The 56350-nt window shown below is 73.4% G+C and carries 49 protein-coding genes and 1 riboswitch (2 of these 50 only partly in view); of the genes, 29 read left to right on the top strand and 20 right to left on the bottom strand.

Going from position 1 to position 56350, the window contains the following annotated elements; genetic code table 11:
- Both ACQP17_RS22020 and ACQP17_RS22025 read right to left on the bottom strand, forming a co-directional pair.
- Positions 1-413 carry the 5' portion of a DUF4239 domain-containing protein gene (locus tag ACQP17_RS22020; RefSeq protein ID WP_433857809.1) on the bottom strand. It extends 346 nt beyond the left edge of the window, so the window shows 413 of its 759 coding nt (coding positions 1-413); the start codon lies at positions 411-413; the stop codon falls past the left edge of the window.
- 8 nt (positions 414-421) lie between these two features.
- The gene (locus tag ACQP17_RS22025) at positions 422-1135 is read right to left on the bottom strand and encodes a hypothetical protein (RefSeq protein ID WP_433857811.1); all 714 of its coding nucleotides are present in this window, start codon (positions 1133-1135) and stop codon (positions 422-424) included.
- 323 nt (positions 1136-1458) lie between these two features.
- Here ACQP17_RS22025 and ACQP17_RS22030 point away from each other — a divergent pair, with 323 nt between their 5' ends.
- Both ACQP17_RS22030 and ACQP17_RS22035 read left to right on the top strand, forming a co-directional pair.
- The gene (locus ACQP17_RS22030) at positions 1459-2736 is read left to right on the top strand and encodes a hypothetical protein (RefSeq protein ID WP_433859974.1); all 1278 of its coding nucleotides are present in this window, start codon (positions 1459-1461) and stop codon (positions 2734-2736) included.
- Positions 2737-2966: 230 nt separating this feature from the next.
- Entirely contained in the window at positions 2967-3512 is a 546-nt protein-coding gene (locus ACQP17_RS22035; RefSeq protein WP_433857812.1) for a TQO small subunit DoxD, read from the top strand.
- Between the two features lie 198 nt (positions 3513-3710).
- Here ACQP17_RS22035 and ACQP17_RS22040 read toward each other — a convergent pair whose 3' ends face one another.
- Both ACQP17_RS22040 and ACQP17_RS22045 read right to left on the bottom strand, forming a co-directional pair.
- Entirely contained in the window at positions 3711-3938 is a 228-nt protein-coding gene (locus ACQP17_RS22040) for a hypothetical protein (RefSeq protein ID WP_364874629.1), read from the bottom strand.
- Entirely contained in the window at positions 3935-5401 is a 1467-nt protein-coding gene (locus ACQP17_RS22045) for a PspC domain-containing protein (RefSeq protein WP_433857814.1), read from the bottom strand. Before ACQP17_RS22045 ends, ACQP17_RS22040 begins: the two co-directional genes overlap by 4 nt.
- A gap of 354 nt (positions 5402-5755) precedes the next feature.
- Here ACQP17_RS22045 and ACQP17_RS22050 point away from each other — a divergent pair, with 354 nt between their 5' ends.
- The 4 genes from ACQP17_RS22050 (at position 5756) to ACQP17_RS22065 (ending at position 11184) form a co-directional block, all read left to right on the top strand.
- The gene (locus ACQP17_RS22050; protein WP_433859975.1) at positions 5756-7555 is read left to right on the top strand and encodes a serine/threonine-protein kinase; all 1800 of its coding nucleotides are present in this window, start codon (positions 5756-5758) and stop codon (positions 7553-7555) included.
- Positions 7556-7756: 201 nt separating this feature from the next.
- The gene (locus tag ACQP17_RS22055; protein ID WP_433857816.1) at positions 7757-9055 is read left to right on the top strand and encodes a PspC domain-containing protein; all 1299 of its coding nucleotides are present in this window, start codon (positions 7757-7759) and stop codon (positions 9053-9055) included.
- A gap of 89 nt (positions 9056-9144) precedes the next feature.
- A complete protein-coding gene (locus tag ACQP17_RS22060) occupies positions 9145-9858 on the top strand; it encodes a response regulator transcription factor (protein WP_364875217.1) in 714 nt (237 codons plus the stop codon).
- 201 nt (positions 9859-10059) lie between these two features.
- Positions 10060-11184, top strand: coding sequence for an alpha/beta hydrolase (locus ACQP17_RS22065; protein ID WP_433857817.1), 1125 nt, complete (start codon positions 10060-10062; stop codon positions 11182-11184).
- 40 nt (positions 11185-11224) lie between these two features.
- On the opposite strand, the gene ACQP17_RS22070 is transcribed toward ACQP17_RS22065, so the two are convergent.
- Positions 11225-12385: an NlpC/P60 family protein gene (locus tag ACQP17_RS22070; protein ID WP_433857818.1), complete on the bottom strand. Its 1161-nt coding sequence runs from the start codon at positions 12383-12385 to the stop codon at positions 11225-11227.
- A 322-nt stretch (positions 12386-12707) separates the two neighbouring features.
- On the opposite strand from ACQP17_RS22070, the gene ACQP17_RS22075 reads away from it, so the two are divergent.
- Entirely contained in the window at positions 12708-13061 is a 354-nt protein-coding gene (locus tag ACQP17_RS22075) for a hypothetical protein (protein WP_433857819.1), read from the top strand.
- Positions 13062-13220: 159 nt separating this feature from the next.
- On the opposite strand, the gene ACQP17_RS22080 is transcribed toward ACQP17_RS22075, so the two are convergent.
- Positions 13221-14354 carry an NlpC/P60 family protein gene (locus tag ACQP17_RS22080; RefSeq protein ID WP_433857821.1) on the bottom strand — a complete coding sequence of 378 codons (1134 nt, stop codon included), beginning with the start codon at positions 14352-14354 and terminating at the stop codon, positions 13221-13223.
- 7 nt (positions 14355-14361) lie between these two features.
- A riboswitch (cyclic di-AMP (ydaO/yuaA leader) is annotated at positions 14362-14545 on the bottom strand.
- A gap of 275 nt (positions 14546-14820) precedes the next feature.
- Here ACQP17_RS22080 and pcrA point away from each other — a divergent pair.
- Complete coding sequence (gene pcrA, locus ACQP17_RS22085; RefSeq protein ID WP_433857822.1) at positions 14821-17295, top strand: DNA helicase PcrA; 2475 nt, start codon at positions 14821-14823, stop codon at positions 17293-17295.
- A 39-nt stretch (positions 17296-17334) separates the two neighbouring features.
- Here pcrA and ACQP17_RS22090 read toward each other — a convergent pair whose 3' ends face one another.
- Positions 17335-19173 (bottom strand): peptidoglycan DD-metalloendopeptidase family protein, encoded by a 1839-nt coding sequence (locus tag ACQP17_RS22090; protein ID WP_433857823.1) that lies wholly within the window; start codon positions 19171-19173, stop codon positions 17335-17337.
- Positions 19174-19433: 260 nt separating this feature from the next.
- Positions 19434-20351, bottom strand: a complete 918-nt coding sequence (locus ACQP17_RS22095) for an esterase/lipase family protein (protein ID WP_433857824.1) — start codon at positions 20349-20351, stop codon at positions 19434-19436.
- 376 nt (positions 20352-20727) lie between these two features.
- Between ACQP17_RS22095 and ACQP17_RS22100 the strand changes: the two genes are divergently transcribed.
- Positions 20728-21186 carry a cobalamin B12-binding domain-containing protein gene (locus tag ACQP17_RS22100; RefSeq protein WP_433857825.1) on the top strand — a complete coding sequence of 153 codons (459 nt, stop codon included), beginning with the start codon at positions 20728-20730 and terminating at the stop codon, positions 21184-21186.
- A gap of 59 nt (positions 21187-21245) precedes the next feature.
- Here the strand turns inward: ACQP17_RS22100 and ACQP17_RS22105 are convergent, their stop codons facing one another.
- Both ACQP17_RS22105 and ACQP17_RS22110 read right to left on the bottom strand, forming a co-directional pair.
- On the bottom strand, positions 21246-23006 hold the full coding sequence (locus ACQP17_RS22105) for a DUF5691 domain-containing protein (RefSeq protein ID WP_433857826.1): 1761 nt from the start codon (positions 23004-23006) through the stop codon (positions 21246-21248).
- Between the two features lie 104 nt (positions 23007-23110).
- Positions 23111-24526, bottom strand: coding sequence for an SWIM zinc finger family protein (locus ACQP17_RS22110; RefSeq protein WP_433857827.1), 1416 nt, complete (start codon positions 24524-24526; stop codon positions 23111-23113).
- A gap of 168 nt (positions 24527-24694) precedes the next feature.
- On the opposite strand from ACQP17_RS22110, the gene ACQP17_RS22115 reads away from it, so the two are divergent.
- The 7 genes from ACQP17_RS22115 to sucD all read left to right on the top strand — a co-directional run bounded on the left by ACQP17_RS22115 (position 24695) and on the right by sucD (position 35157).
- Positions 24695-25861 carry an ATP-binding protein gene (locus ACQP17_RS22115; RefSeq protein WP_433857828.1) on the top strand — a complete coding sequence of 389 codons (1167 nt, stop codon included), beginning with the start codon at positions 24695-24697 and terminating at the stop codon, positions 25859-25861.
- On the top strand, positions 25858-28491 hold the full coding sequence (locus ACQP17_RS22120; protein WP_433857829.1) for a DUF5682 family protein: 2634 nt from the start codon (positions 25858-25860) through the stop codon (positions 28489-28491). The genes ACQP17_RS22115 and ACQP17_RS22120 overlap by 4 nt, the downstream gene beginning before the upstream one ends.
- Entirely contained in the window at positions 28488-29861 is a 1374-nt protein-coding gene (locus ACQP17_RS22125) for a VWA domain-containing protein (RefSeq protein WP_433857830.1), read from the top strand. The genes ACQP17_RS22120 and ACQP17_RS22125 overlap by 4 nt, the downstream gene beginning before the upstream one ends.
- A gap of 134 nt (positions 29862-29995) precedes the next feature.
- Complete coding sequence (locus tag ACQP17_RS22130) at positions 29996-30943, top strand: hypothetical protein (protein WP_433857831.1); 948 nt, start codon at positions 29996-29998, stop codon at positions 30941-30943.
- A 94-nt stretch (positions 30944-31037) separates the two neighbouring features.
- Positions 31038-32435, top strand: a complete 1398-nt coding sequence (locus ACQP17_RS22135) for a hypothetical protein (RefSeq protein WP_433857832.1) — start codon at positions 31038-31040, stop codon at positions 32433-32435.
- Positions 32436-33076: 641 nt separating this feature from the next.
- Positions 33077-34252 (top strand): ADP-forming succinate--CoA ligase subunit beta, encoded by a 1176-nt coding sequence (gene sucC, locus ACQP17_RS22140; RefSeq protein ID WP_364874665.1) that lies wholly within the window; start codon positions 33077-33079, stop codon positions 34250-34252.
- 20 nt (positions 34253-34272) lie between these two features.
- Positions 34273-35157, top strand: coding sequence for a succinate--CoA ligase subunit alpha (gene sucD, locus ACQP17_RS22145; RefSeq protein WP_433857833.1), 885 nt, complete (start codon positions 34273-34275; stop codon positions 35155-35157).
- 163 nt (positions 35158-35320) lie between these two features.
- Here sucD and ACQP17_RS22150 read toward each other — a convergent pair whose 3' ends face one another.
- On the bottom strand, positions 35321-36253 hold the full coding sequence (locus ACQP17_RS22150; protein ID WP_433857834.1) for a hypothetical protein: 933 nt from the start codon (positions 36251-36253) through the stop codon (positions 35321-35323).
- Positions 36254-36353: 100 nt separating this feature from the next.
- Here ACQP17_RS22150 and ACQP17_RS22155 point away from each other — a divergent pair, with 100 nt between their 5' ends.
- Positions 36354-38102, top strand: coding sequence for a cell division protein PerM (locus tag ACQP17_RS22155; RefSeq protein WP_433857835.1), 1749 nt, complete (start codon positions 36354-36356; stop codon positions 38100-38102).
- 26 nt (positions 38103-38128) lie between these two features.
- Here the strand turns inward: ACQP17_RS22155 and ACQP17_RS22160 are convergent, their stop codons facing one another.
- A complete protein-coding gene (locus ACQP17_RS22160) occupies positions 38129-39046 on the bottom strand; it encodes a hypothetical protein (RefSeq protein WP_433857836.1) in 918 nt (305 codons plus the stop codon).
- A gap of 245 nt (positions 39047-39291) precedes the next feature.
- On the opposite strand from ACQP17_RS22160, the gene purN reads away from it, so the two are divergent.
- Together purN and purH are read left to right on the top strand one after the other, a co-directional pair.
- Positions 39292-39948, top strand: coding sequence for a phosphoribosylglycinamide formyltransferase (gene purN / locus ACQP17_RS22165; RefSeq protein ID WP_433857837.1), 657 nt, complete (start codon positions 39292-39294; stop codon positions 39946-39948).
- Positions 39945-41516 carry a bifunctional phosphoribosylaminoimidazolecarboxamide formyltransferase/IMP cyclohydrolase gene (gene purH / locus ACQP17_RS22170; protein ID WP_433857838.1) on the top strand — a complete coding sequence of 524 codons (1572 nt, stop codon included), beginning with the start codon at positions 39945-39947 and terminating at the stop codon, positions 41514-41516. The genes purN and purH overlap by 4 nt, the downstream gene beginning before the upstream one ends.
- Positions 41517-41588: 72 nt before the next feature.
- Here purH and ACQP17_RS22175 read toward each other — a convergent pair whose 3' ends face one another.
- Positions 41589-42140 (bottom strand): hypothetical protein, encoded by a 552-nt coding sequence (locus tag ACQP17_RS22175; RefSeq protein ID WP_433857839.1) that lies wholly within the window; start codon positions 42138-42140, stop codon positions 41589-41591.
- A 110-nt stretch (positions 42141-42250) separates the two neighbouring features.
- Entirely contained in the window at positions 42251-43003 is a 753-nt protein-coding gene (locus ACQP17_RS22180) for an RDD family protein (protein WP_433857840.1), read from the bottom strand.
- Positions 43004-43244: 241 nt separating this feature from the next.
- Here ACQP17_RS22180 and ACQP17_RS22185 point away from each other — a divergent pair, with 241 nt between their 5' ends.
- The 4 genes from ACQP17_RS22185 (at position 43245) to ACQP17_RS22200 (ending at position 47532) form a co-directional block, all read left to right on the top strand.
- On the top strand, positions 43245-44099 hold the full coding sequence (locus ACQP17_RS22185; RefSeq protein WP_364874681.1) for a bifunctional methylenetetrahydrofolate dehydrogenase/methenyltetrahydrofolate cyclohydrolase: 855 nt from the start codon (positions 43245-43247) through the stop codon (positions 44097-44099).
- A 72-nt stretch (positions 44100-44171) separates the two neighbouring features.
- Positions 44172-44600: a DUF3017 domain-containing protein gene (locus ACQP17_RS22190; protein ID WP_433857841.1), complete on the top strand. Its 429-nt coding sequence runs from the start codon at positions 44172-44174 to the stop codon at positions 44598-44600.
- A 381-nt stretch (positions 44601-44981) separates the two neighbouring features.
- A complete protein-coding gene (locus ACQP17_RS22195) occupies positions 44982-46115 on the top strand; it encodes a DUF2690 domain-containing protein (RefSeq protein WP_433857842.1) in 1134 nt (377 codons plus the stop codon).
- Between the two features lie 424 nt (positions 46116-46539).
- Entirely contained in the window at positions 46540-47532 is a 993-nt protein-coding gene (locus tag ACQP17_RS22200; RefSeq protein ID WP_433857843.1) for a malate dehydrogenase, read from the top strand.
- 123 nt (positions 47533-47655) lie between these two features.
- Here the strand turns inward: ACQP17_RS22200 and ACQP17_RS22205 are convergent, their stop codons facing one another.
- A complete protein-coding gene (locus tag ACQP17_RS22205) occupies positions 47656-47976 on the bottom strand; it encodes a hypothetical protein (RefSeq protein ID WP_433857844.1) in 321 nt (106 codons plus the stop codon).
- 324 nt (positions 47977-48300) lie between these two features.
- On the opposite strand from ACQP17_RS22205, the gene ACQP17_RS22210 reads away from it, so the two are divergent.
- From ACQP17_RS22210 to ACQP17_RS22230, 5 genes are all read left to right on the top strand, one after another.
- Positions 48301-49194: a helix-turn-helix domain-containing protein gene (locus ACQP17_RS22210; RefSeq protein WP_433859976.1), complete on the top strand. Its 894-nt coding sequence runs from the start codon at positions 48301-48303 to the stop codon at positions 49192-49194.
- Entirely contained in the window at positions 49157-49294 is a 138-nt protein-coding gene (locus tag ACQP17_RS22215; RefSeq protein WP_433857845.1) for a DUF397 domain-containing protein, read from the top strand. Before ACQP17_RS22210 ends, ACQP17_RS22215 begins: the two co-directional genes overlap by 38 nt.
- A 143-nt stretch (positions 49295-49437) precedes the next feature.
- On the top strand, positions 49438-51246 hold the full coding sequence (locus ACQP17_RS22220; RefSeq protein ID WP_433857846.1) for a hypothetical protein: 1809 nt from the start codon (positions 49438-49440) through the stop codon (positions 51244-51246).
- The gene (locus ACQP17_RS22225; protein WP_364874694.1) at positions 51233-51607 is read left to right on the top strand and encodes a hypothetical protein; all 375 of its coding nucleotides are present in this window, start codon (positions 51233-51235) and stop codon (positions 51605-51607) included. Before ACQP17_RS22220 ends, ACQP17_RS22225 begins: the two co-directional genes overlap by 14 nt.
- 2 nt (positions 51608-51609) lie before the next feature.
- Positions 51610-52485, top strand: coding sequence for a hypothetical protein (locus ACQP17_RS22230; RefSeq protein WP_433857847.1), 876 nt, complete (start codon positions 51610-51612; stop codon positions 52483-52485).
- Positions 52486-52606: 121 nt separating this feature from the next.
- Here the strand turns inward: ACQP17_RS22230 and ACQP17_RS22235 are convergent, their stop codons facing one another.
- The 5 genes from ACQP17_RS22235 to ACQP17_RS22255 form a co-directional block, all read right to left on the bottom strand.
- Entirely contained in the window at positions 52607-53278 is a 672-nt protein-coding gene (locus ACQP17_RS22235; RefSeq protein WP_433857848.1) for a nucleotidyl transferase AbiEii/AbiGii toxin family protein, read from the bottom strand.
- Positions 53275-53643, bottom strand: coding sequence for a hypothetical protein (locus tag ACQP17_RS22240; RefSeq protein ID WP_433857849.1), 369 nt, complete (start codon positions 53641-53643; stop codon positions 53275-53277). Before ACQP17_RS22240 ends, ACQP17_RS22235 begins: the two co-directional genes overlap by 4 nt.
- Positions 53644-53740: 97 nt before the next feature.
- Positions 53741-53950, bottom strand: coding sequence for a DUF5988 family protein (locus tag ACQP17_RS22245; protein ID WP_433857850.1), 210 nt, complete (start codon positions 53948-53950; stop codon positions 53741-53743).
- Between the two features lie 94 nt (positions 53951-54044).
- Positions 54045-54626 carry a Uma2 family endonuclease gene (locus ACQP17_RS22250; RefSeq protein ID WP_433857851.1) on the bottom strand — a complete coding sequence of 194 codons (582 nt, stop codon included), beginning with the start codon at positions 54624-54626 and terminating at the stop codon, positions 54045-54047.
- A gap of 91 nt (positions 54627-54717) precedes the next feature.
- A complete protein-coding gene (locus ACQP17_RS22255; RefSeq protein WP_433857852.1) occupies positions 54718-55533 on the bottom strand; it encodes a hypothetical protein in 816 nt (271 codons plus the stop codon).
- 224 nt (positions 55534-55757) lie between these two features.
- Between ACQP17_RS22255 and ACQP17_RS22260 the strand changes: the two genes are divergently transcribed.
- Positions 55758-56350, top strand: partial view of an aldehyde dehydrogenase family protein gene (locus tag ACQP17_RS22260; protein ID WP_433857853.1) — the start only. 910 nt of this gene lie beyond the right edge of the window; 593 of the gene's 1503 nt are visible here — the first part of the coding sequence; it begins with the start codon at positions 55758-55760; its stop codon lies off the right edge, out of view.

Consider the following 56350-nt stretch of genomic DNA (forward strand, 5'->3'; position numbering starts at 1 on the left):
GCCCGGACCTTCGTCAGCAGCTCGCCGCCGTGCCGGGTCAACTCCCCCTGCCCGGCCATGACCGGCCACTCCTTGTGCACCACATACGTCGCATAGGCCCCGACATCCGCACGGATCTTGTCGCGCACCGGGGCGGGGTACGCCCGGGCCCGCGCCGAGACCTCGTGCAGCGCCTGGGCCTCGGTCCGCACGGTGTCCTCGGCCGCGCTTCTCGCCTCCCAGACACCGGCGATGGCCAGCCCCAGCACGATCGCGTACACCACCCCCACCATCATCGTCAGATACTCGATCACGTCCGGCGTCTCGGTGGGGTCGTCGTCCTCGGTGATCCGCCGCTCCTTGAGCACGGTGATGGTCAGGACGACGCCGCAGACCGCGGCCATGGCGATGGTCAGCACCAGCCATTGGGACATGGGATCTCCTACGAGGAACGGCGTCCGGCGGAACCGGACGAGGAGCTCGAACGGGGACGGAGGGCGGCCCCGGCCAGCACGGCCGGAGCGGTGAGCAGCAGGGTCGTGGTCACCATCGAGCGCCCGGCGTGCGGCTTGTGGGACACCGGCGCGTAACTGCGGGGCAGGACCGGCGGCGGGGACGGCCGGCGGGGCGGGGTGTGGACCGGCCGGGGAGCGGGCGGCGGCGGCACCGGGCGGGCACGGGGAGTGGGCCGCGGCGGCGGGGGCGGCGGAGGCGGCGGGGGAGGCGTCGGCCGGGCCCGGGGCGGCGGTGGGGGCGGCGGCGCCGGCCTGGGGGTGTGCGGACGAGGGGCCGGCGCGTGGGTGGGCGGGGCCGGCGGGGCGGTCCGGGTGCAGGGGAAGTGCCAGCCGCGCGGCATGGGAAAACCGGTCGGCACGTCCACCGGCGGGGCGGTTCCGGCGTAGGCGCAGTTGTCGCCGGTGACCGCGCGCCCGTACGCGGCGGGCGCGGCCGCCGCCGGCGCGGGGACGAGCAGCGCGGCGGTGCCGGCCAGCAGCAGACCGACGGCGGCGGCCGCCACCAGCCGGGGCGCCAGGCGCCCGACGGCGCGCAGGAGTTGCGGGGGACGGGGCGACCGCCGGCCGCCGGGGCGGCGCGGCGGTGTCCCCTGCTGGCGGGGTGGTCCGGGTGACCTGTGCGGTTCGGGTACGTGGCACACGGCGAGAGCTTGCGCAGCGCGCGGACGGCTCAGCCGTCGCACCACCCCGGTTCGCCCGAATGGGGGATCCGCCCGTAGTTCCCGCCGCGCGGACGGTCGGATGTGCGGACGGAACCGTACGCCGGTACGGAAATGCCGGGGCGCATTCGGCTTTCCGGCCCGCCCGAGACCGTACGTCAACGCGCCGATGCGCCCACCACCCGCCGTCAGCTGGAGGTTTGACACCGGCCTTGCCTTTCTACGGCACAATTCGCCCTTGTACGGGACAAGTTGATGACGGTGGCGGGGCGGTAGCTGACGTGGCGGTGAATGCGGCGGGCGGGATGGCCGGTACGGGCGAGCCGGGAGAGGGCGCCGAGGGCGCGGAAGGCGGCGAGTGCCGGTGCGGGGACTGTCCGCACGGCGCCAGGGTGGGGCACCGGGAGGCGGTCGCCGCTTTCGTCGCGCTGCGGGAGGACTTCGCCGCCGGACGCGGCGTGCCGGCCGGGCTCGCCCGCTCCGCCGGCGCGGCCCGGCAGTGGGTGTCGGACGAACTCGCCCTGTCGGCCCGCGAACTGACCAAGCGGCGCGCGGCCGAGCGGGTCACCTGGCTGACGACGGTACGGCGGCGCACCCTGCTCGCCGTCTGGGCGGCGGTGGTGGCCGTGCTGCTCGGACAGGCGCTGACCGCCCTGGCCCACGGCTGGACGGCGACCCGTACGGCGGGCCTGCTCGCGGCCGTCGTCCTCGCGCTGGCCGTGACGGCGGCGGCCTGGTGGCACCGGGCGCACGGCGGCGCGCTGGCACCGCTGATCGGCGAGGACGGGCGGCTGTCCACCTCGCGGACGGTGGCGGCCGGCTGGGCGGCCGCGGTGCTGTACGCCGTACTGACGCTCGCGGGGCAGTTGGCGATCGCCGGCACGCCACAGGCGCGGGGCGCGCTGCTCCAGGGCCTGGCGCTCGCCCGGTCCGGCTCCCTGCTGACGATGCTCGCCGTGGCCTGCGGTGTGGCCGTGCTGGCCTATGGGCTGGTCGGTGCGCGGGTGCGGTCCGGATGGCTGCAGAAGGTGCCCGCGGAGCGACCGCGCGCCGCGGATCTGCTGACGGACGACGCGGGGCGCGGCAGCTTCCTGGACGTGCAGTACGTCCTGGTGAACGTCGCCGTGCTGGTCTGCGCCCTGGTCCGGCTGGCCCGGCAGGCGAACGAACTGCCGCAGCTGCCCTGGGGGCTGGTGCTGCTGGCGGGGCTCTCGGGGGCGACGTCCCTCATGGGGAAGCTGGTGACCGGCGGCCGTCCGGTGATCCTCTCCGTCGTGCGCTCCCGTGAGCTGGGCGGACTCGCCGCCCCGGTCCGCACCGGCGACGACATCGAGATCCGCGGCGCCGGCTTCGTCCCGCCGGGCGCGGGCACGCCCGACCGGCTCGCCCGGACCGTGGTGCGGATCGGCGAGGTGCACGTCCCCGTCCCGCTGGTCCCGGTCGCGGGCGGCTTCGCCAACCCCACGGACGAGGTGCTGACCGTCCCGGTACCGGTCGATGTCGAACCGGGCCGGGTCAAGGTGCGGGTCATCACCGCCGCGGGGGTGGAGACGGCGGGGTACGTGCTGGACATCGTGGACTGAGGGCCGGCCGGCGGGTGCCCCGGCGGGGCCTTCGTACCGCCGCTGACCGGGGCGTTGTCGGCTGTGCGTGCACGGTGGGTGACGCCCGGTGTGTGGCGATTCGGTGTGTCGCAGCCGTGGGAAGTGCGTCCGTCCGTTGAACCTCTTGCGCATCTGCGCACGTATCTCCCCACGAGGCCCGGGCGCGGGCACAATCGGCTGCGCCCGGTGGCAACGGAGAGGCGGACGTCATGGTGCACGCGAATCGTACGGTGGGTGCCGAATTCGGAGGTGCCGCCCTGGACGGCGCCGCCGCCGGAATGCGGGGACAGTGGGCGCGCCACGCGCTGCTCCCGTTGCGGCTCTTCCTGGGCGCCACCTTCCTCTACGCGGGCATCGACAAGCTGACGAACCCGGCCTTCCTGTCGGCCTCCGGCGCGGGTTCGCTCGGCGAGACGCTGCGGCAGGTCCATGACGCGGCGGCGTTTCCGCAGCTCATCGACCTTGCGCAGCAGAATCCCGTGCTCTTCGGCTATGCCATCGCGGCCGGTGAACTGGCGGTGGGCCTGGGGACCTTGGTGGGGCTGCTGGGGCGGCTGGCGGCGTTCGGCGGTGCGCTGATCTCGCTGATGCTGTGGCTCACCGTGAGCTGGGCGACCACGCCGTACTACTACGGCAACGACCTGGCCTACCTGATGGCCTGGGTCCCGCTCGTCCTGGCCGGAACGCCGAGGTTCTCCCTGGACTCGGCTCTCTCGAACCGCCGCAAGCGGCACGGGGCGCAGCTGTACGGCTGAGGGGGAGCGGGCGGGGGATCACCGGCCGGGTGCGTGGTGGTGGCCGTGCCGAGCGGGCGGGGCCTCCAGGGCGGCCGGGCCTCCAAGGCGGACGGGCGTTCAGTGCGTGGGGCAGGCACCCCTTCGCCGGTTCCCTTCGGGTGTGGGCTGTGGGGCCGGTACCGGCCGCGGGTGTCCGGCCGGGTGCGGCCCGGCCGGTCAGGAGAGTGTCGGGGGTGGTGGGTCCATGGGCGGGGTGCGCCGGCGGCGGACCGAGGCCCGGGCGGCGGCGGTGCCGGAGAGGGCGAGGCCGACCGGGAGGACCAGGAACAGCCAGAGGCCGGGCGCCTGCCACAGGCCCAGCGCGTCGAGGCCGTAGCCCACGCCGACGGTGAGGGCGGCGAGGCCCGCGAGCAGGCGGGCCGCTTCGAAGGGGTGACGTTTCACCGGGAGGCTCCCTGCGGGGTCGGGGCGGTCGGCGCGACGGGACGGGACGGGGCGGGAGCCGGCGGCGCGGAGTCCGGCGCGAGGCGCTGGACGGCGATCTGCCCGGCGCCGAGGGTGAGGTCCAGATCCACCGCACCGCGCGGCTTCTCGCCCTTCTTGAGACCGGCCGCGGGCAGGGTGACCGTCCGCCGGCCGTCTCCCGCCGACAGATCCACGTCGTGCGGCGACTCACCGGGCAGTTGGAGATCGCCGAACCCGAGCGAGACATGGAGGCGGGCGCTGACGCCCCACGGCAGCCGCACCGCCAGGCGGCCGAACGCCACGTTCACCGCGGAGTGGACCGTGCGGCCGTCCTTGAAGGGGACGGCGCCGAGGTCCAGCGTGGCTTCGCCCGACCCCACCGCGTAGTGCGGGCGGACCTCGCTGACGTCGGCGGGCCGCCAGTCGTGCCGCTGCCAGTCGGCGGTGAGACCGGGGGGCACCACGGCCGCACCCGCCAGCAGCGCGGCGGTCAGCACCACCATGAAGACCGTGCCGCCGCCCGTCCGGCCGTACCAGGCGCTGAGCACGAGGCCGAGGCCGAACACGGCCAGCGCGCACGCCAGCCCGGCCTGGAGGGACGGGGCGAGCCCCTCGTGCCGGGAGACGGCGAAGCCGGCGCCGCCGCCGGCGAGCAGCGCGAGCAGGAACGTCCGGCCGCCGATCGAACGGCCGCCGCGGAGAGTTCGGCGCGGGGCGGGAGGGGTGGCGTACGGCGACGCGGCGGGGCCGGGCGGGCCGCCCGTGCCGGACCGGGAGCCGTCCGCGGCGGCGGGCGCGCCCGCACCGTGCGCGAACCGGTAGGTGAGGTCGAGCGGGAGCGGGGTGCTCTCCGGCCCCCACAGATACGGCGGGCCGGCCGCCTCCCCGGAACGCGGGTCGCGCCACCAGGAGGGGCTTCCCGGCACCGGGGGCGCGGTGGTCTCGGGCGGGGCGTCGGCGACGGCCTGGGCGGTGGCGGAGTCCACCGAATCCGGTCCCTGGGACACCACTTGGCGGCGCCGGCGCGACCAGTAGGCGGAGCCGGCCACCGCCAGCACCAGCATGATGGCGAACGACATCATGCTGCCCTTGCCGAGCGCCGTCAGGAACAGCCCGCAGCCGACCAGCGCGAACAGCAGGGCCGTCAGCGCGGTGCCCTCGACCCGGCCGGAGAGCAGCCTGCGGCCCTCGTTCTCCTCCTCGCCGTCGAGGGGGATGAGCAGCCAGGCGAAGCCGTACGCGATGAGGCCGAGGCCGCCGACGGAGAGCACGGCGAGCACGATCCGGAAGATCACCGGATCGAGATCCCAGTGCCGGCCCAGCCCGGCGCACACCCCGCCGATCACCTTGTGCCGCCTGCTGCGCCGCAGCGGGGCAGGCGCCGGTGCGGGGCCGGCGGGCTCGCCGGGCGCCGGTTCCTCGACGGGGTCTCTCTCACTCATGACCCCATGGTGACAAGCGACGCGGGGTCGCGGCATCGGTGGAAACCCTGGCGGATCCCTGAGATGCGCGTCCGGTCCCCCTGAGATGCGCGTCCGGTCACCCCGAGATGCCCCGAAGGGGTCCCGAAATACCTCGTGGGTTCGCATATGCCGCCCGCCTGTTGTCCCAGGATGAAAGAAGGGCGTGGATGGGCGGATGCCAAAGCTCGGTCCGCCCGCCGTGGCGACTATCGTTGCGCCCTGAACACGTACGGGGCTCCGGAGGGGCGTGCTGTGACGGAGGCGGCGTCGGTGAACGAGGGGCGACTGGTCGCCGGGCGATACCGCCTGGTCGAACGGATAGGCCAGGGCGGCATGGGCACCGTCTGGCGGGCCAGGGACGAACTCCTCGGGCGTCAGGTCGCGGTCAAGCGGCTGCACGTCTCGCCGCAGCTCGACGAGGACGAGCTGGCGACGCGTCATGAGCGCACCACCCGCGAGGCACAGTCCGCGGCGCGCATCAACCACCCCAACGTGGTGGGGGTGCACGACGTCGTGGACGACGCCGGGCTGCCCTGCATCGTCATGGAGTACGTCCCCTCCACGACGCTCGGCGACGCCATCAAGGAAGCGGCGCGTGCCGACAGTTCCCTCACCCCCCGCGAGACCGCCCGGATCGGGCGCGGCATGATCGCGGCGCTGCGTGCCGCGCACTCGGCCGGAGTGCTGCACCGGGACGTCAAGCCGGGCAACGTCCTGCTCGGTGAGGACGGCCGGGTCGTGCTCACCGACTTCGGGATCGCGGTCGCCAGCGGTACCTCCACGCTCACCAAGACCGGTGAGCTGGTGGGCTCCATCGACTACTTGGCGCCCGAACGCGTCAAGGGCGGTACCCCGGGGCCCGCTTCCGACCTGTGGGCGCTCGGCGCGACCCTCTACCAGGCGGTCGAGGGACGGCCCCCGTTCCGGAAGAACACCGCGGTCGAGACGGCGTACTCGATCGCCATGGACCCGCACGACCCGCCGCGCAACGCCGGTTCGCTGGCCCCGCTCATCGAGGCGCTGCTCGCCAAGGAGCCCCAGGAACGGCCGTCGGCCGAGGTCGTCGAGCAGGCCCTGCGGGCCGCCGAGGCCGAGGTGGAGACGGCGATGATCGGCTGGCCGACGCTCGCGCTGGGCACGGTCGGCCTCGGCGCCCCGGACGCGCCCACGGCGCAAGGCCAGAAGGAGGCGACGACCCGCGCGGTCGCGCACACGGGTGTGGAGGGCGCCGCCCCGGAGCACACCGCGCCCGGCACCGGACCCGCCACCGGCACCGCGACACGGACCGCCACGGGCGCCGGCGCCGGCACGCAGACCGGTACGGGCACCGGAACCGGTACGGGCACGGGAACCGGTACGGGCACGGGAATCGGCACGGGCACGGGAATCGGCACCGGCGCGGGCACCGGAACGGTCCCGGGCACGGTCACGCAGGCCGGCGGCGCGGACACGACCGGCCCGGTGGCGCTGGCGTCCGGCGGCACGGAGCCCCGCAGGCGCAAGGGCGTGCGGATCGCGGTCTGGTCCGTCGTGGGGGTGCTGGTCGCCGGTGGGGGTACGGGCGCGGCCTGGTACCTGATGCGGAGCGACGACGCCGGCACGACGCAGACGGCGTCGGGCAAGGCCACCTCGGTGAGTCCCAAGGCCCCGGCCAACAGCATCGGACCGCCGCCGCCGGTCCCGGACGGCTACCGCAAGATCACGGAGACCGCGCTCGGGGTGTCCTTCCCGCTGCCCGACGGCTGGAAGCGGGACGTCCGGGACGGCGGACGGCAGATCATCTACTCCTCCGATGCCGAACGCGCCCAGCTGACCCTCAGCGCGCTGGACTTCTCCTCGCCCGACCAGGTGCAGCACCTGACGGCCGTCGAGGAGTCCTTCAAGAAGATGTACCCGGTCTACACGCGGCTGCGGATGCAGCCCACGATTTACCAGGGCGACCCCGCCGCGATCTGGGAGTTCACCTTCCAGGGACGGGCCCGCACCTTCCGGGGCGTCGACCTCGGGTTCGGCCGCGAGGGCGCCAAGGAGTACGCGATCTGCGTGACCGCGCCGAAGGCCGGCTGGACGAAGTTCGAGAAGCTCTTCACGAACATCAAGGACGGCTTCCGCCGGTCCGACCCGAACAACTGACGACCGGACCGGGCCTCGCGCGGCCCGCTCCGGCCGCCGCTTCGGGTGCCTCCTCCGGCCCGTCCGCCCCGCCCGGCCCGTCCGCCCCGCCCGGCCCGCTCCGGCCCGGCCCCGCTCCGGGCAGGCCCGCGGAAAGCTCAGGGACGGCTTCAGGGTCGTCCCTGATGCCCCGCGCCGCGGCGCCGTGTGACGATCGGGGACATGACCACCGCCCCACCCCGCGCCGAGACGGGTTACGCCCCGGCGCCGGACCCGGATGACCCGCCCGTGCGCAAGCTGTACCGCAGCGCCGACGGGCGGCTGCTCGGCGGCGTCGCGCGCGGCCTGGCGGGGCATCTCGGGCTGCCGGTCTCCTGGGTGCGGATCGTGTTCGTGGCCCTGTTCATGGCCGACGGCATGGGCGCCCTGCTGTACGCCGCGTTCTGGTTCTTCGTCCCGCTGGGCGTCGGCGGTGTGGAGCACCGGCAGGCCGCCGCGGCCGACGGAAAGCGCCGCCTGCTGCGGCACAAGCCCGACCGGGGCCAGGTCTTCGCGCTGATCGCGCTGCTGATCGGCGCCTCGATCGTCGCCTCCCGCTTCCAGCTGGGGCAGGCCGACGGCTATGTCTGGCCGGTGCTGCTGATCGGCGCCGGCGTCGCCCTGGTGTGGCGCCAGGCGGACAACTCCCGCCGCGCCCAGTGGCTGGAGCTGGGCCGCCGCAAGGGCGTGCTGCCCGTGCTGCGGGGCGCGGCCGGAGTGCTGCTGGTCTGCGTCGGGGTGACGATCATCGTCGTCCTCCAGGGGTCGGTGCGCCATCTCGGCTCGGTGCTGCAGGCCGCCCTCGCCGTGGTCGTCGGCATCGCGCTGCTGGCGGGCCCCTATCTCGTGCGGATGACCCAGGACCTCTCCGAGGAGCGCCTGATGCGCATCCGCGCCCAGGAGCGCGCCGAAGTGGCCGCGCATGTCCATGACTCCGTCCTGCACACCCTCACGCTGATCCAGCGCAACGCCGACGAGCCCCGGGAGGTGGCCCGGCTGGCCCGCGCCCAGGAACGCGAACTGCGCGCCTGGCTCTACAAGCCCGAGGGCCGCGGCAAGGAGGAGGACGAGGAGCCGGCCACGGTGGCGGAGGCCGTCCGCACGGCCGCCGCCGAGGTGGAGGACCACCACGGCGTGCCGCTCGAGGTCGTGGTCGTCGGCGACTGTCCGCTGGACGAGGCGCTCGGCGCCCAGATGCAGGCCGCGCGCGAGGCGATGGTCAACGCCGCCAAGTACGGTGGCGAGGGCGGCGCCGTCCAGGTGTTCGCCGAGGTGGAGGGCCTCACGGTCTTCGTCTCGGTGCGCGACCGCGGCCCCGGGTTCGACCTGGACGCGGTCCCCGAGGACCGCATGGGCGTCAGGGAGTCCATCATCGGACGCATGGAGCGCAACGGCGGGACGGCCCGGCTGCGCTCCGCTCCCGAGGGCGGCACCGTCGTCGAGCTGGAGATGGAGCGCGCGGCGAAGGAGCGCGACGCATGACGGCACCGGGAGCGGAGCGGCCGGTCGCGACACCGCGGGCCGGCACAGGCGATGATGGCGCGGCAGGCACCGAGGGACGGGCGGAAGAGATGAGCAGCGAGGGCGCACAGCAGGACGGCACCGGCGGCGCGGCGGCCGGCGAGCGGACCGTACGGGTCGTGCTGGTCGACGACCACCGGATGTTCCGTACGGGCGTCCAGGCCGAGATCGGCGAGACGGGGCGCACCGGCGTCGAGGTGGTCGGCGAGGCCGCCGACGTCGACCAGGCGGTCACGGTCATCACCGCCACCCGCCCCGAGGTCGTCCTCCTGGACGTCCACCTCCCCGGGGGCGGCGGCGTCGAGGTGCTGCGCCGCAGCGCCGCGATGATGGCCGACACCGAGCGCCCGGTCCGCTTCCTCGCGCTGTCCGTCTCCGACGCCGCCGAGGACGTCATCGGCGTCATCCGCGGCGGCGCCCGTGGCTACGTCACCAAGACGATCACGGGTACGGACCTGGTCAACGCGGTCTTCCGGGTCTCCGACGGCGATGCGGTCTTCTCGCCGCGGCTGGCCGGCTTCGTCCTGGACGCCTTCGCCTCCACCGACGCTCCGCCGATCGACGAGGACCTCGACCGCCTCACCCAGCGCGAGCGGGAGGTGCTCCGGCTGATCGCCCGCGGCTATGCGTACAAGGAGATCGCCAAGCAGCTGTTCATCTCGGTGAAGACCGTCGAGTCCCATGTCTCCGCGGTGCTGCGCAAGCTCCAGCTCTCCAACCGCCACGAGCTGACCCGCTGGGCGGCGGCCCGGCGCCTGGTCTGACGTCCTGACCTGCGGCCCCGGTGCGAAAGCCGGGGAGCGGCGGGCGGCACACAGGTGTGTGACGAGCGTGTAAAGAAGCACCAAAGACGGGCAACCGGGACCGCGAGGATCACCATCTAAGGGCGCGGAGAGGCTCACTGCCGAAGGCGGGGCCGGAACCATCCCCCATCCTTCGCGTAGCTGTCCTGGAAGCGAGACCCGATGAGCCTGACGGGCACGCCCTTCTTCCTCACCTCGATCGCGCTGTTGACTGCCGCCGTCGTACTGCCGCTCGCCCTGTGGGGCCGGATAGCCGGCCCGCCCCTGGTGCGCGGTCTGGCACGGCTGTTGATGCTGCTGTTCGCCCAGGTCACGGCCATCACGGTGGTCTTCGTCCTGGTCAACAACGCCAACAACCTCTACGACACGTGGGGCGATCTGCTCGGCACCGACAGCCACGTCGAGGCGGCCCGGGACCTCGGCCCCGACGGCATGGGCGGCCAGCAGATCAAGAACGAGCCCAAGCAGATCCAGCAGTTCCGCCCCGCCGACGATCCCCGGGTGGGCGCCGGAGTGCAGATGACCGACCTCAAGGGCCGGATATCCGGAGTCGTCGGCGAGGTGTACGTCTGGCTGCCGCCGCAGTACAACGACCCGGCCTACCGGAACAAGAAGTTCCCCGTGGTCGAGCTGCTGCCCGGCTACCCCGGCTCGGCGAAGTCCTGGCTGGGCTCCCTGCACGCGGCCGAGCAGCTCCAGCCGCTGATGCGGAGCGGGCAGGTCAAGCCGGCCATCCTGGTCGCGCCGCGCACCAACCTGCTGGCCGGCGCGGACACCGGATGCGTCAACCTGCCCGGGCAGGTCAACGCCGACAGCTGGCTGACGGTCGACGTACGCAAGATGGTCATCGACAACTTCCGGGCCGGCGACAAGCCCGACTCCTGGGCCCTGGCCGGCTACTCGGCGGGCGCGCACTGTGCCACCAAGCTGGCGCTGGCCCACCCGGACCGCTACCGCGCCGCGGTTGCCATGTCCGGCTACAACGACCCGGCGCTGGAACGCGATTCGCTCGCCGGCAAGGACCCCAAGCTGCGCATCGAGTCCAACCCGCTGCACATCCTGCGGTCCGCCAACGCGGCGGGGAAGCCGCCGCGCACCGCCCTGTACGTGTCGGGCGCGGCGGGCGACGGCTACCAGGCCGGCATGGGGCTGCGGCAGCTCGCGCAGCACCCCACGACGGTGACCGTCCGGCTGATCCCGGCGAACGCGGGCGGCCACACCACGGCGGTGTGGCGCCAGCAGGTGCCGGAGGTCTTCCGCTGGCTGGGGACGCAACTCCGGGCGTGAGCCGGCAGTCCGCGCCCCGGGACGCGTGCCGGGGGCGCTCCTAGGCCGGGCGGGTGGCCGCGGCGAACGGCATCTGGTCGATCGGCGCGATCCGTACCGGCGCCCCCGGGTGCGGGGCGTGGATCATCTTGCCGTCGCCGATGTAGAGCCCCACATGGCTGATGCCGGAGTAGAAGAACACCAGGTCACCGGGGGCGAGTTGGGACCGGTCGACCCGCGGGCCGGAGCTGATCTGGGTGTAGGTGGTCCGGGGCAGGGCGACGCCGCCGGACTTCCAGGCGGCCTGGGTCAGCCCCGAGCAGTCATAGGCGGAGGGGCCCGTCGCGCCCCAGACGTACGGCTTGCCGAGGGCGGCGTAGGCGAACGAAACGGCCCGCGCGGCACGGGGGTTGGGGGCGGCGGCGGCACCCTGCGCGCCGTGGGCGAGCCCCGTGCTGTGGGCGAGCCCGTCGAGGGGGCCGTCCCCGTGCGTCCCCCGGTCCGCACGGCCGCGGCCGGCGTCCTTCGTGCCGTCGGCGGCGCCGTCGCCGCCCGGTCCCGCCATCCGCTTGCGCTGCTCGGCGGTCAGCCGGTTCAGCAACTGCTCGGCGGCGTCCAGCTTGTGGACGACCGTGACCCGCTGCTTCTTCAGCGTGGCCTCGGTGGCCGCCAGCCGCTCCGCGGTCTCCTCGGCTCGCTGCCGGACCTGCCGTACGCTGCCGAGCCGGCGCGCGTACCCGGCCACCGCGGTCGCCTGATGGCTGCCCGTACGCTCCAGCACCGCGGCGCCGTCCAGATAGCGCTGCGGATCCGCGGACAGCAGCAGCTTGACCGTCGGGTCCACCCCGCCGGAGCGGTACTGGCTCGCGGCCAGGGCGCCCAGCTCCGTACGGGCGGTGTTGAGCTTCTGGGTCCGGCGGGCGGCCTCGTCCTGCAGCCGGCTCAGCTCCCGGCGTGCGGTGCCGGCGGCCTCCTTCGCGCCGTTGTAGCTCTGCGTGGCCACCTCTGCCTCCTGGTACAGCGCGTCGATCCGGCCCTTGACCTGGGCGGGGGTGGGCCGGGGGGCGGCCTGCCCGGTGCCGTCGAAGACGGTGGTGGCGGCGGCACCGGCGAGTGCCAGCGTGGCGGCGGTACGGGCGGTGCGCGCGGTGCGCGAGCCGCCGGTCAGCGAGGCGAGCGGATGCTGCCTGGGCTTGCGGTGCGAGGCCACGGTGGCCGTCACTTCCTTCCCTTCGAGCCGGGGCCGGCGGCGGTCCGTAACGGGGGAACGGACCGTCGCCGCACCTCGCGGCGGGGCGGCCGACGGGTCGCCGGTGGGGGGCCGGCGACGGCGGGGAGTCGACCGCCTGGAGGAGGACGCTAAGCCGGGGTGTTGTGCCGGGGGGCCCTCTTGCCCGGCATTGTTCGCTTTCGACCGGTGCCGGTGTGCCGATGACCGTGCGGCGGACGGTCGGACGGCCGGTACCGGCCCGCCATGATCGAAGCGGCGATTGCGGCCGCCCTGCCCGCAGGGCCGTGCTATGCGGCGGCTACGATCCCGCACTATGGACGTAGTAATCAATCTCTTCGTCGCCCTGCACATCATCGGCATCGCCTCCCTGCTCGGAGGCTTTCTGACCCAGATGAAGGCGATGGGCGCGGGCACCGCCCGCTTCGTGCCGGCCATGCTGCACGGCGCGCTGACGATGCTGATCACCGGCGTCGCGCTGGTCGGCCTCAACCAGGCCCAGGGCCACGACGTCAACACCCTCAAGATCGGCATCAAGATGGCCGTCCTGGTGGTGATCCTGGCGCTGGTCTACGTCAAGCGCGACGACGAGACGGTGGAGAAGCCGCTCTTCGGCGCGGTCGGTGCGCTGACCGTGGCCAACATCTTCATCGCCGTGCTCTGGACCTGAGGAGTACCCGGGTGGCGCGCCGGACCTGACGGCGCGCACCACCGTCCCACCACGGCACACCGCGCGGTCCTCGCACTCCGTAAGGGAGGCGACGGCCGCGCGGTGGCGTGTGGGGGGTGGCCGTGGGGGGTGGCCTGTGGGGGAGCGGGCGGCCGGGCCTCAGCCCGGGCGGACGCTCCCGTAGATGGGCATGTAGGAGATCGACTCCACCCGGACGCTGGCGCCCGGGTGCGGCGCGTGGATCATCTTGCCGCCGCCTATGTACATCCCGACGTGGCTGATGTCGTCGAAGAAGAACACCAGGTCACCGGGTTGCAGATCCTTGGTGGACACCCGCGAGCCGATCTTGACCTGGTCCCAGGTGGTCCGCGGCATCGTGACGCCGGCCGCCTTCCACGCCGCCTGCGTCAGCCCCGAGCAGTCGTAGGAGCTGGGTCCGGTCGCGCCCCAGACGTACGGCTTGCCGATCTGGGAGCGGGCGAAGGCGATCGCCTTCGCGGCCTTGGCGGAGGACGGGGTGCCGGTCGAACCGCCGTCGTCGGAGCCGCCACCGGTCTGCCCGCCCGTGGAACCGCCGCCGTCGTGCTGCCGCTGCCGGCGCGCCTCCTCGTCGGCCTTGCGCTGGGCGGCCGCCTCCTTCTCGCGCTCCAGCTGCGCCAGCCGCGCCTTCTCCTGCGCGGTCAGCCGGGACAGCAGCTGCCGGGCCTCGGTCAGCTTGTCCTGGACGACGCGCTTGGACTCCTTGAGGGACGCCTGCGACTTCTGCAGCCGGTCCAGGCTGTCGGTCGCCTCGGCCCGCTGGTGCGCCGCGGCGGCCGCCTGCTCCTGGTAGTCGGTGACGGCCTGCTTCTGCCGGCCGGTGAGCCGCTCCATGAGGTGGGTGCGGTCGACGAACTGCTGCGGGTCCCTGGCGAGCATCAGCTGCGCAGTCGGGTTCATCCCGCCGGTGCGGTACTGGGCCGACGCGAACATCCCCAGCTGGTGGCGGGACCGGTTCATCTGCTCGGCGCGCTCGGCCGCGTCGTCGAGCAGCTTGTCGACGGTGTGCTGCTGTTCGCCGGCGCGCTCCTTGGCGCCGTTGTACTTCTCGGTGGCCACCTCGGCCTGGTGGTAGAGGCCGTCGACCTGCTTCTTGACCTCTTCGACGCTGGGTTTCGGCGCCCTGGGGGCCGCGTCGGCGGTCTGCGAGAGCAGGGTGACCGACGCGAGGGCAGCGGTGGTGAGCCCGGCAGCCGTACGGCGGCCTCCGGGCGAGGCGAGGACGCTGGTGCGCGGCTTGCGATGGGACGCCAAGGCCGGCAACTCCTTCCGTGACCGCCTACCGGGTTAGCTGTCGGGTTCGGGCGGTGTCGATGACGGAAGGCTTGCCCTACGGTCCGACGTCCGTCTGTGACGGCCGTACGGATCGATTCACCCCGGTGGTGCTGGTGGGTCCCCGGCTCCGGGTGCCTTCAGGGCAGGGCCGGACTCGGCGTGGCGGCCCGTGCGGACACGGTCGTACGCGGGAAAGCGGGCTGCCTGAGCGAGGACGTTAGCCAACTCGTGTGGCTCCTGTGAAGGCTGATGTTCGATATGCCCGAAACCTTTTTGTGACCTGAACGCGATGCGGGGGTTGTTGTGGCAGATGTCTGATTCGGGTAGACGAGGCGCCGCGCCGTGCGGGCCCCTGACCTGCGGGCCGCCGCGCGGCCCCGTCATACGGCCGACAATCGGCACTGCGCGGCGGGTTGTCAGTGCGGCGGCCTAGACTCGGTGGGCGATGAGCAGCCTCTTTGACGACAGCTTCCTGGCGGACCTCGGCCACAAGAACGAGGAGCACCCGCCGCCTCCCGAGGACGAGCACGAGCCGGCCCCCGAGGAGGTCCCCGCCGACCTCTTCGGCGGGAAATTCGACGCGCCCGGCCCCAGAGACACCCACTACCGCGACGGCGCCGCCCGCCCCGCCGTCGATGCCGCCGCGCTGCTCGAGGGGCTCAACGACGAGCAGAAGGCCGCCGTGGTGCACACCGGCGGCCCGCTGCTGATCGTCGCCGGCGCCGGCTCCGGCAAGACCCGGGTGCTCACCCACCGCATCGCCCATCTCCTGGCCGAGCGGCACGTCCACCCCGGCCAGGTCCTCGCGATCACCTTCACGAACAAGGCCGCGGGCGAGATGAAGGAGCGCGTCGAGGAGCTGGTCGGCCCGCGCGCGAACGCCATGTGGGTCTCCACCTTCCACAGCGCCTGCGTGCGCATCCTGCGCCGCGAATCCAAGAAGCTGGGCTTCACCTCCTCCTTCTCGATCTACGACGCCGCCGACTCCAAGCGCCTGATGGCCCTGGTCTGCCGGGACCTGGACCTGGACCCCAAGCGCTATCCGCCCAAGTCCTTCAGCGCGAAGATCTCCAACCTCAAGAACGAGCTCATCGACGAGGAGACCTTCGCGGGAACGGCCGCTGGGGGCACCTCCCAGACGGAGTCTGGGGGAGGGTTCGAGAAGACGCTGGCCGAGGCGTACGCGATGTACCAGTCGCGGCTGCGCGAGGCCAACGCCCTGGACTTCGACGACATCATCATGACGACGGTCCATCTGCTCCAGGCATTCCCGGATGTCGCCGAGCACTACCGCCGCCGCTTCCGCCACGTCCTCGTCGACGAGTACCAGGACACCAACCACGCCCAGTACACCCTCGTCCGCGAGCTGGTCGGCCCCGCCGAATCGGCGGCCGAGCTGTGCGTCGTCGGCGACGCCGACCAGTCGATCTACGCCTTCCGCGGTGCCACCATCCGCAACATCCTCCAGTTCGAGGAGGACTACCCCGACGCGACGACGATCCTGCTGGAGCAGAACTACCGCTCCTCGCAGACGATCCTGTCGGCCGCCAACGCCGTCATCGAGCGCAACGAGAACCGCCGCCCCAAGAACCTCTGGACCGACGCCGGCAGCGGCCCCGGGATCACCGGCTACGTCGCCGACACCGAGCACGACGAGGCGCAGTTCGTCGCCGACGAGATCGACCGCCTGACGGACGCCGGCGACGCCAAGGCCGGCGACGTCGCCGTCTTCTACCGCACCAACGCCCAGTCCCGGGTCTTCGAAGAGATCTTCATCCGGGTCGGGCTGCCCTACAAGGTCGTCGGCGGAGTGCGCTTCTACGAGCGCAAGGAGGTCCGTGACGTCCTGGCGTATCTGCGGGTGCTCGCCAACCCCGAGGACACCGTCCCGCTGCGCCGCATCCTGAACGTCCCCAAGCGCGGCATCGGCGACCGCGCCGAGGCGATGATCGACGCCCTGTCGGGGCGCGAGAAGATCACCTTCCCGCAGGCGCTGCGCCGGGTCGACGAGGCGTACGGCATGGCGGCCCGCTCCGCCAACGCCGTCAAGCGCTTCAACGTCCTCATGGAGGAGCTGCGCACCATCGTCGAGTCCGGCGCCGGCCCCGCCACCGTCCTCGAAGCGGTCCTGGAGCGCACGGGCTACCTCGCCGAGCTCCAGGCCTCCACCGACCCGCAGGACGAGACCCGGATCGAGAACCTCCAGGAACTCGCCGCCGTGGCCCTGGAGTTCGAGCAGGACCGCGGCGAGGAGGACCCGGGCACCCTCTCCGACTTCCTGGAGCAGGTCGCCCTGGTCGCCGACTCCGACCAGATCCCGGACGAGGACGAGGAGGGCAGCGGCGTCATCACCCTCATGACGCTGCACACCGCCAAGGGCCTGGAGTTCCCGGTGGTCTTCCTGACCGGCATGGAGGACGGCGTCTTCCCGCACATGCGCTCGCTGGGCCAGACCAAGGAGCTGGAGGAGGAGCGCCGGCTGGCCTACGTCGGCATCACCCGCGCCCGCGAGCGGCTCTACGTCACCCGCTCGACGATGCGCAGCGCCTGGGGCCAGCCCTCGTACAACCCGCCCTCCCGGTTCCTGGAGGAGATCCCGGGTGAGTACGTGCAGTGGAAGCGCACGGGCCAGGCGACGCCGTCCGCGACCATGGGCGGGCTGTCGGGCGGCGCCGGTGGCGGCCTGGGCTCCACGCTGTCCTCGCGCACCAAGGGGGCGAGCGGCTTCGCCACCCGCCGGGCGGGCGACCGCCAGGTGGTCGCGCTGACCGTCGGCGACCGCGTCACCCACGACAGCTTCGGGCTCGGCACGGTCGTGGGTGTCAAGGGCAGCGGCGACAACGCCGAGGCGACCATCGACTTCGGCGGTGAGAAGCCCAAGCGGCTGCTGCTGCGGTACGCGCCGGTGGAGAAGCTGTAGGCGGGCGGGAAACCGGGGCGGCGGCCGCGCGGGGGAGGCTCAGTTCGGGTTGAGGCCGTGGTCGCGCAGCCAGGGCTGCGGGTCCACCGCGGCCCCGCCGCCGGGGCGCACCTCGAAGTGCAGGTGCGGCCCGGTGGAGTTGCCGGAGTTGCCCGAATAGGCGATCCGGTCACCGGCCTTGACCTCCCCGGAGCGGAGCTTGGTGCTGCTCAGATGGCAGTACCAGGTCTCCGTGCCGTCGGGCGCGGTCACGATCGCCATGTTGCCGTAGGCGGAGTTCCACTGGGTGCGGATGGTGCCGTCGGTGGCGGACATGACCGGGGTGCCGTAGCTGACCGGGAAGTCGATGCCGGTATGTACGGACATCCAGTTGACGCCGGCCTGGCCGAAGGTGGCGCTCAGCCCGTGCTGGGTGACGGGCAGCACGAACTTGGGGCGTGCGGCCTCCTTGCGGGCCGCCTCCTCCGCCTTGCGCTTGCGGTCCAGCGCCTGGCGCTCCTTGAGGTCGATACGCTCCTGCGTCCGGCTGGCCCGGTCACGGAAGTCATCGGCGCTGGCGCTGAGTCCGGCGAGCTGGGTGTCGAGCTTGTTGTTGGCCGCGGAGGGCTTGACGGCCGTCGCCTCGGGGGCCGACCGGGCGGTCGTCTCGGTCTTGTCGTCCTCGCCGAAGTGGGCGACGGACGCGGCGGCCACGGCGCAGACGCCCAGGGTGGCGACCGAGGGGACGGCGATGGTCAGCAGCGCCGACCGCTTCGCCGGGCGCCGCCGGCCCCGGCCGCGGCCGGCCTTCTCGGCCTCCGCCCGGGCGGCGCGGCGGCCGGTGGGTGCGTCGGACGCGAGGGTGACGGGCATCGCCTGCGTCATGGCGTCCGCGACGGCGGCGGCGTCACCGGCGCGGCCGTGTCCGTTGCTCCCGGTGTGGTCGGCGGTGGTGGCGCCGTCCCAGGTGGCGGTGTCCCAGTGGGCGGCCTCGGCCTCGGGCGGGCCGGACTGCGCGGGGATGCCGGAGATCAGGCCCTGGTCGGTGGTCGACCAGATCGCGGTGGCCTCGTGGTCCGCGGTCTCCTTGACCACGGGGATGCTGCCGGTGTCGAACCCGCCGGTGCTCTCGAAGGTCTCGGCGGTCTCGTAGCTCGCGGCCGGCCAACTGCCGGTGTCGTAGCCGGTGTCGTGTCCACCGGCGCCGTGTCCACCGGTGTGGTGTCCACCGGTGTCGTGTCCCTCCGGGGCATAGCCGCCGGTGGCGAAGCTTCCGGTGTCGAACCCGCCGTACCCGTAGGAGGTGGCCTCGTACGCGGTCGCCTCGTAACCGCCGGTTCCGCAGGCGGTCGTCGGGTACCCGGCTGTTTCGTACCCAGCCGTTTCGTATCCGGCCGTCTCGTACCCGGTCGTCCCGTACCCGGGGGAGGAGTAGTCGGCGGTGTGCTGCGCGGGCTGCTCGTGGGAGGCGTGCGCGTAGGGGTCGTAGCCCCCGGCGGCCATGTGCGCGTCGGCGACCGGGTAGCCGCCGGTGTCATAGGCGCCGGTGTCCCACTGCATCGTGGGGTAGGCGCCGGTGTCGTAGGCGGCCTGGCCGCCGTCCGCCGCGCCGCCGTACGCGCCGGCGTGGAAGGTGCCCGTGCCGTACGCACTCGTTCCGTGGGTACCCGCGGCGTACGCGCCCGTGTCGTACATCCCGGTGGCATGGCTGCCGGTGTCGTACATCCCGGTGTCGTACGAGCCGGGAAGCGAGCCGAAAAGGGGGTCGCCGTCGCCGTATTCGGCGGTGCCGGCCGGGGAGGGATACCCGTAGGAGTCGTAGGCCGGATAGTGCGCATACGAGGCGTCGGAAGGAGAGCCGGTCGGAAGCGGAGCCCCCGATGGGTGACGGTCGTTCACCAACTTCTCTTTCGCCTCGGCAGCAGGAGAATTAGCGGCGACTGTACCCGGCGGTATGCGATGGCGACAATCTTCCACAGGGTTTGCGCTCGGCCAGACCGGGCATTTGGCCGCCTTTCGGCAGGCCCATGCATGCTCTTGGCACCTCGTTCGAGGTTTGTTCGACAACACGTCAAGATCGTGTCGCCCCCGGGGTGCGGGGTCCGCGGCGCACGGGACGGTGATCCGGGGCGGCGGTGCGCCCTTGCGGCGGTCCCGGGTCAGGCCACCGACGTGGTGTCCGCCGGTCCTTCCGCCTCCTCCGCCGACGACAGCGCCTCCCGTATTCCGGCGGCGACGGTGCCGTTGACCGGCAGGGCGAGATGTCCGACACCGGCGACCTGCACGTTGTGCACGCGAAGATCCGGATGATCGATTCTGGCTGTCGTGGCCGGAATCATCACGTGGTCCTCCTCGCTCCAGAAGGCCACGAATCGGGTGCGGCAATTCGGCGCCGGAAGCGACAACTCCCTGATCACCTCGGAATCGGGCCGCATCTGCCGCACGAGCGGATGCGCCGACATCAGGGGCGCGACACGGGTGCCGGAGTGCGGGGTGCCGAGCGTGACCACCGTGCGGACCCGGGCGTCGCCGCCGAGCCGCTGCACGTAATAGCGGGCGATGAGTCCGCCGAGGCTGTGGCCCACGATGTCCACCCGGCGATGACCGCTCCGCGCGGACAGCTCCGCCACATGACGGCCGAGCAATTCCGCGGCCTTGCGGAGATCGCAGGTCAGCGGGGAGTAGTTGAGCGCCTCGAGGTGGCGCCAGCCGTGCCGGTGCAGCGAGCGGCGCAGCAGGACGAAGACGGAGCGGTTGTCGATGAAGCCGTGGAGCAGGAGGACCGGCGGATGCGCCCGGCCCTCGGTCGGCAGCAGGGTGGGAGGGGCGGCGCCCGGCTGCGGGACCTCCGGCGTCAGCTGCCCGTCCAAGGGGGCGGCGGGGCGGGGCAGGGGGCGCTCCGGGGGGATGCCGGTCGGGTAGAGCAGCAGGTGGGCGGCGAGCACCGCCAGGTCGACGACCGTGCTGCGGAGCAGGAGGGAAGAGGCACGGGTGGGGAGCCGTCGCGCGCACTGGAGGGGTGCGGTCAGCAGGCGCGCGAGCAGAAGGGGTGTGGAGAGAAAGGGCAGGGCCTGCATGGCCGACCTCCCGAACGGCACGCGGGAGGCGGCTGTGACCCCCGTGTGCCCTCGTGGGAAGCCGTGAGCAGTGACGGCGGGCATGCGGCGTGGCCCGCCCTGATGCGCGCCCGGCGGCGCGGTGGTCCGACTGCGGCTCCCCGTGCGCCCGGTCCGCGCGCGCCGTGCCACGAGGACGTGACATGGCGGTGAGCGGAACGCGGCGCAGAGCGAACGTGTCCCATGTGTGATTTCCCCCTCCCCGGATGTCACGAAACGGCTGGGTACGCGATGCTGGCGATAACGTTCGTTCACGCTCGTGGCCGCCGGATCGCGGTCGCGCGATCGATTGTCGGCTCGGCGGCACCACAGTGCCGTGCATGGCTTGGAGGCAGTGATGAGTGTGGCGCGGCAGGACGGGGCGCAAGCGGGGAGCCAGGGCGCGGCGGGCAGGTCGGGGCCGATCCGTGTGGTGGTGGCCAAGCCGGGCCTGGACGGGCACGACCGGGGTGCCAAGGTCATCGCGCGGGCCCTGCGCGACGCCGGTATGGAGGTGATCTACACCGGGCTGCACCAGACCCCGGAGCAGATCGTCGACACCGCGATCCAGGAGGACGCCGACGCGATCGGGCTGTCCATCCTCTCCGGTGCCCACAACACCCTCTTCGCGAAGGTCATCGCCCTCCTGGAGGAACGCGACGCGGCGGACATCAAGGTCTTCGGCGGCGGCATCATCCCCGAGGCCGACATTCCCCCGCTCAAGGCGCAGGGCGTCGCGGAGATCTTCACCCCGGGCGCGACGACCGCCTCCATCGTGGAGTGGGTCCGCACGAACGTGCGCTCGCCGGCCGTCTGAGGCGGCGCCGGGCCCGCGCGCCGCACGGACTCTCCCCGGGGCGGCCGCGGCGCCGAGGCTCATGGCGCCCTCCGGCCGGTCTCCCCGGCCGGCTCGGGGGCGGCGGGCTGCGGCGCCAGTTCGGCACGCATCGTGGCCCGCAGGCGCAGGGTGGTGACCAGGCGCTGGAAGGCCTCGGACCAGTAGCCGCCGGAGCCCGGCGAGGCGCCCTCGGGCTCGTCGGTGACGGCGGTGAGCAGGTCGAGACGGTCCGCGGCCGCCGGGTCCAGGCAGCGCTCGGCCAGGCCCATCACCCCGCTGAAGCTCCAGGGGTAGCTGCCCGCGTCCCGGGCGATGTCCAGCGCGTCGACGACGGCGCGGCCCAGCGGCTCCGCCCAGGGGGTCGCGCACACCCCCAGCATCCGGAAGGCGTCCGACAGGCCGTGCGCCGCGATGAACTCGGCCGCCCACCGGGCGCGTTCGTCCGCGGGGAGCACGGCCAGCAGCTTCGTCAGATCCCGCGACGAGCCGGCCGGTGAAGCCTCGGTGGCCTGGGGCGGCGCGCCCGGCGCACCCAGCAGGGCCCGTGCCCAGTCGGCGTTCCGCTGGCGCACGGCGGCGCGGCACCAGGCGTCGTGCAGCTCCGTGCGCCAGCCGTCGGCCACCGGCAGCGCGACGATCGCCGCCGGCGCGCGGTCCCCGAAGCGGGCGCGCCAGCCCGCCAGCGGCGCCGCCTCCACCAACTGGCCCAGCCACCAGGAGCGTTCGCCCCGGCCGGCGGGCGGCTTGAGCGCCATGCCGTCCCGCTGCATCGCCGCGTCGCACTCGTGCGGCGCCTCCACCGCGATCATCGTCGTGCCCGACACGCGGTCCGGGCCGATGCAGGTGTGCGCACGCGCGGCCATCCGGGCCGCGAACGCGGAGCCGGGCAGCGCCGAGAGGAACTCGGCCGCCGTGGCGCGGACATGACGGCTGCGGTCGGACAAAGCCTGTTCGAGGAAGGGCTCATCGGCCGCCGAGAGGTCCTCGCGCAGCGAGTCGAGGAACATCAGGCGGTCCTCGGCCCCTTCCGTGGACCAGGTCGTGGCCAGCAGCGCCAGGCCGGCGGGCGGGTCGTGCCGGCGCAGCGCGGTCAGCAGGGCGACCCGCTCCGCGAACAGGCCCTCCTCCCACCGCTGCCGTACGCCCTGGGGGTCGTCACCGACGGGGAACCCGGCCGGGCCCCCGGTCCCGCGCAGCGCGAATTTCCACTCGTCGTTGAGCCGCGCCAGCCACAGGGCGCGCGGCCCCGCCAGCGCAAGCGCGGCGGGCCGCAGATCCGTACGGGCCCGGGCGGCGTCGAGCAGTGCCGGAAGCAGCGCCTCCGGGGCGCGGTAGCCGTACGCGCCGGCGGCGGCGAGCCACTGGGGGAGCAGTTCGGTGAGGTCGGGTGCCGTACCGCGGTGGCTGCTGCCGTCGCCGCCGCCGCGGTCGGCGAGCAGGAGGGACAGCCGGCGGCGCGCCGCGGGCGGCAGCACGGGGCGCGGATCGGCCGGGGCCGGGGCGGGACGCTCGCCGGCCGGCGCGGGGCGCAGGGCGGCGCGCCGGCGCACCGTGCTCACCGCGGCCGCGTCCAGGAGCGCGGCCGCGCCGCACTGACCCGGCCGCGTCGCCACCGGCGGGGTCCGGCGCTCGGTGCCGAGCAGCGCGGCACTCACGAGGGCGGACCAGTCAGCCGGGGCGGCCGAGTTGGGTGCGGCCGTTGAGGCAACTGAAGTGGGCGAGGTGGGAGGAGAGGGAGCGGTGTGTGTGGTGGGCGTGGTGTTGTGCGTGCCGTTCAGGGTGGGGGTGGTGCTCGTCATGCCCGTCCTCCAGGCATCGGTGGCGTCAGGGACATCGGTGGCGGCGGTCGGGGAGGGCTTGTGCGGCGGTCGGGGAGCCGGGGTGGCCGGGACCGGGGCGCGGGTCACAGGGACACCGGGGCGGGGTCCCAGACGGTCAGCGGCAGGAAGCCGCGGTGGCCGCATTCGCCGAAGACGGTGACCGGCGCCCCGCCCGATATGGCGGCCAGCTGCCAGCGGCCCGCACCGCCGGCGGAGCGCGGGTCCAGCGGCAGCGCCGACTCCCCGTCCGCGTCGGCCAGTTGCCAGCCCGTCCCGTCGCGGCCCGGTATAGGGGTGACGTCCGCGAGCACCACGGGCCAGGAATCCAGCCACGGGTCGTCGCGCAGCGCATCGCCGTACGCGGCCAGCGCCGCGTCGATGCCGCAGCCGGGAGGCACCGGCCCGGGGACGGCCGGGGCGTGCCGCTCGCCCAGGGCGGCACGCAGCGGACGGGCGCCGGGGTAGTAAGCGAGCTCCGCGTCGAGGACCAGGCCGGGCGGCAGGGCCGGCTCCGGGGGGCGGCCGCCGCCGCCGAACGAGAGGTGCAGCGCCATCCGGCCGGTCCGCTCGCCCCGCAGGAAGATCTTGCGGGTGAGCAAACTGCCGTCCGTGCCGTCCTGTTGGGCGAGCACCAGCCAGCGGTCCCGGACCGTCGCCGCCTCGGGGCCGGTCAGCAGATCAGCCGCCTCCGTGGTGAGCCCCACCCGGGAGCGGACCGTCGCCGCGAGCGGGGCCGGCAGGCGGTCGAGGCCGAGGAAGCCCTGGTCGAGGAGGTGCAGCAGCGCGCACTCCTCCAGCAGCCGAGCCGGCCAGTCGGGGCCGGACGCCGCCACCGTGGCCAACTCGCGCACCCGTGAGGCGAGTCCGGGCGCCTGGGCGTCGATCATGCGGGCGGCGGTCTCGCCCCAGGAGCCGCCCCCGCCCCCGCCCCCGCCCCCGCTCCCGGTCCCGCCCGGGCGGGAGGCGCCCCCTCCGGAGTGCCCGGCCGCGGCCAGGCCGGACCGCAGCAGATCCTCCAGACGCTGCTCCAACTCCTCGGCGCCGGCCCCGATCCGCCGCAGCCGCCGGGCGGCCCGCCGCTCGGCCGCCGCCGGGTCGGCGGGCGACCGCGACCCCGCGCCCGCACTCGGCGGCGCGGCCGCGGACCGCCCGGCGCGCTCGCGGCGCCCGGCCAGCCACTCGCCCGCCCACGGCGCCGGCTCCCCGGCCGCCACCGCCCCCTCGTCGCCCGCCCAGAGCAGCAGCAGCCCCAGCGCGTGCTTGCACGGGAATTTGCGGCTCGGGCAACTACAGCTGAAGGCCGGACCGTCGAGATCCACCACGGTCCGGTACGGCGTCGTGCCGCTGCCCTTGCACCGCCCCCACACCGCGGCGTCGTCCGCGCCCGTTTCCGACCACGGCCCGGGCGCCGCGAGCCTGCCGCCCGCTCTGCGTGAGGCCTCGTCAGGAGCCAGCGCGCGCACCTGATCCGTCGTCCAGCGTTCCCCCTGCGGATTCATGTCACCGACGCTACGACGCGCCACTGACAATCCCTCCGTCCGGTCCCGAACTCGCAGCTCAGGAAGGGTTTTCGGGGCGTTGTCAGTGGTCTGGTGCAGGCTTGATCGAGCAGGCGGCCGACAGCACATCGCGCGGTGCGGCCGGCGGACGCGAGACGAGGGGGAATCATGTCCGGGAACAGCTTCGGGACGGCGGACGGCACGGCGGTCACGACCGGGAATCCGGCGGACGGGACGGCAGCGGAAACCGCCGGCGGGGCGGTGCTGCGGCCGCATGCCGAGGAGAGCTTCGCGGCGGAACTCACCGCCCTCGCCAGGGCCGACGACCGGCCGCGGCCGGAGCGCTGGCGGCTCTCGCCGTGGGCGGTGGCGACCTATCTGCTCGGCGGCACGCTCGCGGACGGCACGCTCATCACACCGAAATACGTCGGCCCGCGCCGGATCGTCGAGGTCGCGGTGACGACCCTCGCGACGGACCGCGCGCTGCTCCTGCTCGGTGTGCCCGGCACCGCCAAGACCTGGGTGTCCGAGCATCTGGCGGCCGCCGTCAGCGGCGACTCCACCCTGCTGGTGCAGGGCACGGCGGGCACCCCCGAGGAGGCGATCCGCTACGGCTGGAACTACGCCCAGCTGCTCGCGAACGGCCCCAGCCGCGAGGCGCTGGTCCCCAGCCCCGTGATGCGCGCGATGGCGCAGGGCATGACCGCCCGGGTCGAGGAGCTGACCCGCATCCCCGCCGATGTGCAGGACTCGCTCATCACGGTCCTGTCGGAGAAGACCCTGCCGGTCCCCGAGCTGGGGCAGGAGGTGCAGGCCGTGCGCGGCTTCAATCTGATCGCCACCGCCAACGACCGCGACCGCGGCGTCAACGAACTCTCCAGCGCGCTGCGCCGCCGCTTCAACACCGTCGTGCTGCCGCTGCCCGCGACCCCGGAGGAGGAGGTGGACATCGTCTCGCGCCGGGTCGGGCAGATCGGGCGCTCGCTGGACCTCCCGGCCGGACCGGAGGGACTGGACGAGATCCGCCGGGTCGTCACGGTCTTCCGCGAGCTGCGCTCCGGCCGCACCGCCGACGGCCGGACCAAGGTCAAGTCGCCCTCCGGGACCCTCTCCACGGCCGAGGCCATCTCGGTGGTCACCAACGGCCTGGCGCTGGCCACCCACTTCGGGGACGGCGTGCTGCGCTCCGGGGACGTGGCCGCGGGCATCCTGGGCGCCGTGGTCCGCGACCCGGCCGCGGACCGGATCGTCTGGCAGGAGTACCTGGAGACGGTGGTGCGCGAGCGCGACGGCTGGAAGGACTTCTACCGCGCCTGCCGCGAGGTGAGCGCATGACCGGGCCGCTGCTGCTGGGGGTGCGGCACCACGGCCCCGGATCGGCGCGGGCGGTGCGGGCCGCCCTGGAGCGGTACACCCCCGCCGCGGTCCTGATCGAGGGCCCGCCGGAGGCGGACGCGCTGGTGCCGCTGGCCGCCCGGGAGAGCATGCGGCCGCCGGTCGCGCTGCTCGCCCACGCTCAGGACGACCCCGGCCGCGCGGCGTTCTGGCCGCTGGCCGAGTTCTCCCCGGAGTGGGTGGCGATGCGCTGGGCCCTGCGACACGGCGTCCCCGTCCGCTTCATCGATCTGCCCGCGGCCCACTCCCTGGCGAAGGAGGAGGACCAGGAGCGGACGGAAGGGGAGCGGCCCCGAGGCACCGAACCCGGGGGCGGCCCCCGCGGGCCCGCCCGGAGCGGTGACGCCGCGGCCGGGGTGCGGATCGACCCGATCGGGGCGCTGGCGGAGGCGGCCGGCTACGACGACCCCGAGCGCTGGTGGGAGGACGTGGTCGAGCACCGCGGCGGCGGGGACACCGCCCGCTCGCCGGGCGGAGCCGGGGGCGCGCAGGAGCCCGACCCGGCCGCGCCGTTCGCGGCGCTCGCCGAGGCGATGGGCGCGCTCCGGGAGACCTGCGGTGACGGCGGCCATGACGGTGACGTGGTGCGCGAGGCCCACATGCGGCTCCGACTGCGGTCCGCACGCAAGGAGTTCGGCGACGGCATCGCCGTGGTGTGCGGAGCCTGGCACGTCCCGGCCCTGGCACGGCGCACCACCCTCGCCGCCGACCGGCAGCTGCTCAAGGGCCTGCCGAAGGTGAAGGCCACCGTGACCTGGGTGCCCTGGACGCACCGGCGCCTGTCCCGGCACAGCGGCTACGGAGCCGGTGTGGCCTCCCCCGGTTGGTACGGCCATCTCTTCAGCGCCCCCGACCGCCCCGTCGAACGCTGGCTGACCAGGGTCGCCGGGCTGCTCCGGGAGGAGGATTACCCCGTCTCGTCGGCGCATGTCATCGAGGCGGTACGGCTCGCCGAGGGACTGGCGACGGTGCGCGGCCGCCCGCTGCCCGGGCTGACGGAACTGGACGACGCGGTCCGGGCCGTCATGGGCGACGGCTCCGACGCCCCGTCCGCGCTGATCCGCGACCGGCTGGTGGTCGGCGAGGTGCTGGGCGAGGTCCCCGAGGACGCCCCCGCGGTCCCGCTGCAGCGGGACATCGCCCGCCTCCGGCGCACACTGCGGCTCACCCCGGAGGCCGCGGAGCGGGTACGGGAGCTGGACCTGCGCAAGGAGACCGACGCCGCGCGCAGCCGCCTGCTGCACCGGCTGCGGCTGCTCGGCGTCCCCTGGGGAGAGCCCGCCCACTCCCGCGCCGGCACCGGCACGTTCCGGGAGACCTGGCGGCTGCGCTGGGAGCCCGAACTCTCGGTCCGGGTCGCCGAGGCCGGCATCTGGGGCACGACGGTGCTCTCGGCGGCCACCGCCAAAGCCGTGTCCGAGGCCACCGAGGCGACATCCCTGGCCGCGGTGACGGCGCTCGCCGAACACTGTCTCCTCGCCGAACTCCCCGACGCCCTGCCGGTGGTGATGCGCTCCCTCGCCGACCGTGCGGCGCTCGACGCGGACGTGGGCCGGCTCGCACGGGCGCTGCCCGCCCTCGTGCGGTCCGTGCGCTACGGCGATGTCCGCGGCACGCGGTCCACGGCGCTCCGCGAGGTCGCCACGGGCCTGGCCGAGCGGATCTTCGTCGGGCTGCCACCGGCCTGCGCGGGCCTGGACGCCGAGGGCGCGGCCGCCCTGCGCGAGCCGCTCGACGCCACCCATCAGGCGGTGGGCCTGCTCGCCCGGCCGGAGCCCGGACAGCGGCCCGCCCCCGAAGTCCTGCGGGCGAGGTGGGCCGCGGTCCTGCACACGGTGAGCACACGGGACGCCGTGCCGGGGCTGCTCCGCGGCCAGGCCGTCAGACTCCTGCTGGACGACGGCGAGTTGAGCCAGGAGGAATCCGAGCGGCTGATGGGCCTCGCCCTCTCGCCCGGTACCCCGCCCGCCGATGCCGCCGGCTGGATCGAGGGCTTCGTCGGCGGCGGGGACGGCGGCACGCTGCTGGTCCACGACGGACGACTGCTCGCCCTCGTGGACGGCTGGCTGACCGGGGTGCCGGACGCGGCGTTCACGGACGTGCTGCCGCTGCTGCGCAGGACCTTCGCCGAGTACGAGGCCGGAGTGCGGCGCACCCTCGGCGAGCTGATCCGCCGCGGGCCCGCGACGGTGCCCCACCAACCGCCCGGTGACGCCCCGGACGCTGCCGCCCCCGGCTTCGGCCCCGGCCTGGACCGCGACCGCGCGGCCGCCGTACTCCCCACGCTCCGCGTGCTCCTGGGAATCGGACGGGACAACCCCGACGAGGAGCAAACCGGAACACCCGGGCCGGCGGCACCACCCGGCCCGACCCCGCCACCCGGCCCGACCCCGCCACCCGGCCGGACCCCGCCACCCGAGCCGACCGCACCCGCCGGCCCGCCCGCCCCGCCCACCCCGTCCGGTGCGTCCGGCGCGCCCGACCCGCAACGGCCCGCCGCCCGGCCGTTCCATGCACCACCGGCGGACCCGACCCACCCGGCCGACGACCTCATGGGGGCACGGACATGACCCGCACGACACCGGACCCCGCGACGACAACGGCACCCGGCCCGGCACCCGACCCGACCTCCGCCCCGGCCACACCCCGAACCACCACGCCCCCTCCCTCCGCCACCCCGCCCCACCCCGCGCCCCACCCGGTTCCCGCCACCCCACCCCACCCGGCGGCCTCCACCCCCGTTTCCGCCACCCTCGTTCCCCCCACCCCCGAAGCCGAACGGCTCCGGCGCTGGCGGCTGGTGCTCGGTAGTGGTGGGGCGGACGGGACGGGGTGTGAGCTGCGGGGGAGGGATGCCGCGATGGACGGGGCGCTGGCCTCGCTCTACGGCCGGGAGGGCGGCAACGGCGGCAACAGCGGCAAGAGGGCCGAGGGCGGCCGGCGTACGGCGGGGCTCGGGGCCTCGGCGCCCGGGGTGGCGCGCTGGCTCGGCGACATCCGTACGTACTTCCCGTCCCCCGTGGTGCAGGTGATGCAGCGTGATGCCATCGACCGGCTGGGGCTGTCCGCGCTGCTGCTGGAGCCGGAGATGCTGGAGGCCGTCGAAGCGGACGTCCACCTGGTGGGGACCCTGCTCTCGCTCAACAGGCTGATGCCGGAGCGGGCCAGGGAGTCCGCCCGCGCCGTCGTCCGCACGGTCGTCGAGGAGCTGGAACGGAAGCTGGCGCAGCGCACCCGCGCCACCCTCACCGGCGCGCTGGACCGCTCCGCGCGGACCAGCCGCCCCCGCCACCGCGACATCGACTGGGACCGCACGATCCGCGCGAACCTCAAGAACTACCTCCCCGAGCACCGCACGGTCGTCCCCGAGCGGCTGATCGGCTACGGCCGGGCCGCGCGGTCGGTGCGCAAGGAAGTGGTGCTCTGCATCGACCAGTCCGGGTCGATGGCCGCCTCCGTCGTCTATGCCTCGGTGTTCGGCGCGGTGCTGGCGTCCCTGCGCGCCCTCGACACCCGGCTGGTCGTCTTCGACACCGCCGTCGTCGATCTGACGGACCAACTCGACGACCCGGTCGACGTGCTCTTCGGCACCCAGCTCGGCGGCGGCACGGATATCAACCGCGCACTCGCCTACTGCCAGTCCCGGATCACCCGCCCCGCCGACACGGTCGTCGTGCTCGTCAGCGACCTCTACGAGGGCGGTATCCGTGACGAGATGCTCAAGCGGGTCGCCGCGATGAAGGCGTCCGGAGTGCAGTTCGTGACCTTGCTCGCACTGTCCGACGAGGGCGCCCCGGCCTACGACCGGGAGCACGCGGCGGCTCTCGCGGCCCTGGATGCACCGGCGTTCGCCTGTACGCCCGATCTGTTCCCGGACGTCATGGCGGCCGCCCTGGAGAAACGACCGCTGCCCATACCGGACATGGCGGAGCAACGGTGACAGGTGGGTCCGGGGGACTTGCGTGGCACCTGGTTTCCCGTGCAAGGATCAGGCCATCGCTCGATCGCCCGCGACGCGCGTGACACCGAGGCCGTGTGCCCGGTCGTCCCCGTCCGTATGGGAAGGTCCCCTCCTTGTCCGCTGTGCTCGTCCTGCCTGCCGCCGTGCGCCTGCCGCGCACGGTCGCCGTGCGGCGTGCGCTGCTGGCCGGGCTCTTCCTGGCGGGCTTCGTCGCCCTCGGCTTCGCCTTCGGTCCCGGCGCCCATGCCGCCGACCGGACGCGGACAGCGGATCTGCCCGGGCTCTCGGCCCAGGCCGAGGCCGCCGCCGGGGCGTCCACCCCGGACCGGGCCGCCACCCGGGACGGGTCGGCGATCCAAAACGGTCAGGCAGTCCAGGCAGCCGGGACGGATCAGGCAGGCCAGGCGGACCACCGGGACCGGGCGAAGCAACTGTCCGGCTCCGGAGCCGCGTTGGCACGTCAGGGCAAGGCGTCCGGGGCCGAGCTGGCCCGGGGCGCCCACACCGCCTCCGACAAGGTGGCCGACGCCGTGCGGCCCGCCGCCGGCCAGGCCGCCTCGGCCACCGGCCGCCTCACCCGGCCGGTGAGCCGCGTCGTACGGGAGATCGGGGACTCGGCCCGCGCCGCGTTGCCCGTCCACCTCCCGTCCGGTGAGCACACCGGTCACCCCGGGGACGGCGGTGCGCAGCAGCACGGCCGTACGCCGGACGCTGACCGGACCGCCGGTTCGCGCGGCGCCTGCACGCAGGCCGACGCGGGCCCGGCCCCGGCGGCTCACCTCGTCAACGGCCCGGGCACGCCGGCCGCCGAGCACCCCTCGGCCACCGTCCACGAGCAGCGGGACCCGGGCCACCACGGCCTTCCGGGCCAGTGCCCGCAGGGCCCGGTGGCGCCCGCCTCGCACAGCGCGGGTGACGGCCACGGCCCCCGTGGCGGGGACCAGCACGCCGCCGACCCGGCGGACTCCCTGCGCTTCCGGCTGCTGCCCGGTGGCGTCCGCACGGCCGATGGCGCTCCGACGCGTCGGCGTGCCGAAGAAATCCTCGAATTCCCGGGCTAGGGCAGACCGCTCCGCGTCTGTAGGAGACCTGCCGCGCGGGGGCGGGACAGGTCTGCCCTTTCACCCCTCCTGAATTCGAAGGACTTTCACTTCCATGCGCTCCAACATCCGCCGTTCCATCGTCGTCGCCGCTGCCGCCACCGGACTGTGGGCCCTGGGCTCCGTCGCCGCCAACGCCGCCGAACTGCCCGTCGCCGGTGACCTGCCGTCCGCCGGCACGGTGACCGACACCGCCAAGAAGCTGCCCACCGGCGACGTGACCGGCACGGCGACGAAGACCGCCAAGAAGGTCACCGGCACCGCCGCGCGGACGGCGGGCAAGGCCACCGGCGTGCTCGGCGGCGGGGTGTCGGCCCAGGACCTGCCCGCGACGGACGGCGTGCAGAAGCTGACCCACGGCCTGGGCCTGCCGGACGCCGGTGCGGTCCGCAAGACCGCCGACGTGCAGAAGGCGAAGAAGACCGTCAAGGGCGTCAAGGCCGTCAAGGCAACGAAGGCCGTCAAGTCCGTCAAGAAGACCGCCGAGGGCGCCACCGGTCAGGTCGGGGCCGGCCGCCTCGCCGACGGCACGCTGCCCGCCGTCCCGGCGCTGCCCGCCACGGGCGTTCCGGCCGGCCGGCTCACCGGCGGTCTGCCCGCCGTCCCGGCGCTGCCCAAGGCTCCCGCGCTGCCCAAGGCTCCGGGCTCGGTCGACAACCTGCTGGCCGGTCTCGCCGGTGCGGGCGTCCGCCCCGAGCAGCTGACGAACCAGGCCAAGGGTGGTCTGGCCACGGTCCGTCCGGTCGTCGACCAGGCTGCCTCCGACGTGCTGCCGCCCGTCGCCCGCCGGGTCGTCGTCAAGGTCGTTCCGGTCGCCCAGGGCGCGGTCGGCAACGCCGGTCAGCTCGCGGGTGACGCGGCCGGCCGGACGACCCCGTTCGTGAGCACGGTCGGCGGCCGCGCGCAGCTGCTCGTGCAGGGTGAGACCGGCGAGGCGGTGCCGTTCGCGCAGGGTGTCGCGGCCGACGCGGTGCCGTTCGCCAAGGGGGTCGCGGGTCACGCCACCCCGTTCGCGAAGGGTGTGGCCGCCGACGCCACCCCGTTCGCGCAGGGCCTGACGGCGGTCGTCGCGACCGACGCCGGGGGCACCGCCCACCAGGCCGTCGCCGGTGTGCGGGGCCTGACGCCGGCCAAGTCCGTGCCGTCGGTTCCGTCGCTGCCGTCGGTCCCGGCCGTTCCCTCGGTCCCGTCCGTGCCGTCGGTCCCGACCGTGCCCGGCACCGTGACGGACGCCGTCGCCCTCCCGTCGGTGCCCGCCGTCCCGTCGGCGCCCGCCGTGCCGTCCGTGCCCGCCGTGCCGTCCGTGCCCTCCGTCCCGGGCCACGTGACCGACGTCGTCCCGGCCGTTCCGGGTCACGCCGTCGCCCTCCCGGCCGTGCCGGCCGACCTGGGCGACCTCACCAACGCCGCCAACATCCCGGCGCTGCCCGCCCTCCCGGCGCGGGGCATCTGAGACTCACCGAGTCGGTAACCCCGGTTCACCGGCCGCGGCGGCGGCCGGTGCCGGAACTCGCGTGAACAGCCGGGCGGTCCTCTGTGGGGGAGGACCGCCCGGCTTCGGCGTTCCCGGGACCCGTCAACAGAGCACCGGTGCGCCGTAGTTGAGCCCGGCGCTCGGCCCCACTCCTATGCCTACCCCCACTTGCGGTCCGCGTCCCCCCGCCCCCGTGGCCCGCCCACCGCCGCCCCCATCACCCGAAGCGGCCACCGAGCGGCCACCGAGCGGCCGTCGACCGGCCGTCGACCGGCCCGCGTAGCGCCCCCGTGTGCGGGCGCCGAGACGGCGGAGCGCCGTGCGTCACGGGGCCGCGCGGGAAAGGCGGGCGGCGACCCCTCGCCTCCGACAGGCGGATATCCCGAGAAGGCGTCACTTGATCCAAAGATCTGTGATGGTAATCACCGCCGGAGTGTGATCTGTGATTTAGGGGCTCACGGCCCACGGCGATAACCTGCCGGACGGACATGCCGCGTATCCGGTCACCGTGTACGCCTCCCCTGTGACAGCGCCGTCACGTTGCCCTTCGCGGCACGCCCATCGCAGACAACGATCCGCGATCACTACGGCGATTCTGAGAAGACAAGGGACGGACGCGCGTGGACCTGTTCGAGTACCAGGCGAGGGACCTCTTCGCCAAGCACGGTGTACCGGTGCTGGCCGGTGAAGTCATCGACACGCCTGAGGCAGCCCGCGAGGCGACCGAGCGGCTGGGCGGCAAGTCTGTCGTCAAGGCGCAGGTGAAGGTCGGCGGCCGTGGCAAGGCCGGCGGCGTCAAGCTGGCGGCGACCCCGGACGAGGCCGTCGCCCGCGCGACGGACATCCTCGGCATGGACATCAAGGGCCACACGGTCCACAAGGTGATGATCGCCGAGACCGCTCCGGAGATCGCCGAGGAGTACTACGTCTCGTACCTCCTCGACCGCACCAACCGCACCTTCCTGGCCATGGCCTCCGTCGCCGGCGGCATGGACATCGAAGAGGTCGCGGAGAAGACCCCCGAGAAGCTCGCCAAGATCCCGGTGGACGCCAACGAGGGCGTCTCCAAGGAGAAGGCCGCCGAGATCGTCGCCGCCGCGAAGTTCCCGGCCGAGGTCGCCGACCAGGTCGCCGACGTGCTGGTCACGCTGTGGAAGACCTTCATCGCCGAGGACGCGCTCCTCGTCGAGGTCAACCCGCTCGCCAAGGTCGCCAGCGGTGAGGTCCTCGCCCTCGACGGCAAGGTCTCCCTCGACGAGAACGCCGAGTTCCGTCAGCCCGAGCACGAGGCGCTGGAGGACAAGGCCGCCGCCAACCCGCTTGAGGCCGCGGCCAAGGCCAAGGGCCTGAACTACGTCAAGCTCGACGGCCAGGTCGGCATCATCGGCAACGGCGCGGGTCTCGTCATGAGCACCCTGGACGTCGTCGCCTACGCCGGCGAGAAGCACAGCAACGTCAAGCCCGCCAACTTCCTCGACATCGGTGGCGGCGCCTCCGCCGAGGTCATGGCGAACGGCCTGGAGATCATCCTGGGCGACCCGGACGTCAAGTCCGTGTTCGTCAACGTCTTCGGCGGGATCACCGCCTGTGACGAGGTCGCCAACGGCATCGTCCAGGCCCTGGAGCTGCTCAAGTCCAAGGGCGAGGACGTCAACAAGCCCCTGGTCGTGCGTCTCGACGGCAACAACGCGGAGCTCGGTCGCGAGATCCTGTCGAAGGCCAACCACCCGCTGGTGCAGCGCGTGGACACCATGGATGGCGCGGCCGACAAGGCCGCCGAGCTGGCTGCTAAGTAAAGGACGAGGACACAACAACCATGGCTATCTTCCTGACCAAGGAAAGCAAGGTCATCGTCCAGGGCATGACCGGTGCCACTGGCATGAAGCACACCAAGCTGATGCTCGGTGACGGCACCAACGTCGTCGGCGGTGTGAACCCGCGCAAGGCCGGCACCAGCGTCGACTTCGACGGCACCGACGTGCCCGTCTTCGGCTCGGTCGCCGAGGCGATGGAGAAGACCGGCGCCGACGTGTCCGTGCTCTTCGTGCCGCCGGCCTTCGCCAAGGCCGCGGTCGTCGAGGCGATCGACGCCGAGATCCCGCTGGCCGTCGTGATCACTGAGGGCATCGCGGTGCACGACTCCGCCGCCTTCTGGGCGTACGCGAAGTCCAAGGGCAACAAGACCCGGATCATCGGCCCGAACTGCCCCGGTCTGATCACCCCCGGTCAGTCCAACGCCGGCATCATCCCGGGCGACATCACCAAGCCCGGCCGCATCGGTCTGGTGTCGAAGTCCGGCACGCTGACCTACCAGATGATGTACGAGCTGCGTGACATCGGCTTCTCCTCGGCCGTCGGCATCGGTGGCGACCCGGTCATCGGCACCACGCACATCGACGCGCTCGCCGCGTTCGAGGCCGACCCCGACACCGACCTGATCGTGATGATCGGCGAGATCGGCGGCGACGCCGAGGAGCGTGCGGCCGACTTCATCAAGGCCAACGTCTCCAAGCCGGTCGTCGGCTACGTCGCGGGCTTCACCGCGCCCGAGGGCAAGACCATGGGCCACGCCGGCGCCATCGTCTCCGGCTCCTCCGGCACCGCCCAGGCGAAGAAGGAGGCCCTGGAGGCCGCCGGCGTCAAGGTCGGCAAGACCCCGTCGGAGACCGCGCGGCTGGCCCGCGAGATCCTCGGCGGCTGATTGCGCCACCCGGCGGGTCCGCCGGATCGGAGGGACGCCCGCGCGGCGTCCGTCCCCGATCCGGGTGGACCCCCTCGCTCCGGTGACACCGCGCCGGCGCGGCGGAAGCTCCTTCCGCCGCGCCGGCGCGGTGCGTTCGGGCCCCGTCGGCGCCCAGGGTCCGCTAACGGCTCTCGGGCGTCAGCCGGGCCTGCCGGAGCCGCTCGCGCGCCGCGGCCGCGTTTCCGCCGCGGTGTGCGCTCCCGCGCTGGTGCGCGCCGTGGCGCCGGTGCGCACGGCCCGGCTCGCGGGGCCCGCCGGGCTGGTGTGCGCCCGAGGTCCGGGGTCCGTTTGCGTCAGGGGACCGGACCGGTGACGGAAGGGCGTGCGGCGCGCTCGACAGCGACCGGTCCGGGGGCGGGTGGTGATCCGGCGCCAGCACCATCGTCAGCAGCGTGACCAGTGCGAGCAGCCCGGTCAGCCCGAACACGGACCGGGTCGTCCGCTCGGCGCTGCGCTCGCTCGCGGACCGTACGTGTGCCGCGGCGGGTGGTGTCATCCGCTGCGCGGCCGCCAGCCCGGTGAGCCGGGCCCGCAGGATCTCGCCCTGCCGGGCCGGCGGCTGCCCGTCGAGCCCCAGCTCCGGCAGCCGCGCGGCGATCCGCTCGCGCGCATGGGTCAGCCGTCCGGCCGCGGCCGGGGTGCTCGCCTCGATCTCCGCCGCCGTCTCGCCCAGCCCGAGCCCCACCCCGTCGTGCAGCACCAGCGCCCGCCGGTAGGGCGCCGGCAGGCTCAGCAGCGCAGCCAGCAGTTCCGGATCCGACGGCGCCGCCCGCCCGGTGTCCGGTTCCGGGGTGCGGGCGGGCCGCAGTGCGGGGCACGGCCGGTGCCACGGCGTCAGCGCGTACTCGTAGACCTCCGCCCGCACCCACCCCGCCGGGTCCGCGTCCACCGCGACCCGCGGCCAGTGCTGCCAGGCCCGCCGAAACCCCCGCTCCACCGCCCGCTCCGCCACCCGTGGCCGCCCGGTGAGCAGGAACGCCTGCCGGGTCAGCGCGAGGGCGTGCCGGGCGTGGAGTTCGTCGAAGGCGGCGGTGGCCTGCTCGCGCGGAGTCATACACAGCAGTGTGGAAAACCTGCGGAAGCAAGTGCGGCGCGACACGTCGGGCATATCGCCAGTACATGGCTGAAACGCCTCTTGTTGGCAGCATGGCCGTGTGAGCCAGTTCACCGATCGTGGCCCCGCACTGTCCTCGCACGGCAGAACCGCCGCCCAGCGCTCCTCGGCGATCGGCGCGGCCTTCCTCGGCGGGGTGACGGCTGCCGGCCTGGGGCTCGGCGCGCTGACGGTCGCCGTACTGCTGCTCTGGGTCGCCTCGCCCGCACCCGACAGCGGCCCCTCCCGGGCCCTTCATCTCGCCGCCGATCTGTGGCTCTCGGCGCACGGCGGTGATCTGGTCCGCGCCACCCGCTCCGGCGCCTGGGCCCCGGTCGGGGTGACCCCGCTGCTCCTCGCGGTGGTGCCGGTCCGGCTGCTGCACCGGGCCGCCCGCCATGCCCTGGCGACCGCGGCCGACGGCTCTTTGGCGGCGCCCGGCGACGGCCCCGGCGCGCCCGCGGTCGCGCCGCGCACCCTGCTGGGGGCGCTGCTCGCCGGCTATCTGTGCATCGCGGCCGGCGCGCTGCTCTACGCCTGCGCCGGAGAGCTGAGCGCCGAGCCCCTCAGCGCCCTGTGCTTCGTCCCGGCCACCGCGGTCGCCACGCTCGGCGTCACGGCCTGGCGCCTGCTGCGGCACCCCGGCGCCGATCTGCTGCCCGAGCGCGCCCTGCGGGCCTGCGCCCGGGTGCCGGACGGTCTGCGCACGCTCCTCGGCGGCTCCCGGTGCGCGGCCGCGGGCCGGGCCGCCGCCTTCGCCCTCGCCGCCCTGCTCGGCTCCGGCGTCCTGCTCACCCTCCTCGGGCTCGGCCTGCACGCGGACCGGGTGGGCGCGGCCCTCCTCCACCTGGCGCCCGACTGGGCCGGCCGTGCCACGGTGCTGCTGCTGTGCCTGGTACTGCTCCCGAACGCCGCCGTATGGGGCACCGCGTACGGTCTGGGCCCCGGTTTCACGGTCGGCGCGGGCAGTACGGTCGGCCCGCTGGGCGCCTCGGCGCATCCCGTACTGCCCCAGCTGCCGCTGCTCGGCGGAGTGCCGGACGCCGGTCCGGGAGGCCCGCTGACCTGGGCGGTGGCGGTGCTGCCGCTGCTCGCGGGGGCGCTGCTCGCCCGTTCGGTGGCCCGCGCCGCGCAGCCCTCGCCCGACACCGACACCGACACCGATACCGCTACCGACACCGACACCGACGACGAGTCCTGGTCCTGGTGGGGGACGGCCTGTGTGGCGGCCCTGGGCGCAGGCTTCTGCGGCGCCGCCATGGCCGTGCTCGCCGGCCTCGCCGGTGGCGCGCTGGGCACCGGCGCCCTCGCCGCCTTCGGCCCGAGCTGGTGGCGTACGGGCCTGGCGACGGTGGCCTGGACCGCCGTCACGGGCATCCCGGGCGCGGTCGCCCTACGGGTCTGGCGCCGGCACACGGGACGGCGGGCGGCGGGGGCGGACCGGGCGGACGGGGCGGGGCAGGGCGCGGCGGGGGACGCCGACGCCCCGCAGGGTGCGACGGGCGACAAGGCCGCGACGGGCCCCGGCGCCCCGGCGGCCACCGGCGCCACCAAGGCCGCGACCGCCCTGAAGGCCGCGACCCGGCTGAAGGGGTGGGCGCACGCGAAGCCCGCCGTGGCCGCGCAGTCCGCCGTGACCGCGGAGCCCGCCGTTGCCGCGAAAACCACCGTGCCCGGAAAGACCGCCGGGAGCGCGACGAGGCCTGGTGAACGGGCCGCCACGACCACCAGGGACGCGGCGGGCGAGGACGAGGGCCGGCCCGCCGAGAAGGCGGACGCCCCGGCCGGCACCGGAGGCGCCGTCGCCTGAAGCCGCCCGCTCCTGGCTACTCCCGCCTACTCCCGCGTGCTCAGCAGCGGGCGCAGCTCCTTGGGCAGCAGCTTCTCGCAGGACTTGCCGGACGACTGGGTCAAGGCGTCGTTCACGCAGGTGAAGTAGTCGCGGTAGACGATCTGCACGGTGAAGGTCGCGGCCACCATCATCAGCGCCAGCGAGGCGGTCACCAGGCCCGCGATGGCCGCCGTGACCTGCGGGCGGGTGCTGCCCCGGTCGGACGCGGCGCCCGGCTGCGCGGCCGGGGGAGCGGCCGGGGCGGGGCGGCCCTCCATGGCGGCGGTGGTCGCCTCGGCGGTGGCCTTCGAGGAGTCCGGCTTGGCCCGCAGGGAGCTGATGCCCCAGTAGAGCGCCAGCGCGGCCAGCAGCAGGGAGATCTCCGGCAGGCTGAACAGCACGCAGAAGAACGCCCACATGCCGGCGAGCAGGGCGTAGCGCGCCCGGCGCTGGGCCGGGTCGGTGGGGTCCCAGCGCAGCCCGCCGCCGGAGCCGCCCGAGCCACCCGAGCCGCCGGGGCCGCCGCTCTGCGGGCCGCCGCGGTTGCCCGGCCGGGTGCCGAAGCCGCCGTTTTGCCGGCCCGGCTGCCGCGGGCTCCACTGGCTGCCCCAGCTCGGCGCCGCGTCGTCCTTCGACGGCTCCCCGTTCTCGTCCCGGTCGTCCTGCCCGGAGCCGTGCGGGGCGGGGTGGCGCGGGCGCCACTCCTGGTCGGGGGCGTCCGCCGGGGGCGGCGCGAAGGGGTTGTCGCGGTCGTCGGGGCCCGAGGAGTCCGGCGCGGGGGAGTCCGGTGAGTCCGGGGAGGCGGACGACGGCTTGCCCTCACGCAGCAGCACCGTCCCGGGGGCGGTGGCGGGCCGGGGGTGCCATCCGGCGGTCGCTGCGGGAAGGGGCGGGAGGGCCGCGCGGCGGCGTCGGTCCGTCATCAGGTGTGCGTCTTCCCCTTGTCTCGTCCGTACGCGGGCCTTCGCGACCGGCGCCCGGTTACCACGAACTGCATGCAGTCTTACGCCTGACGCTACCTCCCGTGCCCGCCCCCGTCCCGTGGGGGCCGCGCGGTGTGCCGGTATCGTTGCTGACGGTCGGCGCCTTCGTAGGGTTCCCCGGATCTGCGGTACCCGCAGTCTTGTACGACCACACAAAGCACGCGAGATCGGAAATGAGCCCCGCCGTGGCTTCCTCCCCAGCCCCCGCCCCGCCCGCCCGACCCGGCCGCCCGGCCCGCGTGGCCGTGCTCGTCTCGGGTTCCGGAACGAACCTGCAGGCGCTGCTGGACGCCATCGCCGAGCAGGGCCCCGAGACCTATGGCGCCGAGATCGTGGCCGTCGGCGCCGACCGCGGCGCGATCGCCGGTCTGGAGCGCGCCGAGGCCGCGGGGCTGCCGACGTTCGTCTGCCGGGTCAAGGACTACGGCAGCCGCGGGGAGTGGGACGCGGCCCTGACCGCGGCGACCGCCGGGTACGAGCCCGACCTGGTCGTCTCGGCCGGCTTCATGAAGATCCTGGGCAAGGAGTTCCTCGCCCGCTTCGGCGGCCGGACCGTCAACACCCACCCGGCGCTGCTGCCGAGTTTTCCCGGTGCCCACGGCGTGCGCGACGCGCTCGCGTACGGCGCGAAGGTCACCGGCTGCACCGTCCACTTCGTCGACGACGGGGTCGACACCGGCCCGATCATCGCCCAGGGCGTGGTCGAGGTCCGGGACGAGGACGAGGAATCCGCGCTGCATGAGCGCATCAAGGAAGTCGAGCGATCGCTGCTCGTCGAGGTCGTGGGGCAACTGGCCCGGCACGGCTACCGCATTGAGGGACGAAAGGTACGTATCTCGTGACCGCCACCGAAGGTACGCAGCGGCCCATTCGCCGCGCTCTGGTCAGCGTCTACGACAAGTCCGGGCTGGAGGAGCTGGCGCAGGGGCTGCACGCGGCGGGCGTCCAGCTCGTGTCGACCGGATCGACGGCCGGGAAGATCGCCGCGGCCGGGGTGCCGGTCACCAAGGTCGAGGAGCTGACGGGCTTCCCCGAGTGCCTCGACGGCCGGGTCAAGACCCTCCACCCGAAGGTGCACGCCGGCATTCTGGCCGACCTGCGCCTCGATGACCACCGCAGCCAGCTGACCGAGCTGGGTGTCGAGCCGTTCGACCTGGTGATCGTCAACCTCTACCCGTTCCGGGAGACGGTCGCCTCCGGCGCCACCCCCGACGAGTGCGTGGAGCAGATCGACATCGGCGGCCCCTCGATGGTCCGTGCCGCCGCCAAGAACCACCCGTCGGTCGCCGTCGTCGTCAACCCCGCCCGTTACGGCCAGGTCCTCGAAGCGGTCGCGGTCGGCGGCTTCGGGCTCGCCGAGCGCCGGCGGCTGGCGGCGGAGGCGTTCCAGCACACCGCGGCGTACGACACCGCGGTCGCGTCCTGGTTCACCGACCGCTACGCGCCCGAGGACGCCTACAACGGCCTCCCGGAGTTCGTCGGCGAGACCCTGGAGCGCAAGGGCAGCCTGCGCTACGGCGAGAACCCGCACCAGGCCGCGGCCCTGTACACGGACGGTGAGCCGGGCGGCATCGCCAACGCCGAGCAGCTGCACGGCAAGGAGATGTCCTTCAACAACTACGTGGACACCGAGGCCGCGCGCCGCGCCGCCTTCGACCACGACGGGCCGTGCGTGGCGATCATCAAGCACGCCAACCCCTGCGGCATCGCGACCGGCCACGACATCGCCGAGGCCCACCGCAAGGCGCACGCCTGCGACCCGCTCTCCGCGTACGGCGGGGTGATCGCCGTGAACCGTCCGGTGACCATCGAGCTGGCCGAGCAGGTCGCGGAGATCTTCACCGAGGTCATCGCGGCCCCGGCCTACGAGGCCGGTGCGGTCGAGGTCCTCGCCAAGAAGAAGAACATCCGCGTCCTGAAGGTCGAGGGTCTGCCGACCCGGCCGGGCGATGTGAAGTTCCTCTCCGGCGGCGCGGTCATCCAGCACACCGATGTCTTCCAGGCGGCGGGCGACGACCCGGCGAACTGGACGCTGGCCACCGGCGAGGCGCTGTCCGCCGAGGAGCTCGCCGAGCTGTCCTTCGCCTGGCGGGCCTGCCGCGCGGTCAAGTCCAACGCGATCCTGCTCGCCAAGGACGGTGCCTCGGTCGGCGTCGGCATGGGCCAGGTCAACCGCGTCGACTCCGCGAAGCTCGCGGTCGAGCGGGCGGGCGAGGAGCGCGCGCGGGGCTCTTACGCCGCCTCGGACGCCTTCTTCCCGTTCCCCGACGGTCTGGAGATCCTGACGGCGGCCGGCGTCAAGGCCGTGGTCCAGCCGGGCGGTTCGGTCCGTGACGAGCAGGTCGTCGAGGCCGCCGCGAAGGCCGGCGTGACGATGTACTTCACCGGTACCCGGCACTTCTTCCACTGAGCCGTCGGGCCACCGAAGCCGAAGGGCCGCACCCCGGGCGGGGTGCGGCCCTTCGCCGTGCCGGCGCGGCGGTCAGTAACGCGGCCGGTTGAACCACTTGTTGCTCTCGTCCTTCGCCATGAAGGCGATGACCAGGATGCCCAGGACGGTGTGCACCAGCCCGAACGGAAAGGTCATCAGGCTCACGAGGAGGGTGCCGACCCCGAAGACGATGGCGCCGGTCCGCACGCCCTTGCCGCCGTTGGCGCACTGCAGGGCCACCGTGATCGCCACCGCCGAGAAGATCACGATCAGCACGATGGCGAAGATCAGGACGCCCTTGCCGACGTTCAGCATCGACGTGGTGTCCGGGCTGGTGTACGACGTGGTGTGGTGCGCGGCCTTGCTCACACTGCCCAGGCCGAACACGGCGCCGATCAGTCCGATGAGGTTCAGTCCGACGAGCACGAACATGAGCGCCCGCGCGACCTTGACCCCGCCGGGCATCACCATCGGGTACTGCGGCTGCATGCCGGGTATCTGGCCGCCCGGGTAGGGGCCGTACGGCGCGGGCTGCTGCGGGTAGCCGTAGCCGGGCTGCCGGCCCGGAGGGGGACCGTAGGGGTTCTGTGGGGGATAACTCACGAGCGTGTCCTTCAGGCGGCGTGAACGGGAGCGGCGAAGGCCCCGATCGCGCGGCGGCGAGGGGGCCTTCACCAAGTGGTGCACCAGGGGCAGGGGTGACACCCCGCCGGTTACTGGGTCTTGACGACCACCGAGCCGACGGCCTTGTCGGCGAAGGTCTGGGCCTTGTCGTCCCACAGCGGCCACAGCCAGCCGATGTAGCAGGCGATGCTGTCCAGGAAGTGGGCGAGGCGGCGGACGAAGGCCATGCCGAAGCCGAGCGGCTGGCCGGTGTCCTCACGGACCAGGCGGATGCTCATGGCCTTCTTGCCCACAGTTTGGCCGGTATTGCCCTCCTTGACGAGCATGAAGATGCCTCCCGCCATGCCCGCCAGGATGGCCAGCACGATCAGGATGACGGCGAAGGCCGGCGGCCCGGCCGAGACCGCGTCCGACCGGCACTGGTAGTCGTCGTAGGCGCAGGTGGGGGCGCTGCTCACGGAGGACACCGCTACGGCGGTCGCGATGCCGTACAGGATGCCGGGCACCAGGCCCACGATCAGACCGTCGATGAGCAGTGCGCACAGCCGCGCGCCCCAACTCGCGTACCCGGTGGGCATTCCCATGCCCGGTATTCCGGGCATGCCCGGCTGGCCGTAGGGGTTCGCCTGCTGGGGGTAGCCGTAGCCCTGCTGCGGAGGAACGGGCTGCTGGGGGTAGCCGTACGGCTGCTGCTGCGGGGGCTGCTGGGGGTACCCGTAGCCGGGCTGTCCCTGGGGCGGGACGGGCGGCTGCTGGCCGTACGGGCCCTGCGGCGGCTGCTGGCCGTAGGGGGCCTGCGGCGGCTGCTGGCCGTACGGGTTGTTCGGGTCACCGAAACTCATCTGCGGTTTTCCTCCGTTGGGTCCATGGGGACGGTGCGGCGTGACGTGGAGGAAATACAGGTTTCACTGGCGACCCCCCGACGATGCCTGCGGCACTGCGCGTCAATCCTTCTAGTTGCGCATTCACTCTGTCCAGTTCGGGTTGCTGTCCGTTGTCCAAGTGCAATGATCAATTCCGGCCATGGACGTCCCGGGGTGCCCTGATTGGAAGGTCGCGGCCCTCATCCGGGAGAATGGGGGCATGACTGCCCAGATTCTGGATGGCAAGGCCGCAGCGGCCGCCATCAAGTCCGAGCTCACCGTCCGTGTCGAGGCCCTGAAGGCCAAGGGCGTGCAGCCCGGCCTGGGCACCCTCCTGGTCGGCGACGACCCGGGCAGCCGCTGGTACGTCAACGGCAAGCACCGCGACTGCGCCCAGGTCGGCATCGCCTCCCTCCAGCGCGAGCTGCCGGAGACCGCCACCCAGGAGGAGATCGAGGCGGTCGTACGGGAGCTGAACGAGGACCCCGCCTGTACCGGCTACATCGTCCAACTCCCGCTCCCCAAGGGCATCGACGCGCACCGGGTCCTGGAGCTGATGGACCCGGCGAAGGACGCCGACGGGCTGCACCCGATGAGCCTGGGCCGGCTGGTGCTGGGCATCGAGGGCCCGCTGCCCTGCACCCCCTACGGCATCGTCCAGCTGCTGCGGCGGCACGAGGTCGAGATCAAGGGCGCGCACGTGGTCGTCGTCGGCCGAGGGATCACCATCGGCCGCCCGATGCCGCTGGTGCTGACCCGCAAGTCGGAGAACGCCACGGTGACCCAGTGCCACACCGGCACCCGTGATCTGTCCGCGCACCTCAAGCAGGCGGACATCATCGTGGCCGCGGCCGGTGTGCCGCACATCATCAAGCCCGAGGACGTCAAGCCCGGCGCGGCCGTCCTGGACGTCGGCGTCAGCCGCGACGAGGCGGGCAAGATCGTCGGCGATGTGCACCCGGGCGTGACCGAGGTGGCCGGCTGGGTCGCCCCGAACCCGGGCGGCGTCGGGCCGATGACCCGCGCCCAGCTGCTGGTCAACGTCGTCGAGGCCGCCGAGCGCGCGGCCGGCTGACGACGTCGGCACCCAGGACCTGAGACCCTGTCCTCGACAGACGGATCCGGACACCGGAAGGAACTGCCCGCCATGGCTTCCGAAGCGCATTCGGAGGGGGCCTCCGAGCCGCAGCGCTCCTCACGCCGCTTTCCGACGCTGACCCGCGACACCGCCCGCCCCGAGGGCGGCGGCCGGGCCGCCTCGGGCGGCTACCCCGCGCCCGCCCGGCAGTGGCCCCTGCTGAGCGTGATGGGCGGGGTCGCGATCGGGCTGCTGCTGGTGGCGCTCGGCGCGTTCCGCATCGGGTCGATCGTGATCGGGCTCTCGCTGCTGGGCGGCGCGGTGCTGCGGTGGGCGCTGCCGTCGGTGGGGATGCTGGCCGTGCGCTCCCGCTTCACCGACATGCTGACGTACGGGGTGCTCGGCTTCGTGATCGTGATGCTGGCGCTGATGGTGCAGCCGAAGCCGTGGATCCACATCCCCTTCCTGGACGACATCGTCCACTTCACCGTGCGCTAGCCGCCCGCCCGCGCTCGCACCGACGGCGGCCCGCCCGCTCCTCCCGGGAGCGGGCGGGCCGCCGTCGTGTGGTGGCGCGTCGGCGGACGGTGGGCGCGGGGTGCGCCGTCCCCGGTAGCGCGTGGGGCGGCATCACTGCACTTTTTTATCGAATCCTGACCGATTCTTGTTGGAATTCGCACGGAACTCGTAGTGTCTCGTCCGGAAATGCCACACTGCTGAGGCGCGGAGTGTGCTCGGACCAGAGTCATATGTCCGGATGCTCCCGTGCGCCCTCAATCGGGGACCGCCGTCGTGACCAGGAGGCGGCCCCGCGGGCGGCAAGGAGGCGGGCCGGGGGAGCCGCGCATTGGCACGTAAGCGGGGGGATAGGGGGAGGCAATGCCTCGCTGGAAGGCGCTGCCGGAAGAGCTCGATCCGCAGGTGCGGGAGTTCGCCGGGCAGCTGCGCAGGCTCATCGACCGCAGCGGGCTGAGCGTGGCCGCCGTCGCGGACAGCACGGGCTACAGCAAGACGTCCTGGGAGCGCTATCTCAACGGGCGGCTGCTGCCGCCGCTGCGCGCGGTGCTCGCCCTCGCCGAGCAGACCGGCGCACACCCCTCGCACCTCACCACGCTGTGGGAGCTGGCCGAACGCGCCTGGAGCCGGGCGGAGATGCGCCAGGACGTCACCATGGAGGCGATCCGGGTGGCGCAGGCGCGCGCCGCGCTGGGGGAGTTGGACACCGACCCGGCCGCGACGGGTGCGCCCACCGAAGCGAAGGCCGAGAAGCCGGGGAAGGCGGAGAAGCCGGGGAAGGCCGAGAAGTCCGCCCCGTCCGAGCGGCCCGGGACCCCCGGGAGCGGAGCACAGCCCGGCCCGGCGCCGCTGTCGCAGGTGCCCTCCAGTGCGGACTTCCCCCGCTGGGAGGCGGTGGCGCCGTCCCCGCAACCGGCGCCCGCCGAGGGCACGTCCGGCCGCCGTCACCGGACCCCGATGATCCTGGTCGGCGCGGTCGGCGCCGTGCTGGTGGCCGTCGCGGGGGTCCTGCTGCTGAACCCCGGTGCCGAGCCGGCCAAGAAGGAGGCGGTGGCCCGGACGGCCCCGGCCCCCGCGCCGAGCGTGGAGCCGGCGCTGCCCAACGGGGTGCGCTGCACCGGCGACGGCTGCACGGGCAAGGACCCCGAGGCGATGGGGTGCGGCGGGCAGCACGCCACCACGCCGTCCCGCGGAATGGCGGGCCGCGCCGTGGTCGAGGTCCGCTACAGCTCCGTCTGTCACACGGCCTGGGCCCGCATCAGCCGTGCCGCACAGGGAGATCAAGCCACCATCAGCGCCGGCGGTCACCGCGCCACGGCGCGCGCCGAGCGGGCCGGTGACGCCTACACGCCGATGGTCGCGGTGTCCGGGGACCCGGCGAAGGTCGCGGCCTGCGGAACCACCGTGGCGGGCCTGAAGGGCTGCTCACGACCCCTTCCGGCGACGGCGCCGGGAGTCGCGGCCCCCTCCGGAACGCCCTCCGGCACGTCCCGGTAGCACCCCGCCCGCCGGCTCCGGACGGCCCGCCCGGGCCGCCTCACACCGCTCCCGGAGGATGTCCGAAAGACGGGAGGCATGCCCTCCGGGATCGCGGGCAAGCGACGGATATCCCCCCCACGGGTGTGGCACAACTGGGCGGCCGCCCGCACTCCCCCCTCCATAGGCGGGCGGCCGCCGCCCCTTCGGGACAGGTCTCACAGCGCTCTCCGCGCACAGCCCCGCACGGACCGCCGTACGGACACCACCGGGCACCCGGTGAGGTGTTCCACACCGGCCCGGCACCGGGGGCGGGCGGGGGTCCGATAGCCTGACGGCCGGGTCTCTCGATACCAAGAGACCTCGATAGCCGGGCAGGGACACCCACCGCCAACCATGGTGGTCCAGGGGCTTGCCCCCGGAAAACACCGCGCAGGAGATCGCCATGACCCGCACTCCCGTCAATGTGACCGTGACCGGCGCCGCCGGCCAGATCGGTTACGCACTCCTCTTCCGCATCGCTTCCGGACACCTGCTCGGCGCGGACGTGCCGGTCAAGCTGCGCCTGCTGGAGATCCCGCAGGGGCTGAAGGCCGCCGAGGGCACCGCCATGGAGCTCGACGACTGTGCCTTCCCGCTGCTGCAGGGCATCGACATCTCGGACGACCCGAACGAGGCCTTCAACGGCGCGAACGTCGCCCTGCTCGTCGGCGCCCGCCCCCGCACCAAGGGCATGGAGCGCGGCGACCTCCTGGAGGCCAACGGCGGCATCTTCAAGCCGCAGGGCAAGGCCATCAACGACCACGCCGCGGACGACATCAAGGTCCTGGTCGTCGGCAACCCGGCCAACACCAACGCCCTGATCGCCCAGGCCGCCGCGCCGGACGTACCCGCCGAGCGCTTCACCGCGATGACGCGTCTGGACCACAACCGCGCGCTCTCGCAGCTCTCGAAGAAGACCGGCACCCCGGTGTCCGAGATCCGGAAGCTGACGATCTGGGGCAACCACTCCGCCACCCAGTACCCCGACATCTTCCACGCCACGGTCGCCGGCAAGAACGCCGCCGAGACCGTCAACGACGAGAAGTGGCTGGCCGAGGACTTCATCCCGACCGTCGCCAAGCGCGGTGCGGCGATCATCGAGGCCCGTGGCGCGTCCTCGGCCGCCTCCGCCGCCAACGCCGCCATCGACCACGTCCACACCTGGGTCAACGGCACCGCCGCCGGCGACTGGACCTCGATGGGCATCCCCTCGGACGGCTCCTACGGCGTCCCGGAGGGCCTGATCTCCTCGTTCCCCGTCACCACCAAGGACGGCGCGTACGAGATCGTCCAGGGCCTGGAGATCAACGACTTCTCGCGCGCCCGCATCGACGCGTCGGTGCAGGAGCTGACCGAGGAGCGCGAGGCCGTCCGCGGTCTCGGCCTCCTCGGCTGACCCACCGCCGCGGCCGCCCCGCACGGGCGGCGCCGCAGCACCGACGAGCCCGCACGGTCCACAACGGCCGTGCGGGCTCGGTCACAGGGGCCCGGTCACACGGCCCCGGCCATGGCGGCCCGGTCAGTCACCGCCCGACGCCACGGCCAGTCGCGCGCCCCGGCTGTCGGCGACGCGCAGCACGTTGCCGAAGGCCTGCGTGGTCGCCCGCAGCGCCAGCCGCAGCGCGTGTTCCCCCGCCTTGACGTCGTCCAGCACGGCCACCGCGCCCTTGAGGACATCGGCACCGTCGCACAACTGCTCCGCCTCGATCTCGTCGGCCAGCCGGGCCAGCACCCCACCGGCGCCCTCCGCCGACAGGAAGCACGGCTTCCCGCCCTCGCCCTCCCACGGCAGCAGCCGCAGCCCGGGCCACAGGGGAGCGGCATCCCGGTCGTAACTCATCACGCGCCCGCCTCCGCTCCGTGCGGCCGCTCCCGCAGGCGCGGCGGCCGTGCGGCGAACCGGGCGATACCTTTGTTCATGCTCATTGACTCCGAGAAGTTGGTGGCCACGCCCCCGGACGGCTGATCCCCGTCGCGGGGGTATTGCGTGGGAAGACGGCACGGTCGGCCGAATAACCCCTTACGTTGGGTGTGTTCAGCGTTGCGCCCCGTAGCGCGGGTCGCAACGTGGGACGCGTGACACTCACCATCTGGCACGAAGGGGGATGCGGTGAGCCGACGACGACGCACCACCGCGAGCGGACCGGCCGCCACCAACGCCGCCGTGTTCGGGGAGGTGCTGAAGCACTTCCGGGAGGCGGCGGGCCTCACGCAGGAGGCGCTGGCGCTCAAGATCCCGTGCGACCGCTCCCAGGTGGCCCGCGTCGAGGCGGGCACCCGCGTCCCACAGGAGACGTTCGCCAAGCAGTGCGACGCCATCCTGGCCACGGGCGGAGTGCTGCTGCGGTTATGGGGGCGGATCGACTGGTATCCGGAGGTGCAACATCCGGACTGGTTCGAGCGTCGGGCGGAGATGGATGCCGAGGCGGTGGGCCTGCGGGAGTACCAGGAGCGGGTCATTCCTGGCTTGTTGCAGGCGCCCGGCTACGCGCACGCGCTGTTCTCTCAGGTCGCGAGTGGCGCAGCGGTGGAGGAGCGGGTCCGGGCCAGGCTGAGCCGCCAGCCGCGCTTTCTGACCGAGGACGGCCCGCTGTACGTCGCTGTCCTGGACGAGAGCTGTCTGCGTAATGCGGTGGGGAGCTCGGAGGTGATGCGTGATCAGTGCGCGCATCTGCTGCGTGTTGGACAGCGTTCCAACATCCGTATCCAGGTGGCGCCGGCGGGCCGCTTCGGGCTCGTTCGCCCCAGGGGCTCCATGTCGCTGATCGAACTGCCTGACGGGCGATGGGTGTACTCGGAGTCGTTGGACCGTGGCCACTTCAACAACGATCCGGCAGTCTACGTCCGCTACAGCCAGACCTATGATGTGCTCAGGGCGGACATTCCGTCAGCCTGTGAGTCCGCTGCTCTGATCAGCGACGTGATGGAGGGGTACGAGCAGCATGAACAGGCCCGAACTCAGCGCGGCGACCTGGACCAAGAGCAGCTACAGCGACAACAACGGCGGCAACTGCATCGAAGTGGCCCCCGGTATCCCCGACTCCGTCCCCGTGCGTGACAGCAAGGACCCGCACGGCCCGGTGCTGGTCTTCCCGACGGGCGGCTGGGCGTCGTTCGTCGGCGCCCTCAAGAACGGGGAGTTCCCCGCGGGCCTCTGACCCGCGCCGCGACCTTGGGTTATCGCGCTGACACGGAGTGCTCGGCTCCCTTATGCTGCGGCTCGTACCGCCCCGCGTCCGGCCGCCGCATGCGTGTGCCAACCAGGCTTCGGGTGCGGTCAGTTGGGATTCGGGGGAGGACCATGAGTCAGACCGATGTGCCCGCGCAGCCCGGGGACCCGGACGGGCCGGAGTGGATGCGGAAGGCACCCGCAGGACCACCCCCGCCCCCGCCGCCGCTGCTGCCCACCCCGCCGGGAGCCAGTGAGGCCACCCGCCTGCTGTGCGCCGGCACCTACCTGGACGACAGCTTCCGCAACGCGGTCATCGACGAGCTGTACGTCCACGAGCAGCGGTTCGCCGCGCCCTCCCTGGGCATCGACGCGGCCCGGGTCCTGGCCCACGCGCTGCGGGCCCGGCGGCTCGAACTGGGCTGGGCGGCGGCGATCCTGGCCGTGTGGATCATTGCGGTGCCGCTGTCCTTCGGCCTCGCGCTGCTCTACCTCCTGCCCGTCGTCCTCATGACGCTGGGCCGCGCCGTCCGCAAGGCGCCCGTCCCGCCGTGGGTGTCCCGCACCCTCGCGTTCGGGCTGCGCTGGTACGGCCGGCTGGCGCTGACCGCCCTGTGGCTGTCGCTGCTGGTGATGGCGTGCGGTGGCACGATCGGCATCATGGGCACGGGCTGGCCGCTGTCCCTGCTGCTCCCGGACGGGATGGGCGGCCTGACGAGCGACTCGTCCGGCCTCGGGAACGACGTCGCGCTGGTGGGCGCCGTCGCCGTGCTGAGCCTGTGGGTCGCGGTGCTGCTGCCGCTGATGCTGGCCGTGCTGGTCGCCCTCCAACGCGGACAGTTCGCCCGGTCGTTGGCCCGTGAACTGTCCCGGGAGCGCTTCCCCGACGTGATGTCCGACCCCGCCGAGCGGGCCGAGGGCTTCCGCTTCCAGCGGCTGCGGGAGCGGGTGCGCATCGAGCAACACGGACCGCTGGTGATGTACCGGGCCGCCGACCCGTTCTGCGGCGCCGGGCAGGCCTACCGGACCTGGTCGCTGTCCGTGGAGCTGAACCCCCGCACCGACCGCACGCCCGAACCGCTCGACAACAGCGCCATCCTGGCCCGGATCGTCCCGCTGGTGGAGGCGCTGCGGGTGCCGTCGCCGCACGGTTCGCCGGAGGTGGCGGCCGCGGTGCGCGACCGGCTGCGCGCCATGGAGATCGACGAGTGCGTCTACCTGCCGGCCGAGGGGCTGCCGAACCGGGCGGCCGCGCCGTACGCGCCCGACGCGTTCGAGGCACACCGGCGGGACGCGGTGGAGGAGGGCGGCGAGACCCGTCGGCACTTCCTGCGGATCCGGGTCGGCGGCTGGAACGAGGGCATCGTCACCACAGTGTTCGTGCGGGTGCACACCCAGGGCGGGATGCTGATGATGGAGGTCGCGCCGCATGTGCTGTGGCCGCTGCGACAGCTCTTCCAGGACGCCGACCGGCTCGCCCACCAGTACCGGCACCACCACCACTTCGGCAAGGCGGTGTGGGCGCTGACCCGCACGCCCCGGTCGGCCGGGGACGCCGTACTCACGCTGGGGCGGGGCCTGTTGTCCGCCTGGCGGCTGGCCACCGCGGGGCACGGCGCGGCGCTGCCCGAGGGGCCCGGCGCCTCGGTGCGTGAGCTGGGCTCCTTCGGGGACTCCTCGCTCTTCCAGGACATGGACGTGGCCCGCTATCTGAAGACCGTGCAGCAGCGGGTGGCGGCCGGGGTGACCACGGCGCTGCGCGAGGCCGGTTACCAGACCGACGAGTTCGAGCGGCGGGTCGTGCACGTCGCCGAGGGCGGCGTCTACGTCGAGTCCGCCCAGGGCGCCGTCGGCATCGGCGACCACAACACGATCACCCAGCAAGGCCCCACCGGACAAGACTCCGCGGAGAAGGGAAGTGGCCAGCATGGCAACGGCTGACGAGCGCGGCAACGGCATCCACATCGGCAGCGTCCGGGGCGCCTTCGCCATCGGCAACCACAACACCGTGACCCATCACGAGGGCGGCTCCGCCCCCGCGATGGACCCGGCGCAGGAGGAGTTGCTGCACGCCGTGCGGGCGCTGCGCGACGATCTGGCCCGGGCGGTGCAGAGCCCGCAGGTCACGGCGCTGAGCGGCGAACTCGCCGAGACCGAGACGGAGATCGCGGACACCGGCGCGGCCGGGCCCGGCCGGGTGGCGCGGCTCCGTGCGGCGCTGACCGACGCCGGGGCCGTGGTCAGCCTGCTGTCCTCCGGCGCGGCGGCCGTCCAGGCGGTCACGGCCCTGGTGGGAGGCTGACGATGACGCGCGGCGGCCAGGCCCGCTGGAACAACGAGACCCAGCGCTGGGAGGACGGCACGCCGCCGCCCGCGCCCTACTCGGGGCCGATGCCGTCCCGGCCGGCGTTCACCCCCGCGGCGGGCGGTGCCCCGGCGGACGGCGCGCGGGCGGACGGGGCCGCTTTCGTGCATCCGGCGGCGCCCGGCCCGTACCCCGCACCCGGCCCCTTCCCCGGCCCCACGTCCGCCGCCCCGCGCCGTACCGCCCTGATCGCCGGTGCGGCGGTGGCCGCGATCGCGGTGGCCACGGTCGGCGGCTATCTGCTCCTGAACCGCCACGACGCGCCGCCCGCCGCCCGTCCGCCGGCCACGGCCTCCGCGGCGGGCACGGCCACCCCGTCCACCGGCGGCTCCACCGCCACCACCGCCACGCCCACCCCCGCCTCCGGCCTGCCCGAGGGCTACCGGCTGGTCCACGACACCAAGGGCTTCACCCTCGCGGTGCCCGGCGACTGGCAGCGCAGCGAACGCCCGTCGGGGGTCTTCTACACCGCCCCGGACGACCGCGGACTGGTGCAGATCTTCGAGATCACCGAGCCGGACACCAGCCCGCGCACGGCGCTCCAGCAGGCATCGAAGGGCCTGTCCGGCAACCCCGGCTACGAGGAGATCAGCCTCGGCCCCCTGGACGGCCCGGCCCCGGGCAGCGACGCCGCGCAACTGGTCTACGCCTATGACAGCAAGAAGCTCGGCGAACGCGTCAAGGTCGTCGACTGCGCCTTCACGGTCTCCGACGGCCGCCAGTTCGCCGTCCTCGTCCTGGGCACCGAATCCGACTGGCCCCAACAGCAACACACCCAGCAGATCGCCCTGGACGCCTTCGCCCCGGCTTCCTGACGCGCACGACGACGCGCACGACGACGGGTTCCGCATGGGCTACCCGGGCAGTTCGGCGCGCTCCCAGGCGCTGTCCAGGGCCCCGTCGACCACTGACCCGATCCCTACGGAACTGGACAGGTCAGTGGTCGTCCGGATCTTCCCCGGCGTAGAGCCGTGTGGCGAGATCGCCGGCCCAGCCCAGGGCCCAGGCGCGCAGGTCCGCCACCTGCTCGGGGCTCAGTCCGTAGTCGGTGAAGTCCTGGTCATCCCACCACTCGGCGCCGGCGAGACGGTCGCGCAGGTCGTGGAGGCTGAACTCGAAGCGGGCGTGGCGGCGGCCGAGGTTTTCGAGGTCGGCGGTCGAGCGATGCCGGGTCGCGGCGTGGACGTCGATGAGGTCGCGGACCGCGCCGCGGTCCGCGAGCGCGCGGACCTTGGTACCGATCACGTCTTCCAACGCGAGCACAGGACCGTACTCGGTGACCGTCGGAGGAGCCCAGAACGCCTCCTTGAGGACGTCGACCTCACACTCTTCGCTCGTCGCGGGGTCGGTGGCGATGAGCCGGCCCGACAGCGGGCCGGACTCGATGTGCCGGACACCCCAGCCACGTTCTGCCAGGCCGTCGCCGACCGTGCGCATGATCTCGTCGATAGGGGCCGGGTTCTCGGTGGCCACGTCCAGGTCCTGGGAGAGGCGGTCGACCAAGCCGTGGGCCTGCACCGCATACCCGCCGGTGAGCACCAACGGGTAGGGGGTGCCGATGGCGAGGACGTCGGCCAGGAGCCGGCGGTGCAGATCCGTCAGCTTCACGCGGCCGTCGAGGCTGTCGCGGTGGTGAGTTCCGGGAAGGCGGATTCCCAGACCTCCTTGATCGGGCGGCTGATCAGCGTGCGCAGTACGGGCCACTGCGCGATGAGCAGATCCCGGTTCAGGAAGGCGATCAGGTCCCGGCACTGCCCTTCGGCCAGGACGGTGCGGTACAGGCTCATCCGCGAGCGCGGCTGCTCCAGTCCGTAGGAACGGCGGCCCGACCAGACCACGTGCAGTGGCAGGTCGACCGTGCCGCGGGCGGGGCCGGCCAGGTCCGCCAGCCGGGCAGGCAGCCGCTTTGCGTACTGGGCGCACAACAACTCGAACGCGTTCGGCACCGGAAACGAAGGGGACTGCACGGTCATGCCGCCAGTATCGCCCGGCGCGCCACACGAGTGCCACGCGATCCACCAACCCTGGCGCGTCCCGGCCGGATTCCACGGAGATTCGGCTGCCGGACGGCTACCCGGGCAGCTCCGTCCGCTCCCACCACTCGTAGACGGGGAGCGTCCCCTCGGTGGTCCGCTGCTGGCGGTCGGTGGCCCGGAAGTGCTCGTAGCCGTTGCGGAACGGGATCTTCAGGTCGGTCCCGGGCGGGTCGATCGGCACGATCCGCTCGGGGAACCCGGCGGGGCCGCCTTCGAGGACTGCTTTCGCCGTTGTGTCAGCCATGCCTGCATTGTCGGCCGCGCCGCCGCCCCGGGCCCCTCCGGTTCGGCAGCGCGGGTGACGGGGCGCGGGGCAGGCGGTCGGGGGCTCCCAGGGGTCAGTCCCGGGGGAAGTCCTCGGTGGAGAGGGTGAGGCCGACGACGGTGTCGGTGAGGTCGACGGGCAGGCCGTAGGCGACGGTGAGGTCGATCTTGTAGTCGCCGTCCTGGGGGTGGGTGAAGACGCGGCAGCGGCCCGTGTAGGGATCGGCGATCACATAGACCGGGATCTCGGCGAGGGCGTACGCGGTCTTCTTCGGGCCGTAGTCGTTCGGTGCGGTGCTTTCCGAGACGACTTCCGCGATGAAATCGATGTCCTGGTAGCGCCAGCGGCCCTGTTCGTCCTTGCTGTACCCCTCCGCCATCGCGACGACATCGGACGCGAACCCGTTCAGATGGCCGGGGAAGTCGATGCGTACGTCCGACAGCACGCGCTTCTTCGGATACTTCGTCCGCAGGTGTTCGACGATGTCCAGGATCGTCTCCCAGTGCGTGGCTCGCTGCGGTGACATGTAGATGGTCCCCCCGACGATCTCAACCTTGTAGCCCTCGGGGATGTGCATCTGCTCCAGCCGCTCGAACATGTCGTCCAGTTCGCTGCTACTGGCCATCTCGGTCCTGTCGGTCAGTTCGATGGTCATCGTGCCGCCCCTCCCCGCCGCCTGCGCGCCGCGGGCAGCCGCACGGTTCAACGATACGTATGTACGAACGGTTACGTACCGCACACGAGGGTCACGCCGTCTGCGTCCCCTGCATCAGGTCGTCCAGGGCCGAGATGTCCGCCGTACGGCCGGGAGCGGGGGTCGCGTCGGACACCGGGGTGCCGTAGTCGCTCAGCAGGATCGTGGCGCTCTGGTGGTCGGCCTCGGCGGTGAGCTTGCGGGGGTAGTGCTTGCCGTCGATGGCCACGTAGAGGGTCTGGACCGCGCCGTCGACCTTCTTGGTGACGGGCAGTACCCGGGTGCCGTCCTGGGTGGTCGGCTGTCCCTTGGTGAGCGTGGGGGGCACGGAGGGTGACGGGGCGCCGGGCGGTGCCTGCTCCTTGTCGGGGCCCGCGGCGGACTTCTGGAACGCCCGGAGGTCGCAGGCGGCGGACAGGCCCCGCAGGAAGGTGTTGCGGGTGGTGCCGTGCAGGTAGGTGTCCTTGTACTTCGCGGCGGCCCGGTCGCCCTTCTCGCCGGGCAGCTGGCTCTTCCAGAAGGCCGCGTCGGGCTTCATCCAGACCTGGTTGCCGCGCTTGACGAGTTCCACGCGGCCGAGCGAGCCCTTGGCGACGGCGCCGGTGCAGTTGCCGGCCCGGTCGAGGGTGAGGTCGAGCGTGGTGGGGTCGGTGCTGGTGCGGGTGCGCAGCCGCAGGGACTGCGCGGCGACCAGCTGGTGGAGTGCGTCGTCGGAGATCTGCTGGGCCGACTTGTGCGCGAGGTCGCCCTCGCCGCCGTCGGAGTCACCGGCCGCCGCCGCGCCACCCGTGCAGGCAATCCCCACGAGGAGGGCCGCGCCACAGGTCAGAGCGGCGGGAGCGGTGGCCGCGTGCCGTCTGCTGGTCATCTCTCCACCTCCGGTCCCGGGGGACAGAACGTGAGGAATCCTGCAATGGACATACGGCTATTCAGGTTATGTTCCGGGACATTTCGCCGCACGTTGAGTGAGTCGGCTCACTTTCCATGAATGTTTGGGCATAGGTGCGGCGCTTCCGGAAAGGGGTCCTCGTTGCTGGTGACACCAGTGGTTGCACCAGTGGGAACAATCGGTAACCGGAAGGCAGTAACGACGTGTCGTCAATCGAGACCATTCACGTAGACGGGGTGTGGCTTCCCGCTGCATCCGGCGAAACGCGGGAGGTCCTCGACCCCGCCGACGCGACGACGCTCCAGCTGGTGTCCGAGGGTGGTGCCCAGGACGCCGACGCGGCCGTGGCCGCCGCCCGCCGGGCCTTCGACGAGGGCGACTGGCCCCGCACGGCCGTCGCCGAGCGCTCCGCGCTGCTGCGCCGGGTCGCCGATCTGCTCCAGCGCGACCGTGAGGTGATCGGCCTCATCGAGAGCCGCGACACCGGCAAGACGCTGGAGGAGGGCCGGGTCGACGTCGACTGCGTCACCGACGCCTTCCGCTACTTCGCCGACGTCGTGATGAACGAGAGCGGCGGCCGGGTCGTCGACGCCGGATCGCCCGACATCCACAGCGTGGTCGTGCACGAGCCGGTCGGTGTCTGCAGCCTCATCACCCCCTGGAACTACCCCCTCCTCCAGGCAAGTTGGAAGATCGCGCCGGCCCTCGCGGCAGGCAACACCTTTGTGATCAAGCCCAGCGAGGTCACCCCGCTGTCGACCGTGCACCTGATCAAGCTGCTGGTCGAGGCCGGGCT

The organism is Streptomyces kronopolitis (assembly GCF_050953795.1).
GTDB lineage: Bacteria > Actinomycetota > Actinomycetes > Streptomycetales > Streptomycetaceae > Streptomyces > Streptomyces kronopolitis_A.

What these genes read in the sequence shown, in the direction of transcription:
- ACQP17_RS22030 (WP_433859974.1), top strand. Translation starts at nt 1,459, where the DNA reads ATGGCCGGTACGGGCGAGCCGGGAGAGGGCGCCGAGGGCGCGGAAGGC.
- ACQP17_RS22035 (WP_433857812.1), top strand. Translation starts at nt 2,967, where the DNA reads ATGGTGCACGCGAATCGTACGGTGGGTGCCGAATTCGGAGGTGCCGCC.
- ACQP17_RS22045 (WP_433857814.1), bottom strand. Translation starts at nt 5,401, where the DNA reads ATGAGTGAGAGAGACCCCGTCGAGGAACCGGCGCCCGGCGAGCCCGCC.
- ACQP17_RS22050 (WP_433859975.1), top strand. Translation starts at nt 5,756, where the DNA reads ATGGGCACCGTCTGGCGGGCCAGGGACGAACTCCTCGGGCGTCAGGTC.
- ACQP17_RS22055 (WP_433857816.1), top strand. Translation starts at nt 7,757, where the DNA reads ATGACCACCGCCCCACCCCGCGCCGAGACGGGTTACGCCCCGGCGCCG.
- ACQP17_RS22060 (WP_364875217.1), top strand. Translation starts at nt 9,145, where the DNA reads ATGAGCAGCGAGGGCGCACAGCAGGACGGCACCGGCGGCGCGGCGGCC.
- ACQP17_RS22065 (WP_433857817.1), top strand. Translation starts at nt 10,060, where the DNA reads ATGAGCCTGACGGGCACGCCCTTCTTCCTCACCTCGATCGCGCTGTTG.
- ACQP17_RS22075 (WP_433857819.1), top strand. Translation starts at nt 12,708, where the DNA reads ATGGACGTAGTAATCAATCTCTTCGTCGCCCTGCACATCATCGGCATC.
- pcrA (WP_433857822.1), top strand. Translation starts at nt 14,821, where the DNA reads ATGAGCAGCCTCTTTGACGACAGCTTCCTGGCGGACCTCGGCCACAAG.
- ACQP17_RS22095 (WP_433857824.1), bottom strand. Translation starts at nt 20,351, where the DNA reads ATGCAGGCCCTGCCCTTTCTCTCCACACCCCTTCTGCTCGCGCGCCTG.
- ACQP17_RS22100 (WP_433857825.1), top strand. Translation starts at nt 20,728, where the DNA reads ATGAGTGTGGCGCGGCAGGACGGGGCGCAAGCGGGGAGCCAGGGCGCG.
- ACQP17_RS22105 (WP_433857826.1), bottom strand. Translation starts at nt 23,006, where the DNA reads ATGACGAGCACCACCCCCACCCTGAACGGCACGCACAACACCACGCCC.
- ACQP17_RS22110 (WP_433857827.1), bottom strand. Translation starts at nt 24,526, where the DNA reads ATGAATCCGCAGGGGGAACGCTGGACGACGGATCAGGTGCGCGCGCTG.
- ACQP17_RS22115 (WP_433857828.1), top strand. Translation starts at nt 24,695, where the DNA reads ATGTCCGGGAACAGCTTCGGGACGGCGGACGGCACGGCGGTCACGACC.
- ACQP17_RS22120 (WP_433857829.1), top strand. Translation starts at nt 25,858, where the DNA reads ATGACCGGGCCGCTGCTGCTGGGGGTGCGGCACCACGGCCCCGGATCG.
- ACQP17_RS22125 (WP_433857830.1), top strand. Translation starts at nt 28,488, where the DNA reads ATGACCCGCACGACACCGGACCCCGCGACGACAACGGCACCCGGCCCG.
- ACQP17_RS22135 (WP_433857832.1), top strand. Translation starts at nt 31,038, where the DNA reads ATGCGCTCCAACATCCGCCGTTCCATCGTCGTCGCCGCTGCCGCCACC.
- sucD (WP_433857833.1), top strand. Translation starts at nt 34,273, where the DNA reads ATGGCTATCTTCCTGACCAAGGAAAGCAAGGTCATCGTCCAGGGCATG.
- ACQP17_RS22150 (WP_433857834.1), bottom strand. Translation starts at nt 36,253, where the DNA reads ATGACTCCGCGCGAGCAGGCCACCGCCGCCTTCGACGAACTCCACGCC.
- ACQP17_RS22160 (WP_433857836.1), bottom strand. Translation starts at nt 39,046, where the DNA reads ATGACGGACCGACGCCGCCGCGCGGCCCTCCCGCCCCTTCCCGCAGCG.
- ACQP17_RS22180 (WP_433857840.1), bottom strand. Translation starts at nt 43,003, where the DNA reads ATGAGTTTCGGTGACCCGAACAACCCGTACGGCCAGCAGCCGCCGCAG.
- ACQP17_RS22185 (WP_364874681.1), top strand. Translation starts at nt 43,245, where the DNA reads ATGACTGCCCAGATTCTGGATGGCAAGGCCGCAGCGGCCGCCATCAAG.
- ACQP17_RS22190 (WP_433857841.1), top strand. Translation starts at nt 44,172, where the DNA reads ATGGCTTCCGAAGCGCATTCGGAGGGGGCCTCCGAGCCGCAGCGCTCC.
- ACQP17_RS22195 (WP_433857842.1), top strand. Translation starts at nt 44,982, where the DNA reads ATGCCTCGCTGGAAGGCGCTGCCGGAAGAGCTCGATCCGCAGGTGCGG.
- ACQP17_RS22200 (WP_433857843.1), top strand. Translation starts at nt 46,540, where the DNA reads ATGACCCGCACTCCCGTCAATGTGACCGTGACCGGCGCCGCCGGCCAG.
- ACQP17_RS22205 (WP_433857844.1), bottom strand. Translation starts at nt 47,976, where the DNA reads ATGAGTTACGACCGGGATGCCGCTCCCCTGTGGCCCGGGCTGCGGCTG.
- ACQP17_RS22220 (WP_433857846.1), top strand. Translation starts at nt 49,438, where the DNA reads ATGAGTCAGACCGATGTGCCCGCGCAGCCCGGGGACCCGGACGGGCCG.
- ACQP17_RS22225 (WP_364874694.1), top strand. Translation starts at nt 51,233, where the DNA reads ATGGCAACGGCTGACGAGCGCGGCAACGGCATCCACATCGGCAGCGTC.
- ACQP17_RS22230 (WP_433857847.1), top strand. Translation starts at nt 51,610, where the DNA reads ATGACGCGCGGCGGCCAGGCCCGCTGGAACAACGAGACCCAGCGCTGG.
- ACQP17_RS22240 (WP_433857849.1), bottom strand. Translation starts at nt 53,643, where the DNA reads ATGACCGTGCAGTCCCCTTCGTTTCCGGTGCCGAACGCGTTCGAGTTG.
- ACQP17_RS22245 (WP_433857850.1), bottom strand. Translation starts at nt 53,950, where the DNA reads ATGGCTGACACAACGGCGAAAGCAGTCCTCGAAGGCGGCCCCGCCGGG.
- ACQP17_RS22250 (WP_433857851.1), bottom strand. Translation starts at nt 54,626, where the DNA reads ATGACCATCGAACTGACCGACAGGACCGAGATGGCCAGTAGCAGCGAA.
- ACQP17_RS22255 (WP_433857852.1), bottom strand. Translation starts at nt 55,533, where the DNA reads ATGACCAGCAGACGGCACGCGGCCACCGCTCCCGCCGCTCTGACCTGT.